Annotated in this window: 46 protein-coding genes (1 of these 46 running past the window's edge); 26 read left to right on the top strand and 20 right to left on the bottom strand. The window is 63.1% G+C overall.

Annotated elements, in window-relative coordinates; translation table 11 throughout:
• On the top strand, positions 1-938 hold the 3' portion of the coding sequence (locus tag EYW42_RS19065; RefSeq protein ID WP_135537036.1) for a uracil-xanthine permease family protein. It extends 448 nt beyond the left edge of the window; 938 of the gene's 1386 nt are visible here — the last part of the coding sequence; the start codon falls outside the window, past its left edge; the stop codon is at positions 936-938.
• Between the two features lie 264 nt (positions 939-1202).
• Positions 1203-2870, top strand: a complete 1668-nt coding sequence (gene ade / locus EYW42_RS19060; protein WP_135537035.1) for an adenine deaminase — start codon at positions 1203-1205, stop codon at positions 2868-2870.
• A gap of 167 nt (positions 2871-3037) precedes the next feature.
• Here the strand turns inward: ade and EYW42_RS19055 are convergent, their stop codons facing one another.
• The 4 genes from EYW42_RS19055 to yqeC form a co-directional block, all read right to left on the bottom strand.
• Positions 3038-3829 carry a GNAT family N-acetyltransferase gene (locus tag EYW42_RS19055; RefSeq protein WP_135537034.1) on the bottom strand — a complete coding sequence of 264 codons (792 nt, stop codon included), beginning with the start codon at positions 3827-3829 and terminating at the stop codon, positions 3038-3040.
• 226 nt (positions 3830-4055) lie between these two features.
• On the bottom strand, positions 4056-4694 hold the full coding sequence (locus tag EYW42_RS19050; protein WP_135537033.1) for a nucleotidyltransferase family protein: 639 nt from the start codon (positions 4692-4694) through the stop codon (positions 4056-4058).
• Positions 4695-4778: 84 nt separating this feature from the next.
• On the bottom strand, positions 4779-5822 hold the full coding sequence (locus EYW42_RS19045; RefSeq protein WP_135537032.1) for a PLP-dependent cysteine synthase family protein: 1044 nt from the start codon (positions 5820-5822) through the stop codon (positions 4779-4781).
• Between the two features lie 115 nt (positions 5823-5937).
• Entirely contained in the window at positions 5938-6711 is a 774-nt protein-coding gene (gene yqeC / locus EYW42_RS19040; RefSeq protein ID WP_135537031.1) for a selenium cofactor biosynthesis protein YqeC, read from the bottom strand.
• A 107-nt stretch (positions 6712-6818) separates the two neighbouring features.
• Here yqeC and EYW42_RS19035 point away from each other — a divergent pair, with 107 nt between their 5' ends.
• Positions 6819-7067: a sulfurtransferase TusA family protein gene (locus EYW42_RS19035; protein ID WP_135537030.1), complete on the top strand. Its 249-nt coding sequence runs from the start codon at positions 6819-6821 to the stop codon at positions 7065-7067.
• A gap of 3 nt (positions 7068-7070) precedes the next feature.
• A complete protein-coding gene (gene selD / locus EYW42_RS19030; RefSeq protein ID WP_135537029.1) occupies positions 7071-8099 on the top strand; it encodes a selenide, water dikinase SelD in 1029 nt (342 codons plus the stop codon).
• A gap of 24 nt (positions 8100-8123) precedes the next feature.
• On the opposite strand, the gene yqeB is transcribed toward selD, so the two are convergent.
• From yqeB to EYW42_RS19010, 4 genes are read right to left on the bottom strand one after another with little or no spacing between them, the layout of a single operon-like run.
• Positions 8124-9704 (bottom strand): selenium-dependent molybdenum cofactor biosynthesis protein YqeB, encoded by a 1581-nt coding sequence (yqeB, locus tag EYW42_RS19025; protein ID WP_135537028.1) that lies wholly within the window; start codon positions 9702-9704, stop codon positions 8124-8126.
• Positions 9701-9946, bottom strand: coding sequence for a DsrH/TusB family sulfur metabolism protein (locus tag EYW42_RS19020; protein WP_135537027.1), 246 nt, complete (start codon positions 9944-9946; stop codon positions 9701-9703). The genes yqeB and EYW42_RS19020 overlap by 4 nt, the downstream gene beginning before the upstream one ends.
• A 2-nt stretch (positions 9947-9948) precedes the next feature.
• A complete protein-coding gene (locus tag EYW42_RS19015; protein WP_135537026.1) occupies positions 9949-10302 on the bottom strand; it encodes a DsrE family protein in 354 nt (117 codons plus the stop codon).
• Positions 10299-10670 carry a DsrE/DsrF/TusD sulfur relay family protein gene (locus tag EYW42_RS19010; protein ID WP_135537025.1) on the bottom strand — a complete coding sequence of 124 codons (372 nt, stop codon included), beginning with the start codon at positions 10668-10670 and terminating at the stop codon, positions 10299-10301. The genes EYW42_RS19015 and EYW42_RS19010 overlap by 4 nt, the downstream gene beginning before the upstream one ends.
• A gap of 107 nt (positions 10671-10777) precedes the next feature.
• Between EYW42_RS19010 and EYW42_RS19005 the strand changes: the two genes are divergently transcribed.
• A complete protein-coding gene (locus EYW42_RS19005; RefSeq protein WP_135537024.1) occupies positions 10778-11203 on the top strand; it encodes a rhodanese-like domain-containing protein in 426 nt (141 codons plus the stop codon).
• A 23-nt stretch (positions 11204-11226) separates the two neighbouring features.
• Here EYW42_RS19005 and EYW42_RS19000 read toward each other — a convergent pair whose 3' ends face one another.
• From EYW42_RS19000 to EYW42_RS18980, 5 genes are all read right to left on the bottom strand, one after another.
• Positions 11227-13041, bottom strand: a complete 1815-nt coding sequence (locus EYW42_RS19000) for a carbon starvation CstA family protein (protein WP_237561380.1) — start codon at positions 13039-13041, stop codon at positions 11227-11229.
• Positions 13042-13060: 19 nt separating this feature from the next.
• A complete protein-coding gene (locus tag EYW42_RS18995; protein ID WP_135537023.1) occupies positions 13061-15514 on the bottom strand; it encodes a xanthine dehydrogenase family protein molybdopterin-binding subunit in 2454 nt (817 codons plus the stop codon).
• On the bottom strand, positions 15511-16056 hold the full coding sequence (locus EYW42_RS18990; RefSeq protein WP_135537022.1) for a (2Fe-2S)-binding protein: 546 nt from the start codon (positions 16054-16056) through the stop codon (positions 15511-15513). The genes EYW42_RS18995 and EYW42_RS18990 overlap by 4 nt, the downstream gene beginning before the upstream one ends.
• A 419-nt stretch (positions 16057-16475) precedes the next feature.
• Positions 16476-18923: a xanthine dehydrogenase family protein molybdopterin-binding subunit gene (locus EYW42_RS18985; RefSeq protein ID WP_135537021.1), complete on the bottom strand. Its 2448-nt coding sequence runs from the start codon at positions 18921-18923 to the stop codon at positions 16476-16478.
• Complete coding sequence (locus EYW42_RS18980; RefSeq protein ID WP_135537020.1) at positions 18916-19461, bottom strand: (2Fe-2S)-binding protein; 546 nt, start codon at positions 19459-19461, stop codon at positions 18916-18918. Before EYW42_RS18980 ends, EYW42_RS18985 begins: the two co-directional genes overlap by 8 nt.
• Before the next feature lie 364 nt (positions 19462-19825).
• On the opposite strand from EYW42_RS18980, the gene npdG reads away from it, so the two are divergent.
• From npdG to EYW42_RS20245, 3 genes are all read left to right on the top strand, one after another.
• Positions 19826-20494, top strand: coding sequence for an NADPH-dependent F420 reductase (gene npdG / locus EYW42_RS18975; protein ID WP_135537019.1), 669 nt, complete (start codon positions 19826-19828; stop codon positions 20492-20494).
• Positions 20495-20643: 149 nt separating this feature from the next.
• Positions 20644-21210 (top strand): PhnE/PtxC family ABC transporter permease, encoded by a 567-nt coding sequence (locus EYW42_RS20250; RefSeq protein WP_237561379.1) that lies wholly within the window; start codon positions 20644-20646, stop codon positions 21208-21210.
• A complete protein-coding gene (locus tag EYW42_RS20245; protein ID WP_237561382.1) occupies positions 21200-21526 on the top strand; it encodes a PhnE/PtxC family ABC transporter permease in 327 nt (108 codons plus the stop codon). The genes EYW42_RS20250 and EYW42_RS20245 overlap by 11 nt, the downstream gene beginning before the upstream one ends.
• Before the next feature lie 85 nt (positions 21527-21611).
• Here EYW42_RS20245 and EYW42_RS18965 read toward each other — a convergent pair whose 3' ends face one another.
• Positions 21612-22844, bottom strand: a complete 1233-nt coding sequence (locus tag EYW42_RS18965) for a Zn-dependent hydrolase (RefSeq protein ID WP_135537018.1) — start codon at positions 22842-22844, stop codon at positions 21612-21614.
• Between the two features lie 119 nt (positions 22845-22963).
• On the opposite strand from EYW42_RS18965, the gene EYW42_RS18960 reads away from it, so the two are divergent.
• Both EYW42_RS18960 and EYW42_RS18955 read left to right on the top strand, forming a co-directional pair.
• The gene (locus EYW42_RS18960; protein ID WP_135537017.1) at positions 22964-24604 is read left to right on the top strand and encodes an N-acyl-D-amino-acid deacylase family protein; all 1641 of its coding nucleotides are present in this window, start codon (positions 22964-22966) and stop codon (positions 24602-24604) included.
• Between the two features lie 249 nt (positions 24605-24853).
• Positions 24854-25891 (top strand): LLM class flavin-dependent oxidoreductase, encoded by a 1038-nt coding sequence (locus tag EYW42_RS18955; RefSeq protein WP_135537016.1) that lies wholly within the window; start codon positions 24854-24856, stop codon positions 25889-25891.
• 166 nt (positions 25892-26057) lie between these two features.
• Here the strand turns inward: EYW42_RS18955 and thrC are convergent, their stop codons facing one another.
• The gene (thrC, locus tag EYW42_RS18950; RefSeq protein WP_135537015.1) at positions 26058-27317 is read right to left on the bottom strand and encodes a threonine synthase; all 1260 of its coding nucleotides are present in this window, start codon (positions 27315-27317) and stop codon (positions 26058-26060) included.
• Between the two features lie 212 nt (positions 27318-27529).
• On the opposite strand from thrC, the gene cofH reads away from it, so the two are divergent.
• Positions 27530-28885 carry a 7,8-didemethyl-8-hydroxy-5-deazariboflavin synthase subunit CofH gene (gene cofH / locus EYW42_RS18945; protein WP_135537014.1) on the top strand — a complete coding sequence of 452 codons (1356 nt, stop codon included), beginning with the start codon at positions 27530-27532 and terminating at the stop codon, positions 28883-28885.
• Between the two features lie 265 nt (positions 28886-29150).
• Positions 29151-30869: an inositol monophosphatase family protein gene (locus EYW42_RS18940; RefSeq protein ID WP_135537013.1), complete on the top strand. Its 1719-nt coding sequence runs from the start codon at positions 29151-29153 to the stop codon at positions 30867-30869.
• Positions 30870-30933: 64 nt separating this feature from the next.
• Here EYW42_RS18940 and EYW42_RS18935 read toward each other — a convergent pair whose 3' ends face one another.
• The gene (locus tag EYW42_RS18935; RefSeq protein WP_135537012.1) at positions 30934-32271 is read right to left on the bottom strand and encodes a dihydroorotase; all 1338 of its coding nucleotides are present in this window, start codon (positions 32269-32271) and stop codon (positions 30934-30936) included.
• 194 nt (positions 32272-32465) lie between these two features.
• Here EYW42_RS18935 and EYW42_RS18930 point away from each other — a divergent pair, with 194 nt between their 5' ends.
• The 8 genes from EYW42_RS18930 to EYW42_RS18895 all read left to right on the top strand — a co-directional run bounded on the left by EYW42_RS18930 (position 32466) and on the right by EYW42_RS18895 (position 43404).
• Complete coding sequence (locus EYW42_RS18930; RefSeq protein WP_135537011.1) at positions 32466-33764, top strand: amidohydrolase family protein; 1299 nt, start codon at positions 32466-32468, stop codon at positions 33762-33764.
• Between the two features lie 243 nt (positions 33765-34007).
• On the top strand, positions 34008-34649 hold the full coding sequence (gene rdfA / locus EYW42_RS18925; protein ID WP_135537010.1) for a rod-determining factor RdfA: 642 nt from the start codon (positions 34008-34010) through the stop codon (positions 34647-34649).
• A gap of 2 nt (positions 34650-34651) precedes the next feature.
• Complete coding sequence (locus EYW42_RS18920; protein WP_135537009.1) at positions 34652-36457, top strand: archaea-specific SMC-related protein; 1806 nt, start codon at positions 34652-34654, stop codon at positions 36455-36457.
• Between the two features lie 99 nt (positions 36458-36556).
• Positions 36557-37645 carry a hypothetical protein gene (locus tag EYW42_RS18915; RefSeq protein WP_135537008.1) on the top strand — a complete coding sequence of 363 codons (1089 nt, stop codon included), beginning with the start codon at positions 36557-36559 and terminating at the stop codon, positions 37643-37645.
• Between the two features lie 271 nt (positions 37646-37916).
• Complete coding sequence (locus EYW42_RS18910; protein ID WP_135537007.1) at positions 37917-38759, top strand: hypothetical protein; 843 nt, start codon at positions 37917-37919, stop codon at positions 38757-38759.
• A gap of 747 nt (positions 38760-39506) precedes the next feature.
• Positions 39507-40097 carry an AsnC family transcriptional regulator gene (locus EYW42_RS18905; RefSeq protein WP_135537006.1) on the top strand — a complete coding sequence of 197 codons (591 nt, stop codon included), beginning with the start codon at positions 39507-39509 and terminating at the stop codon, positions 40095-40097.
• A gap of 87 nt (positions 40098-40184) precedes the next feature.
• On the top strand, positions 40185-42812 hold the full coding sequence (locus EYW42_RS18900) for a heavy metal translocating P-type ATPase (protein ID WP_135537005.1): 2628 nt from the start codon (positions 40185-40187) through the stop codon (positions 42810-42812).
• 352 nt (positions 42813-43164) lie between these two features.
• The gene (locus tag EYW42_RS18895) at positions 43165-43404 is read left to right on the top strand and encodes a DUF2061 domain-containing protein (RefSeq protein ID WP_135537004.1); all 240 of its coding nucleotides are present in this window, start codon (positions 43165-43167) and stop codon (positions 43402-43404) included.
• 35 nt (positions 43405-43439) lie between these two features.
• On the opposite strand, the gene EYW42_RS18890 is transcribed toward EYW42_RS18895, so the two are convergent.
• The gene (locus tag EYW42_RS18890; RefSeq protein ID WP_135537003.1) at positions 43440-43718 is read right to left on the bottom strand and encodes a hypothetical protein; all 279 of its coding nucleotides are present in this window, start codon (positions 43716-43718) and stop codon (positions 43440-43442) included.
• 346 nt (positions 43719-44064) lie between these two features.
• On the opposite strand from EYW42_RS18890, the gene EYW42_RS18885 reads away from it, so the two are divergent.
• From EYW42_RS18885 to EYW42_RS18870, 4 genes are all read left to right on the top strand, one after another.
• The gene (locus EYW42_RS18885; RefSeq protein WP_135537002.1) at positions 44065-44394 is read left to right on the top strand and encodes a YbjQ family protein; all 330 of its coding nucleotides are present in this window, start codon (positions 44065-44067) and stop codon (positions 44392-44394) included.
• A 521-nt stretch (positions 44395-44915) separates the two neighbouring features.
• Entirely contained in the window at positions 44916-46256 is a 1341-nt protein-coding gene (locus tag EYW42_RS18880; RefSeq protein ID WP_135537001.1) for an RNase J family beta-CASP ribonuclease, read from the top strand.
• Between the two features lie 323 nt (positions 46257-46579).
• Entirely contained in the window at positions 46580-46966 is a 387-nt protein-coding gene (locus EYW42_RS18875) for an ArsR/SmtB family transcription factor (RefSeq protein WP_135537000.1), read from the top strand.
• 828 nt (positions 46967-47794) lie between these two features.
• A complete protein-coding gene (locus tag EYW42_RS18870; RefSeq protein WP_135536999.1) occupies positions 47795-48766 on the top strand; it encodes an ornithine cyclodeaminase family protein in 972 nt (323 codons plus the stop codon).
• 233 nt (positions 48767-48999) lie between these two features.
• Here the strand turns inward: EYW42_RS18870 and EYW42_RS18865 are convergent, their stop codons facing one another.
• The gene (locus tag EYW42_RS18865) at positions 49000-50448 is read right to left on the bottom strand and encodes a sodium/proline symporter (protein WP_237561378.1); all 1449 of its coding nucleotides are present in this window, start codon (positions 50446-50448) and stop codon (positions 49000-49002) included.
• A gap of 415 nt (positions 50449-50863) precedes the next feature.
• Here EYW42_RS18865 and EYW42_RS18860 point away from each other — a divergent pair, with 415 nt between their 5' ends.
• Positions 50864-51895: a proline racemase family protein gene (locus tag EYW42_RS18860; protein WP_135536997.1), complete on the top strand. Its 1032-nt coding sequence runs from the start codon at positions 50864-50866 to the stop codon at positions 51893-51895.
• Between the two features lie 747 nt (positions 51896-52642).
• On the top strand, positions 52643-53434 hold the full coding sequence (locus EYW42_RS18855; protein WP_135536996.1) for an SDR family oxidoreductase: 792 nt from the start codon (positions 52643-52645) through the stop codon (positions 53432-53434).
• 261 nt (positions 53435-53695) lie between these two features.
• Here EYW42_RS18855 and EYW42_RS18850 read toward each other — a convergent pair whose 3' ends face one another.
• Positions 53696-55279 (bottom strand): aldehyde dehydrogenase family protein, encoded by a 1584-nt coding sequence (locus EYW42_RS18850; RefSeq protein WP_135536995.1) that lies wholly within the window; start codon positions 55277-55279, stop codon positions 53696-53698.
• A gap of 304 nt (positions 55280-55583) precedes the next feature.
• The coding region (locus EYW42_RS18845; protein WP_135536994.1) for a heterodisulfide reductase-related iron-sulfur binding cluster at positions 55584-57671 on the bottom strand (2088 nt) is incomplete at its 5' end.

Raw genomic sequence — 57671 nt, 5'->3', positions numbered from 1 at the left:
TCTACCTCGTCCCGGTCGGGATGGACTACATCGCGGGCGGCGCGGGGGCCGCCGACTACGGCGCGCTCCACCACCTCGGTCTGGCCCTGCTCGTGATAGCAGTGACCGTCGGATTGAACCTCTTTACGTCCGGTTCCTTGCGGGTACTCAGCATCCTTGTCGGGATCACCGTCGGCTACGTCGCCGCGATCGCTGCCGGCGTCGTCGACTTCTCGGCGGTCGGACAAGCCAGTTGGTTCGCAGTTCCCGTCCCCGGGAAGTTCGGTTTCTCGTTCGAACCGGTGCCGATCCTGACGTTCACCGCGATCCACATCACGGCGGCGATAGAATCTATCGGTGACATCACCGGAATTACCGCCGCAGAGGGCCGGAACCCGACTGACGACGAGATATCGGGCGGCCTCTTCGTCGACGGGATCGGCAGTTCGATCGGCGCGCTGTTCGGCGCGTTCCCGTTGACCACGTTCTCCCAGAACGTCGGCCTCATCAACTTCACCGGCGTGATGAGCCGCTACGTCGTCGCAGTCAGCGGTGCTGTTTTGCTGTTGCTCGGCTTCATTCCGAAAGTCAGCGCAGTCGTGACGACGATCCCGAGCGCGGTGCTCGGGGGCGCAGTGCTGATCATGTTCGGGATGATCATGTCTAGCGGCATCCGCCTCATCTTCCTGAACGAGCGGATGAACCGCCGGAACATGGTCATCATCGCTACGTCGATCACGCTCGGCCTCGGCGTGGAGTTCCGTCCGGAGGCGCTCAGCGGACTGCCGGACCGAGCGACGATCTTCTTCGGCAACGCGATCATCATGACCGCCATCTCGGCGATCGTTCTCAACACGCTCGTGCCGCGCGAGACGGAGTCCGACATCGAGGACGCGGACACCACCGGAGACCTCAACGAGGAGTTAGGCCCCGACGCAGTGGCGTCGAACGAGGATTAGTTCCACGCCCGGACTGTTTTTCGGACGCCCCCGAACTCCCGGTCACAGACGGTCGTCCGTGACCCGTCTCTCCCTGTTCTCGGCGTTGCTGTCGTCGCAGATCATCAGACTACGCTGGAGCGCGTGGCATGATATTCCATAGCAAGTTATTTCGTCGTCGAACGAGACGTTCGACTATGCAGTTCGACAACTTCGCACTCGGCGAGCGGTATCGTCAGCGCGGCGATACGGCGCGCGGAACGGCCGTCCCGGGAGGTGAGGGAAGTGACTGACCGCGTCGACACGCTCGTCCGCGGAACGCTGGTGAACGTAAACACCGGGACCCTCGAAGACCGCGCCGTGGCGATCGACGATGGGACCATCGTAGCGCTGGAAGAACGTCCCGCCGAACGCGAACTAGAGGCGAACTACGTCGCCCCCGGCCTCGTCGACGCGCACATGCACGTCGAATCGAGCATGGTGACGCTCCCGCAGTACGGCGATGCTGTCGTTCCGAGAGGCGTGACGAGCGTCGTACACGACCCACACGAGATAGCGAACGTAGCGGGTGCGGACGGCGTCCGCGCAGTGATCCGAGACGCCGAGCGTACGCCACTAAAGGCGCGGTTCACCGTCCCGTCCAGCGTCCCAGCGTCCGACCTGCAGGACTGCGGGGCGGCGCTCCCGTCCGAGAGCGTGACGGAACTGCTCGACGAGCGGAACGTCGTCGCGCTCGGCGAAGTGATGAACATTCCGGGATTGCTCGCAGGAGACGAAGAGGTCCATGCGAAGATCCGCGCCGCACGAGAGCGCGGGCTGACAGTTGACGGACACATGCCGCGGGTCACGGGCGACAGACTACAGGAGGCCGCGCGGTATCTCGACAACGACCACGAGAGCATCTCCCTGTCCGAGGCCCGAGAGAAGGTCGATGTCGGCCTCCGCGTCTACCTGCGCGAGGGTTCGTCGAGCAAGAACCTCGGCGACCTCCTACCGCTCGTCGAAGACGTGGACAGCCGACGGCTCTCGCTCTGTACGGACGACCGTGAGGTCACGGACCTCGTCGACGAGGGCGGCGTCGACTTCGCGGTCCGGAAAGCCGTCCGGGAGGGCGCGGATCCGGTCGAGGTCGTACAGATGGCGACGATCAACACGGCAGAGAGTTACGGCCTGCCGTTCGGCAGGGTCCAACCGGGAGCGCCGGCGGATATCGTCCTCCTCGACGACCTGCGCACCTGGGACGTCGACCGCGTGCTGGTCGACGGCGAACTTGACCCGACGCAGGACGGCACCCCGGCTACGTCGACCCACCTCCCGACAGATACGGTCGATTTCCCGACGGTTTCGGCGTCGGATTTCGCCATCACCGTTGCCGACGGCCACAGCAGCGATGAACGCATCCGCGTCATCGACGCCGTCGGCGGTCTCCAGACCGACCCAATGATCACGACGGTCCCCGTCCAAGAGGGCATCCTGATCCCGAACCCCGACGAGGACCTGCTCTCGCTCGCCGTCGTCGAGCGACACGGCAATGACGGGGGGATCGGCCGCGGCTTCGTCCACGGGCTTGGACTGGAACGCGGCGCTGTCGGGTCGACGGTCGCCCACGACGCCCACAACTGCGTCGTCGCGGGTGCGGACCACGCGTCGATGGCGTCGGTCGCGAACAAACTCAGAGAGTTAGAGGGTGGCGTCGTCGCGTACGACCCCGTCGACGACGAGTTCTCGACGCTCGCGCTCCCCATCGCCGGCCTGATGTCGAACCAACCGATAGAGACGGTGTACGAGCGGTTCGAGGCCGTCGAGAGCCATGCCGGCGACCTCGGGATGGCGGAGACTGGCCTGATGGAACTCTCGTTTCTCGCGCTGGAGGTTATCCCGACGTATCGGCTCACGAACAACGGTCTCGTGGACGTCACGGACGGCAAGTACGTGGACGTGACGGTCTCGTAGCGATCGCCGGTGCGGCCGTGACGGTCTCGTATCCGTCCGCCTATACGCGGAGGTGGCTTGCATCGAAGCCGTCGAGAAAAGCGTTCTGAGGCCGTGAGAAATGGGTCAGGGGCCGCGAGAGACGGACGAATTCCGTCGGTCACGTCGAGGTCCCGTCCCGTCGGATCTCAGTCGTCGATCGCGCAAGACAGGATCACTTCGTCCGTGTACGAGTCCTTCGCCAGATAGTGGTCGCTCCGAGTCGCTTCGACGGTCCAACCACGGTTCGTGAGGAAATCGACGCCGACCCGGTTCGTGGACGGGAGATGCTGATAGAGCTTCTCGTAGCCGCAGCGTTCGGCCCACGTCTGTGCGTACTCCAACAGGTTGGTCCCGATCCCTGCCTCGCGTCGCTCTTCCACGACACCGCCGGTGATCGTCGCGTGATGGCTCTCGGGCCGCGACGGCGCTTCGGCGTGAACCCAACCGCAGACCGTCTTATCGACGGTCGCCACGTAGAAGCCGCGTTCACCCTCCGCACCCCGTCGGTGGAGCCTTCCCCCGTGCGCCAGCGGTGCTGCGGTCGCTACCGCATCGACGTGGATCCGCTCTCCGCCCACGGACCGCATGACGTCGACCAGCGCCGTCCGGTCGCTTTCGTTCGCCGGCCTAAGCTCGACCGGCGAGTCGAACCGCGGGAGATCAACCGTTTTCGCCTCCGTCAGCCGGTCAATGTCGACCGCGACGCGAACCCGGTCGTCCTCTTCGACCAGAAACCCGCTGCGTTCGAGCAGCGCGAGGTGATGACGGGCCGCGCGCCTATCGTTGGGGAACAGCGCCTCCCGCAGACGACGGTGTCGAACCGGACCGCGCTCGGCCACGTACTCGTACAGATGTCGCCGTTGCTCGTTGGGTATCTCGTTTGCCGCCGCTTTACTCGACCGTAACGCGCCACCAGTGGGAATCGGATTTTCGGACATAGTTTTCCTGATACCACGGTTCTGGGTCCGGAAACCGCACGGACTCTCACGACCGTCGACAGTACCGACGAAATAGAGGTATTTAGTTGCTCGAACCGGCACGCCGCCACACAGTCGTGACAACACTTGGCATATCCTGACAACGTCCCCGCACCCGGTCGCCGCATCGCCGGTCGGGACCGCTACGCCTCGCCGAGGGGGCCCTCCCTGCCCTCCCGAACGACCGTCACCCGGCGTCCGACTCCAGATCGGCGCGGGAATCAACATCGCTCCTCACACCGGAGTCGTCGACGTCGACCAGAACGGCGTCGTCACGGGTCTCGATGAGGTGTCGGCCACCTCTGTCGCCCGAAACGTCCGAGAGACCGTCGTAGTGCTGCCGACCGAACAGGACGGGGTTCCCCCGCTGTCCCTCGTACGCGGGGGCGACGATCGTCCCTTCCCCGCTCGCGTACGCTGTTCGTAGCGCGTCGACGGTCGACGGCCGCACGAACGGCATATCGCCGAGCGCGAAGAGGACGGCGTCCCAGTCAGCGTCCCGCGCCGCGTCGATGCCGGTCCGAACCGACGTGCTCTGACCTGCCGCGTAGCTATCGTTATGTCGGACAGAGAGGTCGAGTCCGTCGAGCGCCTCCGTCACGCGGGCCGCCTCGTGACCGACGACGGCGACGACCTCATGGACTGACGACTGACACAGCGTCCGCGCTGCGCGCCTGACTATGGGCGACCCATCGACATCCGCGAGGAGTTTGTTCCCGCCTTCGAAACGAGTCCCCCGCCCCGCCGCGAGGAGCACGCCGCCGACGACAGTCGATCCGTCGCCGCCGTCCGGCCCGTCCGAGTCAGCGTCCGAACGATCTGTCATACGAACCCGTTCGCACCGGATCGTGGTGGTTCTTTCCCCGTCTCGTCCCGTTCGCCTCTCGTCGGCCCATTGTCCCTCGTGGCGTCAGTCGACGATGTGCCAGTCGTCCTGGTGTTCCGAGAGCACTTCCTTCGAGTAGTCGTCGAGGGGGTGGTCGCGCTCCGGAATCTCGATCTCGTGGTCGGGTTCGAACAGTTTCGTGGTGAAATACCGGTGACCCGTATCGCAGATGATCGTCACGATAGTGTCGATGTCGTCTCTGGCCTCGGCGAGGCGGCGACACCCCTCGACGTTCGCACCGCTGGAAATCCCGCAGAATATCCCCTCCGACTCCGACAGCGACCGGGCCCTGTCTATCGCCGCCTGACTCTCCAGCGAGACGACGCCGTCCATCAGCGACGGGTCGAGGTTCTCGGGGACGAACCCGTCGCCGATGCCTTCTATTTCGTGCGTGCCCCACTGGCGACAGGAGAGGAGCGGTGCCTCCGCGGGTTCGAGCGCGTAGATCGCAGTGTCGGGATTTCGGGCGGTGAGCGCACGCCCGACGCCGGTGACGGTCCCGCCGGTTCCCTGGCCCGCGACGAAGGCGTCGGGGGCGTCGTCTAGTTGGTCGAGGATCTCCGGGCCCGTTGTCTTCTCGTGGGCCGCGGGGTTGTCCGCGTTGCTGAACTGGTTCGGGAACCAGTACTCGTCGGGGGCCTCGCTCCGAAGTTCGTCGACGCGCTCCATGGCGAGGTCGACGTCGCTCTCGCCGCCCGGGGTTTCGACGAGTGTCCCGCCGTACGCCCGGATGACTTTCTTCCGCTCCTCGCTCATCCCCTCCGGCATGACGATCGTAACGTCGTAACCCAGGCGGGTCCCGACGAACGTGCAGGCGATGCCCGCATTGCCGGTCGAACACTCCAGGATCTCCGTCCCCGGTTCGAGGTCGCCGCGCTCCTCGGCGGCGGTTATCATCTCGTGATAGATGCGGTCCTTGATGCTCCCCGATGGGTTGAGAAACTCCAGTTTGGCGTAGATTGTCGCGTCGACGTCCGCGCTCGCGTTCGACAGTTCGACGAGCGGCGTCTCACCGATGCTGTCGAAGATGTGCGTCTCGTCCGAGCCGTCAGTGGGTGACTCTACCATAGTCGCTCGTTCAGTTTCTCACCGTCGAGACAAAAGAATACGGTGAAGTCGGCGAGTACTGACGAGATAGAACAGGCCGTTCACATCCGGCCCACCGAACGGGTTCCGCGTTCCCCTACGCCCGTTGCGGCGAGGTTCGGCTCTCGACGGCGAGACAGACGTCCCGTTCGAACGACGTCACGAGTCCGCGGGCGAACCGAGACGTACCGTCGAGCGCGCGTTCGAGTACCGCTCGCGCGGTCTCCTGGCGGTCCGGCGTGTCGGCCTTGTTGACGATTGGGGTGACGTCCGCGGCGTCGGGCACGCATTTTAGCCCGCCGTCGGGACTGGCGAGCACGTCGCCGACCGCTTCGGGCGTGATCGCGTCGCCCACGGAGAGCCCCGTTATCGACGCGACGCGCTCGGGACGGTGAACGACCGCCTCCGTGAGCGGTTCGCCGACGGCGAGCACCGACGCCACCGGGACGACCTGCGTCGCTTTCTCCGGGATGACCGGTTCCCCGGAACCGGGAGCCTTGAACTCCCGCATCCGCGCGCCGTCAGCTTTGACGAGGAGCCAGTCGAAGAACCCGCGGTCGAACACCGACGTCAGCGGCCCCGGGTCGAAGCCGCGGACTTTCCGGGCGACGCGGTCGGGGTCGGACACCCACTCTCGCGCGAACGCGACCGGGGGCTCGTCCTCCGTGAGCGCGTACGGAGACACCTCGACGTCCGTGACCGTCAGCGGCAGGTCGGGCGGCGGCATCTCCGTCGTCGTCGTGAAGCCGGCGTTGTACCCCCGCTCGGTGCTCTCCGTCGCGAGTCGATGCATCGCGGTCTTCTTGCCGCCAGCACCGACGAACGCGACGAGTTCACGGTCGCCGAGCCCCAGCGCGTCAGCCAGTTGCATACCGTCACTGCGGGACGGGGACAAAAATAGGTTTGTGCGGCACAGTCCGCCAGCGGCGGGCGTGTCGAGCCGACACTGTTTTGCGAGTCACCCACATACGCCGAGGTATGACGCGCGTGGATGTCAGCGGGGAAGTCTGCCCGAGGCCGGCGCTGATCGTCCGCCGGGAGCTATCCGAACTGGAGGCGGGCGACAGACTGCTTGTGCGCGGTGATTACCCCCCGGCGGAACGGAACCTCTGTCGAATGTGTCGCAAACGCGGGTTCTCCGTCGCCAAGAGCGAGGACGGTAGCGACGGAGACACGTTCGAGTTGACCATCGAAGTGACCGAGGACGCGGAGATTCCGGAGGCGTAGTCGATGGCCGACCGCACCGAGGATGCGGCCGTCAGGCTCACCGAGTACGCCGACCTCCACGGCTGTTCCTGCAAGGTCGGCCAGAGCGACCTCGACGACCTGCTGGGGGAGGCCGGCCTGACCCAGTCCCGGGACGAACTCCTGTTCGGCGTCGGCGAGGACGCCGCCGCGCGGAAACTGACGGATGACCTGGCGCTGGTTTCGACGGTCGATTTCTTCACACCGATAATCGACGACCCGTACGACTTCGGCCGCGTCGCGGCGTGTAACGCCGCCAGCGACGCCTTCGCCACGGGGGCTTCGGACAATCTCGACTGTCTCGTCGTCCTCGGTCTCCCGCAGGAACTGACCGACGTTGCGCCGTCGGTCTTGGCCGGCATCGCCGACGCTATCGACGGTATGGGCGGCGCGGTCGCAGGGGGACACACGATCATCAGTCCGTGGCCGTTCGCCGGCGGTGCGGTCTCCGCGACTGCACCGCCGGACACCCTGTTGACCTCGCAGGGAGCGTCCGCGGGCGACCGGCTCTACCTCACGAAACCGCTCGGTACCCAGTCAGCGATGGGGGCGCTACGCGTTTCGGACGACGAGTTCGCCGACGTCGTCGCGGACGCGGCGGGTCGTCCCATCAATCAGATCGGCGACGAAGCGTTGGCCTGGATGACGACGCCGAACCGCGCCGCAGCGATAGCCGGCCGGGACCTCGCGACCGCCGCGACCGACATCACCGGGTTCGGCCTCGTCGGACAGGCGGAAGTGCTCGCAGACAACTCCGGGGTCGCGGTCGAGTTGACCCGTCTGCCGGTCATCGCGGGGACCGAAGGGCTCTCCGCGCTGTTCGGATACGGCCTGGAAGACGGCGCAAGCGCCGAGACGAGTGGGGGCCTTCTCCTGTCGGTACCGGCCGCACGCAGCGCCGACCTCGAATCCCGTCTCGACGACGCCGGAGTTTTCTACCGACAGGTCGGACGCGTCACCGACGGATCCGGTGTCTCGCTCGACGAACCGACGATAGAGCCGATCAGCCGGTAAGGGAAAAAGAGAGTCGTTCGTCCGTCAGCGGAGTTTCAACACAACTTCTAACACGCCGCCGCCGAGACAGAGCGCTTTGTCCGATATCTTCGTCGGGTCGACCTCCTCGCCGCGCGGATCGATATCGCCGAGTTTCGTCCCCTCGCTGACGTCGAGGCCGCCGTGGACGAGGCCGCGGACGAGGCCGTCTATCTCTGCTTGTACGGCGTTGCTGGCGACGTGGCCAACGGTCTCGCCGGCCGAAACGAGCTCGCCGATCTCGACCGCTGGTTCCCACGGACCCTCGCCCGGCGCGCGGAGGACTCGCTCGTGCGTGTAGCCGCGCCGCTCGCCCGGTTCGCCGTCGTACGGACTCGCCGTCCCGTCGTAGATCGCCCGGCCCAGTTCGTGACCGCGGTCCGTCTCGACGACGGCGTCGACGGTCTCACCGGCCTCGAACCCGGGGCCGAGACCGACGACCACCTCCGCGTCGTCGCGGCGGGTACCGGTGTCGGTCCGGCCTTTCGCCATGATCGCATCGACGACGACGGCCGCATCGAGTTCCGCCGCGACGGACGCGTCCGGGTCTGCGAGGACCGGCACCGCGTCGTCTTCGAGTATCCCGATGGCCTCGTCCACGTCTCCCGCTCGCCGGCCGACGACGCCTTCGACCGAGACTTCCCCCTCGTACATCGCGGACGCGAACGCCACCGCTCGGCGAACGACCGTCGGACGCTGGACGTCGGTCACCACGACCGGATAGCCGGCCTGGTGGAGTCGGTAGACGACGCCGCTTCCGAGGTCGCCGCCGCCTCGGACCACGACGAGGTCGTCGAGGTTCAGCCGCGTCGCGCGCTGGCCAGAGACGCCGTAGCGGTCCATGTTCACCTCCGAGAGGATGGCGAGGGCCACGTCCTCCGGACCGCTTCCGCCGAGATCCAGTCCGACAGGTGCCCTGACCCGTGCGAGTTCCCGCCGGCCGTACCCCTCTTCGGCGAGCGAATCGATGACGTGTTCCGACTTCGTCTCGCTGGCGACGAGGCCGACGTAGCCCGCGTCGCCGTCGAGCGCCGCGGCGACGGCGCGCTGGTCGAACGTACCGCTGCGCGTTGCGACCGCCACCGAGGTTTCGGACGTCATCGGGAGTTCGGACAGCGTTTCTCCGTAGTCCCCGTGGATGACCTCCGTACTGTCCGGGAAGTTGTCCGGGGCCGCGTACTCCTCGCGGTCGTCGACCACCGTCACGTCGTAGCCCAACCGCTCCGCGAGCGGCGCGAGTTCGACGCTGATGTGACCCGCACCGGCGACGTAGAGGCGCGCCCGTCCGCGGATCCGTTCGACGAAGACGTCCATCGACCCGCCACAGACCATGCCCGTGTTGCCGCCGGGTTCGAGTTCGTACGTCCGGACGCCGGAGTCGGCCTCGTTTTCCAGCACCGCTCGGGCGTCCTGGACAGCGAGGTGTTCGACCGATCCGCCGCCGATCGTCCCGTACTCGCCGTCCGCAGTGACGACCATCCGGTCGCCAACGTCTCTTGGTGCGCTCCCGTCTTTGTCCACTATCGTCAGCATCGCGGCCGGTTCGCCGCGGTCGACCAGTTCGTTGACCCGTTCGAACACGCTCATACGAAGTTTTTCACCTCCTGTTCCACTATCAGGTCGACCAGTGCGTCGTACGAGATCCGCTCGACCTCGTCCGGAAGGTCGACGCCCCGCACGTCCACGTCCTTCTCGACGGCGTAGACCTCCGCGTCGAGATCGGGAGAGAGGAACACGCCGTCCTGAATGAGGACGACGCGTGCGTCCGGGTCGCCCGCTGCGGTTCGAAGTCCGATATCGGCCATGGGTTCGTCTATCAGGTACAGCATGGTTAGAAGTCCAGTGTGCGGTCGGCATCCCGAACGAGCGTCGAAACTTCGTCGCCGGAGCGGACGGTCACGTCGTCTGCGATCTCTCCGGGGGAGACGTCTCGCTCCGCCATCGCGGCGGCGTCGACGACCATCTCTCCGCCCTGCTCCCGCAGATCGGCGACGTGTCCTGGCATGTTCAGCGCCTCTCGGTCCACGGACGCCCGCGCGGCGTACGCGCCGTCTCCCGTGAACACGACGGTGACATCGTGCTGGTCGAACCCCGCGGCTACGCCCCGTGCCGCCCGCAGTCCTTCCGGGACGTGAACGCGCCCGTACGGGGCTTTCGTCAGCAGTACCACCACGTCTCGCTTCATAGCGATATCACCCGGTCCGCCTCGCCGATGATGTCCGCCAGATCCGGCAGGAGACCCAGCTCGACGCCCTCGGGGTAGTCGTCGGAAGCGTCTATGCCGCGGGCGTCGACGCAGAGGCCGCAACAGATCAGTTCGGCCCCCTCAGCGACGAGTTTCTGGAACTTCTCCGTCGGCATCTCGTCGTAGAGTCCGGTGTCGGAGCAGTCCGGAAACGTCTGGTCTTCGACCGGGACGAGCGCCCCGTCGAGGTAGTGAAAGAACGTCACCTCGTGGCCCTTGTCTAGCGCCGCCCGCCCGAGTTCGTACGCCGTTCGCCAGCGCTCGCTGTCGAACGGGCCGCCGGTGAGGAGAAACCCCAGATGTGCCATATGTTGACTCTATTCGTTTCGCCGGTAATAAGCGTTCGTTCGGATTCACCGACTGCCGCCACCTTGTCCGCGGAACTCATTTCCCTCCGGCCGGCAAAGCGGTTCCCATGAACGAACTCGACCGCACGGCAGACGAGTTTCTTGCCGAGGCGCGCGAGCGGATCGACGAGGTGAGCGCGGCGGAGGCCATGGACCGACACGGCCCCGACGGGCCGGTGTTTCTCGATGTCCGCGACGAGACGGAGGTCCGAGAAGACGACGTCATTCCCGGCGCTGTCCACGCCTCGCGCAGCATGATCGAGTTCGAGGCGGACCCGACCTCCGATTATCACTCGCCAGCGTTCTGCCCGGACAAGCGGTACATCTGCTACTGCGTGGTGGGCCTGCGCTCGACGTTCGTGACCGACCGGCTCCGGGAGATGGGGTACGACATTGCGAACCTTGCGGGCGGCATCGAAGCGTGGCGCGACGCCGGCGGCCCCGTCGTTCCGTACGAGAACTGCGACCGGGAAGCGGCCGTCACCGAGCAATAGCGGGCCGGGGAGGGGCCTCCCGGTCAGTCGTCCGCGGCGTCGAGCGACTCGCGAGCGCGCACCCCATCGGGGCTCCGGACGGTCCAGAGGACGACGACCGCCGCGAGACCGACGAGCAGAACGACGGCGAGTACCTGTACGCCGACGGACGCGACGGCCAGTGCGCCCGCGTCCGCGACCCATGTGCCGTTCAGCAGTTTCGCTCGGACGTTCGACACGGCCGTATAGATGAGTGCGCTCGCGCTCACCGCGAGGACGGCCCCGGCACCGGCGAGCGTCCACCGGTGGTCGAAGCCGGTGGACCGGGCGATCCAGGCCGACAGCGTGAGCATCGTCAGGCCGGCGAACAGCTGGACGGCACCGCCGAACAGCGGCCACACCGTCGTCCACCCACCGCTCGCGACCAGCAGGTACGCGGCACCGACCTGCAGGCTGGCGTTGACAGTCGGCCGCGAGAGGGCGCGCTGCGTCCCGGAGGTTGACTCGTCGACTATCTCGCCCACGAAGTAGCGACCGAGGCGGATCGACGTGTCGACGGTGGTGAGCGAGAACGCGGAGAGCATCAGCGCCATGAACGCCGCGCCTGCGCCCCGCGGCACTCCGAGCGCACCGAGGACGATGCCGCCGCCCGTCGCGAACGTCGGGAGGGCGAGTTCGAGGCCGCTGCCGGCGGGTATCTCCGGGACGACGGCGACCAGACCGACCGCGAGCACTGCGAGCACTCCCTCGGCTATCGTGGTGCCGTAGCCGACGGCGTGGGCGTCGGTTTCGCTGTCCAGTTGTTTCGGCGTCGTCCCGCAACAGACCATCGAGTGAAGCCCGCAAACCGCGCCGCAGAAGATGGTCGGGAACAGCATCGGGACGAGCGGCCCCATCCCGCCGAAGGCATCGCTCGTGAACCCGGTGTAGGCCTCGATCCCCACCGTCAGTGGCTCGGCCGCCGTGCCGAACAGCGTCCCGACGACGATGCCCGCTAGCGCTCCGAACAGCCCCGCGTAAAGCAGGAACGACGAGAGGTAGTCCCTCGGTTGGAGCAGGGCGTCGACCGGCAGGACGCTCGCGACGAGAGCGTAGAGGAGGACGCAGACCAGCCACGCTGAGACGTTCGGGTTCACGACCGTCGGGAGCGTCACCGCGCCGCCGTCCGGCACCAGCACGAGCGGATGCTCGATGCCCACCAGCACCGACCCGAACACGGCCGCGACGAAGGCGACGGTCCCCGGGACGAACGGCAGCGAGAGCCGGTTCCGGTAGACGCCGAACAGCACCGCCAGCAGGACGTACAGCACGCTCGCGGTCGCAGCGCTGGGGAAGGCGTCGAAGATGACCGCCGTCACCAGCGAGAGCACGCCGACGACGAGCAGGTTCGCCGCGACGGCGACCGACAGCAGGACGCGCTTCCCCCGCCGGTCGACGTAGCGCCCGAACAGGTGGCCGATCGACCGACCGCCGTGGCGGACGCTTGCGACCAGCGTCGCGAAGTCGTTGAGGCCGCCGAAGACGACGGTACCGACGACTATCCACGCGACTGCGGGCACCCACCCCCACGCGAGCGCGGCCGTGACGGGGCCGATGATGACGGCACCGCCGGCGATGCTGGAGAAGTGGTGGCCGAAAAGCACCGCCTTCCTCGCGGGGACGAACTCCGTACCGTCCCGACGGGCGTGCGCCGGCGTCTCCCGCTCGTCGTCCAGGTCGAACCGGTCGCGGAGCAGTCGCCCGTACGCCACGTACGCCGTCGCGAAGACCGCTACCGCCCCGAGGAGGACGCTCAGTACCGTCGTCACGACCGCAGCCCCCGTCGCTTCCCCGCCGAACGCTGGCAGGGCACGGCCCACCGATCCCGGTGTCCTCGCCTCATTTCACGTCAAGCGCTTTCCGTATCTTCTCGGCCGAAATCGGGAGGGAGTTAACCCGGACGCCGACCGCGTCGCGGATCGCGTTGCTGAGCGCCGGCGGCACGCCGTTCGTCGGGAGTTCGGCGATCGATTTGGCGCCGAACGGACCGGTCGGCTCGTGGGTTTCGACGATTATCGTCTCCATCGGCGGGTGGTCGGTGGTCCGCGGCATCCCGTACTGCCGGAAGCCGAGAACCTCGGGGTTGCCCTCCTCGTCGAACTCCAGTCCGCCGCTGGTCGCGTATTCGAGACTCATGTGCTCGCCGCCTTCGATCTGTCCCTCGACGAGTGCGGGGTTTATCGCCACGCCGCAGTCCGCGGCGAACGCCATCTCGTTGATCTCGTACTCGCCGGTCTCCTCGTCGACGGTGACGTCGACGAACTGCGCGCCGTACGGCGGCGGGCTCTCGTCCGTCGAGTGACTGCCCTTGCCGAGGATGTGCTCGCGCTCGTCGTGGCCGTACGTCGCCTCGTACCCGATCTCCTTCAGCGACACGCGTTCGCCGCTTTCTTGACTGTACACCTCGCCGTCGCGCGCCACCAGCGTCTCGACTGGTTCGTCGAGCATCTTCGACCCCCAGTGTAGTAGCCGTTCCCTGGCGTCCTCGGCGGCCTCTTTGACCGCCTGGCCGCTGATGTACGTCGTCGAGGAGGCGTACGCGCCGTAGTCGAACGGCGTCAGGTCAGTGTCCGAGGAGATGACGACGATATCCTCGGGGTCACAGCCCAGCACCTCCGCGGCGACCTGGCTGAACATCGTGTCGGAGCCGGTGCCGGTGTCGACGCCGCCGACCTGCAGGTGGAACGATCCGTCCTCGTTCATCTGGATCTGGGCCGCGCCGAGTTCCCGCCCGGCGACGCCGCTGCCCTGCGCGATGAGCGCCATGCCGACGCCGCGGTGCAGGTGGTCCTCCGACGGCTGGTCGAGGTCGTCGTAGCCGATCGCCTCCTTGCCGCGTTCGATGCACTCCCGGAGCCCGCACGACCGTATCTTCCTGGCGAACCTGTCGCCGTCTTTCAGGATGGCGACGCTCCGGTCGACGTCTCCCTCGCGTACGGCGTTTCGCTCGCGGAACTCGACCGGGTCCAGGTCGAGTCGGCGCGCCACCTCGTCCATGTGAGCCTCGACCGCGAAGTGACCCTGCGGCGCGCCGTACCCGCGCATCGCCGCGCCCATCGGGAGGTTCGTGTGGACTACGTCGCCCTCGAACCGGACGTTCGGAACCCGCGGATACAGCGGCAGCGGCTTCGTCCCGACGTTGTTGGCGACGGTCATACCGTGAGTCCCGTACGCGCCGGAGTTCGACAGCGTGTACAGGTCCATCGCCTCGATCGTCCCGTCGTCGTCCACCGCCGTCCGCATCCGCATCTGCATCGGATGGCGGAACCGGAGCGCGAAGAACTCCTCGCGACGAGTCATCTCCAGTTTGACGGGCTTGTCCGCCGCACGGTGGAGCGCGAACGCGATCGGTTCGATCGCCATCTCCTGTTTCGCACCGAAGCCGGCCCCGATTCGCGGTTTCGTCACGCGGACGTCGCGGATCGGAACGTCGAACAGGTGTGCGATCTGGCGGCGCGTGTGGAACGGAACCTGCGTGGCGGTGATGAAGTTGTATCGGTCGTCCTCGTCCGTGTGTGCGATGGTGGTGTGCGGTTCGGGGACGCAGTGGGACTGGTACGGCGTCTCCCACTCCGTCTCGATCACCCGTTCGTCGTCAGCGCTGTCGAACGCCCGCTCGACATCGCCGATCTCGCCCTCGAAATGGGATTCGAGGTTCCGCTCGTAGTCGGCCCCGTGCTGTGCGTTCTCGACCTCGTCCGAGTCGAACAACTGCGGGGCGTCCGGCTCCGTCGCGGCCTCGGGGTCGAGGACGGGCTCTCGCTCCTCGTATTCGATATCGACTTTCCGGGCGGCGCGGTCGGCCGTCTCCGTGTCCGCTGCGGCGACCGCCGCGACGGGGTCGCCGACGTACCGGACGTGTTTCCGGAGAACGCGCATGTCCCAGGGGCTCGGTTCGGGGTACGACTGGCCCGAACTCGAATACGCCTTGTCCGGGACGGCGTCGTCCCACGGTGTGATCACAGCGTACACACCATCCATGGCTTCGGCCTCGCTCGTATCGATGTCGCGGACGTATCCGTGCGCGATGTCGCTCCGGATCACTTTCCCTTCGGCGAGTTCCGGGAAGCGGTCGCGGTAATCCGCGGTGTAGCGGGCCTCCCCGGTGACTATCTTCCGAGCGTCGTCCTTTTCCACGTCCTCGGTCACCTGATCGCGTTCGTCCCGGGGGTTCCGGTCGTCCTCGGCCACCTCACTCTCCCCCGGAATCGCGTCCGATTCCGCGGCCTCCTCCTCCGCCCGAATTCCGTCGGGTCTGTCGTTTTGCTCCTGAGTTTCTTCCATGTTGCTCATAGCGAGTTCCCCTCCTCGCAGGAACACGTAGAGCCGACGCAGTCCGGCACGTCCGTCCCGCCGTCAGTCGCCAGCGCCGCGTTGCCGTCCATCCGGTCAGCGGCGTCGAGGACCGCCTCGACGATCTTCTTGTACCCGGTGCACCGACAGAGGTTGTCGGCCAGCGCCTCTCGAACCTCCGTTTCGGTCGGGTCCGGGTTCTCTTCTAACAGCGCCTTCGAGCGCATGATCATCCCCGGAATGCAGAAGCCACACTGGAGCGCCGAGTTGTCCACGAAGGCTTCCTGAATCGGGTGGAGATCGTCCTGTTTCCCCAGCCCTTCGATCGTTTCGACCGACGCGTCGGCGGCTTTCGTCACGGGCGTGACACAGGACATCGCCGGTTCGCCGTCGATCTGTACCGTACACATCCCGCATGCGCCGGTGTCGCAACCGCGCTTCGGGCCGGTGTATCCGTTCCTCCGCAGTACGTCCAGCAGAACGTCCGATTTCGACACATCGAACGTCCGTTGATGACCGTTTAGTTCAAGTTCGATTTGCATGAGGCTCACCTTGGTAGATAGACTCTCGCTTCGTCCGACTATGGCTCCTAAGAACCTAAATAGCTGTCGAGGTTTTTCCCTAAAACGGTATGGAATTTAATACGTGAAGGGCTGTCAGCGCGGTTCGGAGGAACGCGATACTGAATTCTCTGTTCGAACCGGCCGACCGCTCCCGCTGACCGCTCTCGGCGACCGAAACGCACCAGAACAGGACAGCGTCAAAGTAGCTCCGACGTGGCAGACAAACGCCGGCAAATCGTCCATGCGGGAGACAAATGACCCACGCAGCAGCCAAATTGTTCGTGCAGCAGGCAAACGTCCCACGCGACCGTGGGACTCAGAGAGACCGTTGTCCCTATGTACCGGTATTCGCCGACGCGGGGTCGACGAAATACCGAACCGACGGACAACAGTCCCTATCAGTTGCCGTCGAGCGCCGCCTTGATCTTCTCAGCGGTGACCGGCATCTCGTTGATACGCACGCCGACAGCCTCGCGGATCGCGTTGCTAAGCGCCGGCGGCACCGTGTTCGTCGGCACCTCCGCGACCGATTTCGCGCCGAACGGACCCGTCGGTTCGTGCGTCTCGACGAGGATGCTCTCGATGGGCGGCGTCTCCGTCGCCGACGGGAGTCCGTACTCGTCGAAGTCGGAAACCTCGGCGCGGCCCCGCTCGTCGACGGTGACCCCCTCGCTGACGGCCATCTCGTAGCTCATGTGATTGGCTCCTTCGACCTGTCCCTCCGCCATGCCGGGGTTTATCGCTACGCCGCAGTCGACGGCGACGACTAACTCGTTGACCTCGAACTCCCCGGTCTCCTCGTCGACGGTGACGTCGACGAACTGTGCGGCGAACGGCGGCGGGCTCTCCTCCGTGGAGTGCGTCCCCTTGCCGAGGATGTGCTCGCGGTCGTCGTGCCCGTACACCGACTCGTAGCCGATGTCTTCGAGCGTGACCGAGTCGCCACTCTCTTCGCTCACTACTTCGCCGTCACGCGTCTCCAGGTTCTCGGCGGACTCGTCGAGCATCCGCGACGCCCAGTCGAGGATGCGCTCCTTGGCGTCCTCGGCGGCCTTCTTCACGGCCATGCCGCTGATGTACGTCGTCGAGGAGGCGTACGCGCCGTAGTCAAACGGCGTGTTGTCAGTGTCCGAAGACTTGACGATGATGTCGTTTTCGTCGCAACCGAGCACCTCCGCGGCGATCTGGATGAACGCGGTATCCGCGCCCGTGCCGATGTCGACGCCGCCGACCTGCAGGTGGAACGAGCCGTCCTCGTTCATCATGATCTGCGCCGCGCCGAGTTCGTCGCCGGCGACGCCAGTCCCCTGTGCTGAAAGCGCCATGCCGATCCCCCGGTGCAGGTGGTCCTCGTCCGGCTGGTCGAGGTCGTCCCAGCCGATGGCCTCCTTCCCGCGCTCGACGCACTCGTCGAGCCCGCACGAGCGAATCCGACGCTCCGCGCCTTCGCCGCCCATCATGCCGGCGATCTCGTCCAAGTCACCGACTTCCATGTAGTGGTCCTGACGGAACTCGATGGGGTCAAGATCGAGGTCCCGCGCGACCTCGTCCAGATGCCCTTCGAGCGCGAGCGTGCCCTGGGGCGCGCCGTAGCCGCGCATCGCCCCGGTCTGAGGCGTGTTCGTGTGTACGATGTCGGCCTCGAAGCGGGCGTTCGGCACCTTCGAGTACAGCGGCATCGGCTTGCTGCCGACGTTACCGGCGACCGTCATCCCGTGGCTTCCGTACGCCCCGGTGTTCGAGAGCGCGTAGAGGTCGATAGCTTCGATTCGTCCGTCGTCGGTGACCGCGGTCCGCGCCCGGACCTGCATCGGGTGACGCGAGCGCATCGCGTAGAACTCCTCGTCCCGGGACGCCTCGTAGATGACGGGGCGGTCGGCCGCGAGCGACAGCGCGAGCGGGATCGGTTCGACGACCATCGCCTGCTTCCCGCCGAACCCGCCGCCGACGCGGGGTTTCTTCACGCGGATGTCGCGGATCGGAATGTCGAACAGGTGCGCCAACTGGCGGCGAGTGTGGTTCGGCACCTGCGTACTCGTGATGAGCACCTGGCGGTCGTCCTCGTCGGTGTAAGCGAGCGACGTGTGCTTCTCGATCTGGGCGTGGGACTGGCGGATCGTCTCCCACTCGGTCTCGTGGACGTGTACGTCGTTGCGGTCGAGCGAGCCGTCGACGTCGCCGATCTCGCCCTCGATATTGGACATCCGGTTGCGGTCGTAATCGTGTCCGACGATCTCGTTTTCGACCTCGTCCTCGCCGAACAACTGCGGAGCGTCCTCGTCGAACGCTGCCTCGGAGTCGACGACGTGGTCGTACTCCTCGTACTCGACATCGATGGCGTCGACCGCCTCCGCCGCAGTGTCCGCGTCCTCAGCCGCGACCGCCGCAACGGGGTCGCCGACGTAGCGGACGTGCTCGTTGAGTACGTTCATGTCCCATGGGCTCGGCTCCGGATACGACTGGCCGGCGCTCGTGTACTTCGCGTCCGGGACCGCGTCGGACGAGGGCGTGAGGACGGCGTGGACGCCGTCCATCGCCTCTGCCTCGTCTGTGTCGATGGCCGTAACGCGGCCGTGCGGGACCTCGCTGCGAACGACGGCGGCGTGAGCGAGATCCGGGAAGCGCTCCTCGTAGTCGGCGGTGTATTTGGCCTGGCCGGTGACGAGCTTTCGGTCGTCGAACTTCTCCGCCGGTTGGGAGACGCTGTTTCGCTCCCCCGGCGCTTTGTTGTTGTTCTCCGGTTCGTCCCATTCGAGGGGGTGTTCCTCGAACTCCGTCGGCTCCTCGGATGTCGGCTTCGACGCGGTCCCGCCGTCAGTCTGTGGGTCGGTCGGTTCGTCACTCATTGGTATCACCGTCGTGGTCGGTACAGTCGGCCTGGTCCGGACGGATCTGCGACCCGCCGTCGGCCGCGACCGACTGCTCGCCGCGCATTCGGTCGGCCGCGTCGAGGATCGCCTCGACGGGTTTCTGGTAGCCGGTACACCGACAGAGGTTGTCGTCGATGGCTTCGCGCACCTCGGCCTCGCTCGGGTCGGGGGTGTCCGCGAGCAGCGACTCGGCCTCGATTATCATGCCCGGAATGCAGAACCCGCATTGGACGGCGAAATGGTCGACGAACGCCTCCTGGATCGGGTGGAGGTCGTCCTGGGTCCCGAGCGCCTCGATAGTCCGGATCTCGGACCCATCCGCGTTCGGAGCGTCCACGCCGCAGGCCATCTTCACCTCGTCGTCGACGAACACCTTCGATGCGCCGCAGACGCCGCTGTCACAGCCACACTTCACGCCCGTGTAGCCGTTCTGTCGCAGTACCGTAGCCAGGTCGTCGTCCGGTTCAACCTCCACGGTCTTCGATTCGTCGTTGATAGTTAGTTTGATTTCCACGGAAATTCCTCCATTGGTGCAGGTGTGTCTAGCACACGCACGTCGTGGTGGAGGATGGGTGACAGCGACACTAATAATTATGGGTGACTCCGGCGACAGCCATAGAACGGCCCGCACACCGCACAAATACGCTGTTCCAGTTCATGCCTCGGACTGTCCACGCCCCCGGACGGAGAAGATATACGGGACGGAACCGGAGCGGTCGCACCGCGAAAACAGTGCTCCCGCAAACGGCGAGACGACGCGTGCGGCGAGGGATCGGCTGCCGGCACACAAATGTGGCAACTGTCGGCCGTGTGTCCGGTACGGCCAATTCGGGTTGTGATGGATACAGTTTTGAACACTTCTCCGCATCGTATCCGGCATGGAGATCGCACTCCTCGGAGGCACTGGTGATATCGGCGAAGGGCTCGCACTGCGCTGGGCCCGAGACACCGACCACTCGGTCATCGTCGGGTCGCGAGACCCCGACAAGGCCGAGCGGAAGGCGAACGAGTACTACTCGCTGCTTAAAGAGGCGGGCGTAACCCCCGACATCGCCGGGTACAGTAACGAGACGGCCGCCGAACTCGCCGAGGTCGTCGTCGTCAGCGTGCCGCCCGAGTACGCGCCGAGTACGGTCGAAGCAGTGGCTTCCGAACTCGGCGACGACGACGTGCTCGTCAGCCCGGCTGTTCGGATGTCGCGCGACTCGGCCGGCTTCCACTACGACCCGCCGGAAGAAGGGACCGTCGCGGAAACCATCGACGAGGCCGCTCCCGACGACGTGCCGGTCGTCGGCGCGTTCCAGAACCTCGCTGCGGGCGCGCTCAGCAGCCTCGACGACGACCTCGAAGCCGACGTCATCGTCACCGGCGACGACAGCGAGGCGAAGCGGACGGTCCAGGGGCTAGCTGAAGATATCGACGGCCTCCGCGCACTGGACGGCGGGCCGCTCGCGAACACCGGCGTCGTCGAGAGCGTGACGCCGCTGCTGATCAACCTCGCGATGAACAACGACGGCATGCACGACCTCGGCGTTCGGTTCCAGTAACGGGTATCGACGTACCCCTCGAAACGGAGTAATATTGATACGGTCCCGTGCGTGATAGACGAGGGAACCGGGGGCAAGTACGATTACGGATGGGGAACCATACGGAGTCGTTCCCGCCCCGGAATCGCCGCTCTCCTGGTCCGATATCCATGACCGATGACGCCAAACGACGCGCCGGAGTCGATCCGCATGGTGTTCACACGCTCCTCTCGAAACGGTCCCTAGCAGGCGTACTCGCGGCGGCAGTGACCCTTGCGGTTGCCGGCTGGGTCGTCGGCGTCGACCCGCTGCTACTGCTGTCGTCGGAGGCGCACGGCCAGATGTGGACGTTCGTCGCCGGGGGCTATCCGCCCGACCTCAGCCGGGACTACCTGTTCGGCCGAACGCTCCGGGGCGGGCTGCTTTGGGCTATCGTCGAAACGCTTGCGATCAGCGTTATCGGCACCTCGCTCGCCGTAGTCCTCGCGGTACCGCTCGCCCTCGCGAGCGCCTCGACCGTCACCTGTCAGGGGCCGCTGTACGCCGGTTCGTCCGCATCGCGAGTCGCCGTCGGATACGTCCTACACCGGAGCGCCAGACTCGTCTTGAGTTTCCTCCGGTCGGTGCCCGGCCTCGTCTGGGGGTTCTCTTCGTCACCGCGGTGGGGCTGGGACCGTCGCCGGCGCGCTTGCGCTCGGCGTCCACAACGCGGGCGTACTCGGCAAACTGTACGCTGACTTCCTCGAAGACACGGACCCGATGACGACCGAGGCGGTCGCGTCAAGCGGGGCGACGCGGTTTCAGGCCGTCTGTCACGGAATGGTTCCACAGATCTCGGCGACCGTGGCGTCGTACACGCTCTACAGGTGGGAGTGTACCATCCGCTCGGCGACGATTCTCGGGTTCGTCGGCACTGGGGGGATCGGCTACTCCCTCGTCATCTCGATCCAGCGGCTGCAGTATCCGAAACTGGTGACGGCGATCGCCGCTGTGTTCGCGTTCGTGGTGACGAGCGACGCGCTGGCGTCGCGGCCCCGGGCCAAAATGGTGTAGGGGGACCGACGGACACGGCGGAGCGCTGGAACCGCGAGCCGAATCGGGGACGGAACTGTCGCGGCCGACAGCAGTTAAGCGCCGCCTACGCTGACGCCTTCGACCGGACAGCTTCGAGGAGCACTCCGGTCCCCGTCACGATGTCTTCCCACTCCGTGTACTCGCTTTCGCGGTGGCTGATGCCGTCGACGCTCGGTACGAAGACCATGCTCGACGGCGCAATCTTGTTGAGGTAGTTCGCGTCGTGACCGGCACCGCTGACGAGTCGGGTGTACTCGCAGCCGACGGTTTCTGCGGCGTCGACGACCGTGTCGATACAGCTCTGGTCGAAGGGGTCGGCGTCGACGCGCATGATCTCTTCGACCTCGTACTCGAGGCCCTCTCGTTCGGCGGCGTGAGCTATCTCGCGACGGACCTGTTCGACGGCCGCGTCGACGACCGCGTCGTCGTACGAGCGGAGGTCGACGGTGAACTCGACCGTCTCCGGGATCACGTTTATCGCGTTCGGCCACACGTCGACGCTTCCGACGGTGCCGACGAGGTCCGTTCCCTCGGTCGCCGTGATCCGGCGAACGCTCTCGGTCACGTCGGCCGTCGCGACGAACGCGTCGTGGCGCATGTTCATCGGCGTCGGACCGGCGTGGTTCGCCTGCCCCTCGAACGTGACGTTCATCCACGAGAACCCGAACACGCCTTCGACGGCCGCAACGGGGAGGCCCTCCTGTTCGAGAAACGGCCCCTGCTCGACGTGCATCTCGAAGTAAGCGTGGATATCGTGGGGTTCGCACGGTTCGTCGCCCTTGTAGCCGATGCGTTCGAGTTCATCGCCGAACGTGTTGCCGTCCTTGTCCTCGCGCTCGTACGCGTAGTCGAGGTCGAAGATGTCGCAGAACACGCCGCTTCCGAGCATGTCCGGCTGGAACCGGACGCCCTCCTCGTTGCTCCACGCGACGACTTCGAGCGGCCGGTCCGTCGTCACGCCGCCGTCGTTGAGCGCTTCGACGACTTCGAGGCCGCCGAGGACGCCGATCACGCCGTCGTACCGGCCGCCGTTGTACTGGCTGTCGATGTGTGAGCCACACATGACGGGGTCGGCGTCCGGATCCGCGCCGGTTCGCCGGCCGAAGATGTTGCCCATCTTGTCGATGCGGACCTCCAGACCGGCGTCGCGGAACCACTCGACGACGGTGTCTCGGGCCTCCTTGTTTTCGTCGGACAGGCTGGGGCGGTTCACGCCGCCGTTTTCGGTCGCGCCGATCTCGCTGAACTCGTCGAACCGCTGGCGGAATCGCTGCTCGTCGATAGTCACTTCGGCCATGCCAGAACACACCACAGGGTCGAACTTTAACATTCCGAAGGGATCAGTGCCGACCCGCGAGCCTACGGAGGATGCAGTTCACCGAAAGAACCAAACGGCCGATCCACGAGAGTCGAGATATGCCGTCTGTTAGCACGGAGTCGATAGAGTTTCGAAACGCGCGGGTCCTCGATGGAACCGGCGGTCCGGCCTACACCGCACACGTACTGGTCGACGACGGTCGCATCGAGCGCATCGGCGACGAACCGGCCGGTGCCGACCGAACCGTCGACCTCGACGAGTCGTATCTCGCTCCCGGGTTCGTGGACATGCACGCCCACTCGGAGCTGCGGCTGATAAACAAGCCGGCCGCCAAGGAGAAACTCACGCAGGGTATCACGACCGAAGTGCTCGGACAGGACGGCGTCAGCGTCGCCCCGGTGCCGGACGACCTGAAGTCGGAGTGGGAAAAGCGCATCCAGTCCCTCGACGGAACGATAGACCGAACGTGGCCCTGGAACTCCGTCGCCGAATATCTCGACGAACTCGACGCGGCAGTGCCGGCGGTCAACGCCGCTCACTACGCCCCGCACGGGAATCTCCGGTCGCACATCGCCGGCTTCGAGGACCGAGCGCTCACGGACGAGGAGGTCGGCGACCTCCGGGACAGACTCGACCGGGCTATCGACGGCGGCGCGTTCGGAATGTCCAAGGGGATGATCTACCCGCCCAGTTCCTACGGCCGCGACCCGGAACTGGAGGCGCTCGCCGAAACGCTCGCTGACCGGGACTCCTTTATGATCTCTCACGTCTGGAACGAGACCGACCGCGTCGTCGAATCTATCGACCGATATCTCGACATCTGTCGTCGCGGCGGCTGTCACGCGCACGTCTCGCACCTGAAAGTCGGCGGCCGACAGAACTGGGGCGACTCGACGGACGTGCTGGACCTGTTCGACGACGCCGTCGACGCAGGACAGCGGGTTTCGTTCGACCAGTACCCCTACACTGCGGGGTCGACGATGCTCACCGCGCTGTTGCCGCCGTGGGCGCGACAGGGCGAAACCGAAGACATCATCGAACGGCTGCGAGGCGCGGACGTCAGAGAGCGCATCGCCGATGACATCTCCTCTCCCGGCGACTGGGAGAATCTGGCCCGCGCGGCGGGCACGTGGGACAACATCCTCATCACCCGGACCGCGAGCGGCGACCACCAGGGGGAGACGGTCGAGGAGATCGCATCCGAGCGGGACCTCGACCCGGTCGACGCGATGTGTGAACTCCTCGTCGATGAAGACCTCGATGTGACGATGGCGGACTTCGTCATGTCGGAGGAGGACATCGAGCGGTTCCTCGCGGACGAGCGCGGGACGTTCTGTACGGACGGTATCTTCGGCGGGAAACCACATCCGCGTGCCATCGGAACGTTCGGCCGCATCCTCGAACGGTACGTCCGGGAGCGAGACGTACTGCCGCTGTCGCTGATGGCGCACAAGGCGGCCGGCCACCCCGCCGACATCCTCGGGTTAAACGACCGGGGCTACGTGAAGGAGGGGTACGTCGCCGACATCGTCGTCTTCGACCTGAACGCCGTATCGGAGAACGCGACGTACGAGGACCCGTTCCAGTTCACCGACGGCTTCGAGTTCGTCCTGGTCGGCGGGGCGATCGCAGTCAGGGACGGCGAAACGACGGGCGCTCGTAACGGAGAGATCCTCCGCTCGACCGACGAGTGGGGCGGAGACTCGCGGCCGTGGCTCGACCGTTCGACCATCGAGTAGCGACACGCGTTTGTCGCTGTGGCACACTGCCGACACACGGACGTGCGGCCTCGTTCCCACCGGCCGATCTGCCCGAACTGACCCGTTCGCCAGTCGAACGGCCACTGTCTGATAGGGACTGCTGTCAGCCAGTTCGGTATTTCGGCAACCCCCGGACGGCGAATACCGGTACACAGTTACAGCAGTCCCTATGAGTATCCCACCCATACTTATTTATAAAGTGTCGGTTTAGTTCACAACGGACTTCCAATGAGCGATAGCAAACAGGTGTTCGACAGAGGCGACCGTGTAGGCATCTACCTACAGGACAAACACTCGTTGCAGGAGAACCTCGAACTCGTCCAGTACGCGGAGGACCAGGGGATAGACGAGATATGGCAGGCCGAATCACGGCTTGCACGCGACGGCGTCACGCCACTCGGTGCGTACGCTGCCGTCACGGACAGGATCAAACTCGGAACCGGCGTCATCAACAACTGGACGCGAAACACCGCGCTCATCGCACAGACGATGAGCACGCTTGAGGAACTCGCCGGGCCGAACCGCATCCAATGTGGGATCGGTGCGTGGTGGGACCCGCTGGCCGAGAAGGTAGGCATCGACCGGAGCGGCGCTCTCCGGGCCATGCGTGAATGTGTCGAGGTGACACAGGACCTGCTCGACATGGAGAACGTCACCTACGACGGCGAGTTCGTCCAGATGCGTGACGTGGAGTTAGACGTCGTTCACGGCGACTCGGGGCCGCGGACGGTTCCGGTGTACGTCGGCGGTACCGGCTTCAAGATGCTCGAACTCACGGGCCACTTCGCCGACGGTGCCCTGTTGAACTACCTCGTCAGTCCCGAGTACAACGAGAAGGCGCTGGACGCGCTCGAAACCGGCGCAGAACGCGGCGGTCGCTCGCTCGAAGACATCGACCGGCCGCAACTCGTCGTCTGTTCGATGGACCACGACGTGGACCAGGCGCTCGATAACGCCCGCGAACTCATCACGCAGTACCTTGGCCAGCAGCCCCACATCATGAAAGCCAGCGGCGTCAGCCAGGACCTCATCGACGAGGTTGGCGACGCGATCGGCGGCTGGCCGGCCGACGAGGAAGACATCAAGGAGGGGATGCATCTCATCCCGGACGAAGTCGTTCACAAGCTCACGGCCAGCGGCACCCCCGAACAGTGCCGAGAGAAGGTCCGCGAGTACGCCGACAACGGCTGTCAGTGCCCGATCCTCTACCCGCTGGGCGACGACCGCCAGCTGATGATCGACGAGTTCGCCGACGGCTACCTGTAGCGACGCGCCGTTCGCCGTTTTACTTTTCGGGTCGAACTCCGGTCGGACGAGAAAAACTGGCGGCGTCGGTTCGTCGGCGCGGCCGTCAGAGGAACCGCTGTAACTGTGTCACGGGGTTCGGCGACGCGTGTCGGCGAACTACCGAACTGACTGACAGCAGTCCCTATCAGTCGTCGGCCGCCGCGGCCTCGGCGTCGCCGAACAGCGCCTCTACCTCCGATATTTCGGGATCTATCCGGTTTACGTCTCCGGTGGCTTTCTTCGCGCTCTCGGTGTCTTTGAGGCCGAACCCGGTCGAGACGACGACGACAGTCTCGTCCTGCTCGATGATCCCCTGCTCCAGCGCCTCCCGAACGCCGGCGACTGGCGTCGCGCCTGCGGGCTCGGAGTAGATCCCCTCGGTGCTGCCGAGGAGCTTCTCCGCTTCAAGGATCTCCTCGTCGGAGACGAGTACGGTGTCCCCGCCGCTTTGCTGTGGCGCGCGGCAAGCCTTGATCGTGTTACGCGGCCGGCCGACTGCGATGCTGTCTGCGATCGTGTCGGCGAGGTCGTCGATGTCGTCGTGACCCTGGAAGGCGTCGTGGATGGCCGAGGCCCCCTCCGCCTGGACGCCGAGCATCTTCGGGTAGTCGTCGACGTAGTCGAGGTCGTAGAACTCCTTGAACCCCTTCCACGCGCCGGCGATAGTGCAGCCGTCACCCATCGAGAAGACGACCCAGTCGGGGACTTCCCCGCGGACCTTCGACTGCTCCGCGAGTTCGTGGCCGACGGTCCGTTTCCCCTCTACCTGGAACGGGTTGATCGCCGCGTTGCGGTTGTACCAGCCGTACTCGTCAGTGACCTCGACGCTCAAGTCGTACGCCTCGTCGTACGAGCCGTTGACCGCCAGCACGTCCGCGCCGTAGACGAGCGGCTGGGCGAGTTTGCCCGCGGGCGCAGCGCCGGGGACGAAGATACGGCAGTCGAGGCCGCCGCGGGCCGCGTAGCCGGAGAGCGAGGCCGCCGCGTTCCCAGTCGAGGCGCAGGTGATGATGTCGCGGCCAGCGTGTCGCGCTTTCGTCACCGCGACGGAACTGGCGCGGTCCTTGAAACAGCCGGTCGGGTTACGGCCGTCGTCCTTGACGAGCGTCTCGACGCCGAGGGCCTCGCTCAGGTTCGGCGCGTCGAACAGGTCCGTCCCTCCCTCATTGAGGGTCACGACCTCCGCGTCGTCGTCGACCGGCAGGAACGCCTCGTACTTCCACTGTCCCTGGATCTTCCCGTCGAGTTCTGCGTCGAAGTTGTCGTGGATGACATCGTAGTCGTATTTGACTTCGAGGATGCCTTTCACCCCCTCGTGCTCGGGGCACGTGTAGATGATCTGGTCCGGGTCGTACTCACGCTCACAAATAGTGCACTCTAACGTAGTGACATGCTCCATTGCCATACTGGACATCAGGCAAGGCCACTACTAAAAAACACCGCACAATATCCCCTTCCGCCGTTCGCTGCCGGTGAGCCGGCGTTTGCAGGACATGCACGCAGCGATCACCGACTCGATACGCGACACACGCTCCAAACGCGTCCCAAACGGCTGTGGCGACTGTGGAACGGTCAGGCGGGGGCACACTTATCCTCGGGGCCGACCGTTTTCGGGTCATGTCCGACGCATTTCGGTCGGCGGTCGACGGACCTGCCGGTCGAATGGAATACAGTCATCTCCCGCAAACGACGCAGTCGTTCGAGAACGCGCTCGAAAAGGCCCGGAACGGAGAGCGGTTGACCGTCGACGACGGCGTCGAACTGCTCACCACCGGAACGGCCAGCGCCGAGATCGACTACGAGCGCAAGGAGAAGGTGCTCCGGATCGCCGATCGCCGGCGTGCGGAGACGGTGGGCGAGGAAGTGACGTTCGTCGCCAACCTCAACAACAACGTGACGACGGCGTGTAACACGGGGTGCCAGTTCTGTAACTTCAAAAACACTGCCGAGAAGTTCGAATCGACCCACACCGGGGACCACGGCGGGTTCACGAAAACGCCGGCCGAGTCGCGAGAGATAGTGCGAGACGCCGTCGAGCGGGGTATCTACGAGGTCTGTTCCGTGAGCGGCCTCCATCCGGGGCTCGTACTGGACGACGACCACGCGGAGCGACTGGAAGCGAGCGATCGAAGCGATCTCAACTACAGGTCCCCCGCCGCGTACGACGTGGACCCCGGAACCTACTGCGAGCAGATCGAAGCGATGAGCGTCGACGGCGTCCACGTCCATTCGATGACGCCGGAGGAGGCCTATCACGCTCGGCGCGGCACCGACTGGGAGTACGAGACGGTGTACCGTCGCCTGCGCGACGTTGGTCTGGACTCGGTTCCCGGGACCGCAGCGGAGATCCTTGTCGACGAGGTTCGGGACGTGATCTGCCCGGGGAAGATCGGCACCGACGAGTGGGTCGCGTCGATGGAAGCGGCCGCCAACGTCGGGCTGCCGATGACGGCCACGATCATGTACGGGCACGTGGAAAACGAGATGCATCGCGTCCAGCATCTGGACGTGATTCGGGACCTGCAGGACAGGACGGGCAACATCACCGAGTTCGTCCCGCTGTCGTTCGTCCACGAACAGACGCCGCTCGCCGAACACGGCGTCGTCGAGTCGGGAGCGAGCACCGACGAGGACGAACTGATGATCGCCGTTTCGCGTCTGTTTCTCGACAACATCGAGAACATCCAGTCGTCGTGGGTGAAATACGGCGACGCTCAGGGGCTGAAGATGCTCAACTGCGGGGCGAACGACTTCATGGGGACGATCCTCTCGGAGGAGATCACCAAGCGCGCGGGCGGCAGTTACGGCGAGTTCCGGTCGTTCGAGGAGTACTGTGACATGCTCTCGGCTATCGGGCGGCCGCCGGTCGAACGGTCGTCGGACTACGAACAGCGCCGGCGGGTCGATCCCGAATCCGACCGGATCGGCCCCCGTCTCGGCCCTCGCGCCGACGGAACGCCGCTCGTCGAGTAACGCCCCCTAGGCCGTCAGTCCCGCGTCGCGGCGTCCCGCACCGACCGTCGAACGACCCGGATCGCTCTTCGACGGACAGGGCCAAACCGAAACGCCCCTCGGCGAGTACAGAGCCAAACAGACGGCAAACCGCGCCACACCGGACGTGGAGACAGAGCTTTTATACGGAACTACCTCGATGATACGGTGGACGCTAGCATATCCCATGTACCTTCGGCGCGGTCGCCGATGGCAGCGCTCGGATAGCTAGCAGTGAGTGATAACCATGTACGGAAGACGCTTAGCTACGGTCGAGGAGATAATCGCGCTCGTCAGCCCGGACAGCGAACAGGAACTATCGACGCTCGAATCCTGGGCGGACGGACAGGAGATACCGGTTCACGTCGTCGAGGTCGGAGACGACATCGATCCAGTGTACACCCCGGAACGCGAGTACCTGGGCGTGACCCTGGGGGGTGACGGAACGTATCTCGAAGGCGTCCGGCAGTTCAGCCCGAAGCAGATCCCGATCCTCGGAGTCAACGCCGGGACCCTCGCGTTCCTCGCGAGCATCTCGCCGAGCGAACTGACGGACGCCCTGGACGAAACCGTCCGCGGGGGCGCCACGGTCGACCGCCGCCAGCAGTTACACGTCGAGGCCGACGGGGTCGACTGTACCGGCATCAACGACGTCATGATCGAACACGAACCGCCGGAGAATCCCGTTGACAGGAAGATCACCCGCTTGCAGGTGTTCGCCGACGGCGAGTTCGTCGGCGAGTACGAGGGGAGCGGTCTCGCGGTGTCGACGCCGACTGGGTCGACCGGCGTCTCGCTCTCCGCCGGGGGGCCCGTTCACTTCCCGGTGAACAACGCGTCGCTACAGATCGTTCCGCTCCAGACTCACCGGATGGGCGTGCGGCCGCTCATCGTCGACGCCGACACCACGATAGAGGTCGTCTCCAACGGCCCCGCGAGCCTCCTCGTCGACGGGGGGCGCTCGCACGCGCAACTCGAAGCGGAGGACGTAGTCACCGTCGGCGGGGCCGACACGTCGGCGCTCGTTGTCAACACGAGCTACGACGACGACTTCTTCACCTCGATATCCGAGAAACTCGGCTGGAGCGTCCGCGAGAACAGACACGACCGCGGCGACGACCACCTCGTCGGAGGGACGGACTCGGACCCCGGTACCGACGTGGTCCGGCAGGCCAAGCAGGTCGCGGAGGATGCCGCGAAAGCCGCCGGCGAAGCGCTCAGGGAACTCCACGGGCAGACGGAATCCGTGGAGTACAAATCGGACAAGTCGGACATCGTCACCGAGGCGGACTACAAGGCGGACAACATCATCACGACCGTCATCGAGAACGAGTTCCCCGACCACGGGATCCGGTCCGAGGAGAGCGACGAACGGGTCGGGTCGAGCGAGTACACCTGGCTAGTCGATCCGCTCGACGGGACCGGGAACTTCGCGCACGGCAACCCGAACTACTCCATCTCCATCGCGCTCTTGGAGGACGAGAGCCCGGTGATGGGAGTCGTTTACGCGCCCGAGACCGACGAGATGTTCGCCGGGATCGAGGGCGACGGAGCGACCCTGGACGGCATGCCCATCTCGACGACGGACCGGGCGTCCCTGGACGAGTGCATGCTCCTCTCCGGATACGACCCGAACGGTGCGTTCCTCTCGCACTGCTACCAGGAGACTCGCGGCGTTCGCAGTCTCGGCTCGGCGGCGCTCAGCCTCTGTTTCCTCGCGAGCGGGAGCGCCGACGCCCTGTGGGAGTACGACACCTATCCCTGGGACGTCGCCGCCGGTATCGTGATCGCACGCGAGGCCGGAGCCACGGTCACGAACGCGGACGGCGACCCGTACGACCCGATCGCCGCACACGAGACGCGGAACGAACTGGTCGGGTCGAACGGACCGGTCCACGAGGCGCTTCTCCGTCATCTCGACGGGGAGCAGGACTTGCAGACGACGCAGCAAAGCAGCGCGGACTGACTCCCCCGGACTGCACTGCTGTCGCGATTTCGGAGTGTCGGATTTTCATAACTACGCCGCTGAACTACGACCGTGAGAGGAACTCTCCCCGGCCGGGCGAGACCCGGAGTTCGTGATCGCGGGCGATCACGTCGCCGTCCGCGATGACCGTGTCGACTCGCGCGCTCCACTCCTGACCCTCGTACGGCGTCCAGCCGCCGACGTACCGGAGGTCGTCTGCCGAAACCTCGAACTCGTCTTTGCGGACGAGTACGATGTCCGCGTCGGTCCCCTCCTGAAGCGATCCCTTCCGCGGGTACACGCCGGCCTCCCTGGCCGGCCGCGCACAGACGAGTTCGTGAAGCCGCGGCCAGGAGAGTCGGTCCTCGTGAACGCCGGCGCTGACGAGGAATTCGAGCATCGTTTCGATACCGGGGAGCCCGGCGTACGGTTCCCAGATGTTCTCCCACCCGGGCTCGCGGTCCTCCCGATAGGTGGGGAAATGCTCGCTGGCGATGAGATCGATCGTCCCGTCCCGGACCGCTTCCCAGAGGCGTTCGACCTCGGTGGGGGATTTCAGGCTGGGATTGACTTTCAGGAACGGCCCCTTCTCCTCAACGTCTTCTTTCGAAAACGCGAGGTAATGCGGACACGTTTCCAGGGTCACCGGCACGTTCGCACGGGACTTGAACCGCCCGCCTTCGCGGGCCCCGCTCCCGCTGGAGACGTGAACGACATGAAGCGGACAGTCTGCGTATTCGGCAAACCACCCCATCCGGCCAATAGCGTCGAGTTCCGCTTCGAGCGGGCGGGAGTCCATGTACACGTCCGGCGTGTTCTCGTCGATCGACGCACGGGCGTGGTCTAAGATCCCCTGCGTCTCGCAGTGAACGCGGACTTTCCCTCCGGCGTTACCGACCTTCTCCATCAGGGAGACAATCGTTTCGTCGGAGGCGAGATACGGGTCTGCCGTGAACGTCTTGAAATCGCGCGTTCCCTCGTCTATGATCCCGTCGACATCGAGGTCGGAGTCCTCGACGTTGCCGGCGACCAGGCCGAAGTCGACGTGAGCGAGGTCGGCACACTCCTCTCGCTTCTCCCGGACCGCTTCCGGCGAAGTTATCGGCGTCTGCGTCGGCAGTTCGACGACGGTCGTCACCCCGCCGGCGGCGGCACTCGCCGTCTCCGACGCGAATTCGATTCCGTCCGGAAACAGGTCCGAGTCGTGCATGTGGTTGTGAACGTCGACGACGCCGGGCATGGCGACCATGCGGTCAGCGTCGATAACGTCCGCCGCGTCGCCGTACTCGCTGGCGACATCCGGTCCCACTGCCCGTATCCGGCCGTCGTCGATAGCGATGGCACCCGTTTGGACGCCGGTCGCGCTAACGATACGCGCGTTCTCGATTAGGCGATCCGTCATGAACGAACTCGTATCGCGGACGACCAAAACAGTTGGCGATAGTGTAGAATATCATATAGTTGTCGGCAAGCGACGCCGGCGGTAGACACGGGCACACGGTCAGCGAATGTGGCAACCGTGTGTGGCCCGGACCCGACCGTCCACACGGCGAACCGGGAGGTACTTTTTTGTATTGCGACAGTATCTGACACGGTGTGATACTGAACGCAGGTACGCTCATCACGATGAACGGTGAGCGAGAGGTCAGAGAAGAGGTCCACGTGGTCGTCGAGGACGGCGAAATCGTCGACATCGCGGACGGGTACGAGACCGGCGAGGAAACGATCGACGCCCGCGACGAGGTAGTGCTCCCAGGTCTCGTGAACTGCCACACGCACATGTACGCGCTCCCGATCCGCGGGGCACCGCTGACGGCGTCGCCCGAGAGCTTCTACGAAGCGCTAGTCGACATCTGGTGGGAAGTCGACGAAGCGTTCACGATGCGGGACGCTCGCCTGTCGGCGCTCGGGTCGTGTGCGGAGATGGTCCAGGGCGGCGTCACGGCGTTTTGCGACAACTACTCCGGACCGAACACGCTCCCGGGGGCATTAGACGCCGTCGCGGACGGCGTCTCGCAGACGCCGATCCGAGGTATGATAACGTTCGAAACCACGGCGCGGAACTCGGAGTCGGAGGCCATCGAGGGGATCGACGAGAACCGGCGGTACATCCAGGAGGCCGAAGACGAATACGACGACGTAACCGGTCACTACTGCCTCCACACCCTGTTTACGAACACGGAGACAGTCGTCGACGAATGCGTCGACCGCGCGGTCCAAGACGACCGGCCGATCCAGATCCATCTGGAGGAGGGTTTAGTCGACGTCCACGAGTCGATCAAGGAGTACGGGGAGCGACCCGTTCCCGCCCTCGACTCCATGGGCTTTTTCGACGCGGAGGTTATCGCCGCTCACTGCGTCCACTCCACAGAACGCGAGATAGAGATCCTCGCCGAGAACGACGTGAAAGTCGCTCACAACCCCTACTCTAACATCAACAACGCCGTCGGCATCGCAGACGTAGAGACGATGGAAGAACACGACATGACGATAGGTATCGGGGACGACGGATGGGACCCCGATATGTTCGAAACGATGCGGTCGGCCGTCGGCATCCACAAACTGAAAAAGAACAACCCGAGCGGGTTCGACATGGCGAAAGCCCTGGAATGGGCGACTATCGGAAGCGCGGAGGTTCTCGGGATGGACGACCGGATCGGGAGCATCGAAGTCGGCAAGCGCGGCGACTTCGTCACGCTCGACATGGGGCCGAATCCGGTTCTCCCCGAGAGTGCGCCGTATTACGTCGTCAGCGCCGCAAGCAAGGCCGACGTGACGCGGACGGTCATCAACGGGGACACCGTGTATAGCCTGGAGCGGGGTGTACGTGGCGTGGACAGTGCAGACATGGAAGCCGTCGGCGAGGCAAGCGCCGAACTCTGGGACAGGCTCTGAACCAGCGGTGTCGCCGCCGCTTCGGTCGAAACTGTCCGTTCACCATCGGTCACTGTGTACTTTCGGCTTTTAACAGACTTAGTCTGTTACCTGCTGATGCGCTCAATAGCGCCATCCTCGCCTCATAGTTAACAAGCTTAGTTCGTTAATCCGAGTCCGCGTTGCCCCGGCCACCCGAATCGGGATGCAGTACGTAAACGCTTGGTCAAGATTTATTACCGACGAGAGAGGTACGAACACGTAATGCCAACTGATCCCGGCTGTAAGGTAGACCTGGTAGTGGACCAGTACGGGTTAGAGTCGGCGGATCCGGCGTACGAGTCGATCGACGACGGGCTACTCGCTCGATGGAAAGGGACCGACGACCGCACGCAGATGGGCTATCGGTCGCTCACGGAGTGGTTCAACAAGCGCCTCCTCAAGCAGGTGTACGATGAACACGGCCGAGACGCACTGGGCGCACGCGTCGACAGCGATTACGAAGCGTTACGCAGCGACGACGACCTCGTCAGCGAAGAGATGGTCGAGAGCCTTCTGGCGGACGGGATCGACGGCGAACGTGTCCGAGAAGACATGGTATCGTACGGGACGATGCGAACGCATCTGAAGGACTGTCTCGACGGCGAGAAACCCCCACAGACCGCCGAGACCGAGTGGGAACGGGAGAGCCTCGAAATGGCGCGCGAGGTGACCAGGGAGAAAGCCGAACGGGCGCTTTCCTCCTTAGAGACGAAAGGGCGAATCGACGGGGTCGAAACCTCGACCGTCGAGGTACAGATCCAGATCAGTTGCGGGTCCTGTCCGACGCGCGTCCCCTTCGAGGTCGCGGCCGAACGGGGCTACGTCTGCGAACAGCACGACCAAACACACGTCACCTCTGACTGATAATGACCTGGACCATCGACATCGAAAACATCGCCGGTATACTGGACGGAGAGACGACTATCGAGCCGGGACTGAACGCTGTCAGAGGGTCGAACTGGCAGGGAAAATCGAGTTTCATCGAGGCCATCAAGACGGCACTCGGAACGTCGACGGAACTCACCGAGAGCAAGGACAGCGGTCGGGTGCGGCTACAGACGCCCGAACGAGATATCGCGGTAGACCTCGTCCGTGAAAACGGGACCGTCCGCCGGAAAGGGACCCCGTATCTCGAAAACGAGTACGATGTCATTCGAGCGGAGCTGTTCGCCTGTCTCGACGAACGGAACGAAGTCCGGAGCGCGGTTCGACGGGGCGAGAACCTAGAAGACGTCCTCATGCGACCGCTCGACTTTCAGAACATCGACGAACAGATCGCCGACCTGAAACGCGAGCGCGAGCAGATAACGTCGGAGCTCTCGCAGGCGAAGGAGGCGAAAAAGCGCCTGCCTGGGGTACAGGCGCAGGTCACGCAACTCGAAAACGAGATAGCGGAGCTACAGCAACAGCGCGAGGGAATCGCGGCCAGCGACGCTGGTGAGGCGGCCAGTGAAGACGAGGAGAGCCCGTCGCCACAGCAGCAGTTGAGCGCGGTACAGACGGAACGGAGTCAGGCCGAAAACCAGATCGAGAGGCTAGAGCGAACCATCGAGCGGACCGAGGAACGCCTCGAACAGCGTCGGTCCGAACTAAAGTCGCTCGAAATCCCGGACGACGACGACATCGAGAACAGACTGGCCACCGCCCGTGACCGACTGCAACAAGTCAAACGGGACTCCGAAGTGTTACAGTCGGTGTATTCGGCGAACGAGATGGTTCTGAAGGAGAACCGACTGGACCTCCTTACAGAAGTCGAACGGGAACTCACGGGGGACAGCGTCGTCTGCTGGACCTGCGGCAACGAAGCAGAGCGTGCAGAGATGGAGGAACAGCTCGACCAGCTCGGCGACAAGATCACGGACCTGCGGACGCAGATCGAGACGTACCGTGACGACGTCGAGGAACTCGAAGCGCGGCGCGAAGAGATCGACCAGGCGAACCGCCGGAAACGGGACCTAGAAGCCGAGATAACCGAACTCGAAGATACCCTTACCGACCGACGCCAGAGTCTGGAGGACGCGACGGACCGATACGAAAACGCTCAGGAACGGGTCGAAGAGCTCTCGGACGCTGTCGACGAGACTGTCGAAGCGATTTCCGACGTCGAAAGCGAGATCAAATATCGGGAAGCCGAACTCAAAGACAGCAGAGACGAGTTATCACAGCTGGAAACGCGGGCGGACCAGGTCGAGACGCTGGAAGCCGAAAACGAGGAGATCCGAACCGAGATCGAAGAGCTCCGGAATCGAAAAGACAGGATCAAACGGCGGGCCAGAGAGGCGTTCGACGAAGCGATGGACGAGATCCTCTCTCGGTTCGGGACCGGGTTCGAGACCGCCCGGCTCACCTCCGACTTCGACCTCGTCGTCGCGCGCGACGGTCGAGAGGCCAGTCTGGACGCCCTCAGTGAGGGCGAGCTCGAACTGATAGGGTTCGTCGCGGCGCTTGCGGGCTACGAATCGTTCGATGTTGACGAGGCGGTGCCGCTACTGCTCGTCGACGGCGTCGGCGGGCTTGCTGACGACAATCTACACACACTCATCGATTATCTCCACGAGCGGACCGAGTACCTCGTGTTCACCGCGTATCCGGAGTACACCGCCTTCGAAGGGCGAGAGATCGACCCGAGTAACTGGTCGGTCGCGACGAACAAGCAGGTCAGCGCCGACTGAGCTATCGTTCTCCCGCGCACACGTTGCGTGACGCTGTTTTTAGCGGACAATACTGCCGGTTGGAGAACGTAATAGTAACGCAGTGTTAATGGTTGTCATATGGTGGTTAGTGCCGCATTCGGAGAGCTAACTGAGGTACTCGAGTGTTTAGAGGCGTCCAACGCCGAGGTCAAGAACGTCGAAATAGGCGAGCAGTTGGAGGGAGAGCAAGACGAGATAACCGCGAACCTGACCGTCGGGGTGCCCGTGTTAGACGGCGTCGACATCCGCGACAGTGTTTCGATCCGGGCGGAGAACGTCGACCTCCGGGACGGTTGCGTCGACGTGGATCTCTGTGTGTCCCTGTCGGTGGAGCAGGCACGGGAGAACCGCAGCCCCGTAGCGTCCGGCGTCGGCACGTCGCCGGGTCGAACTGATTCGAAATCCGTTCCGGCGTACAAGGACCCGGACGCGTTGCAGACGGTGTACGAGAAATACGACACCTTCCCGGAGATGACCGAGGCGCTTGGGGCCGATGTCACCTCGGAGACGGTCCGACGGTACATGGTCGAATACGATATCCACGACCCTAACGAAACCGGACCACAGGTACACGGATTCGCCGACACCGACGGAACGGGCGGAGATACCTCGGACGAGAACTCGATGACGGAAAACGGCGTAACCAGATCGTCCGAAGTCGCTCCGGAGGAGAAACCCGAGAGCGACAGCCCCGAGACGTCCGGAGACGGACCGTTAGAGAACTCCACTGAAGATGAGGAACGGACCCCGACGGCGACCGGGACCCGGGCGACCGCAAAAACGGCTGAGACAGACGCCGCAGCCGGCAACGAAAGTACCGAACCCGGTACCGACGAGGCGGACGCCTCCGAACTCAACGATACGTCGGTCGCCGAACTGATAGCGGCGACAGACAGCGGAGACGGTGACGACTCGGTCATCGCGGACGGACTGGGGATTCCGAAGGATCTGACCGTCTCCGAACTCGCGTCCATCGTCAACGAAGCGAACACGTTCTACGAGGTGAAAACGGCGCTGGGCGTCGACCGGGACCACGCCCGCCACCTCCTCGAAGAAACTGCGCTGATCGATCTCGTCACACAGCGACTCGGAGCCGACCAGATCACGGTGACTCCGAGGGAAGTACGGCGGCGGATAGACCTCGGGACCTCGGACGTTTCGCAGTAGACACTCCAGCGCCCGGTCAGCGACCGCTGGCGAAGAGACGCGCGTATCGCGGTCCGGACTCTCCGAACACCGCTGTGGCCTGTTCCGATGGCACGTTTCGGGGCCAGACCAGCCACCAGATTGGGTCCCGAGACCACCCCTGACGCCCGAACAGTTCCGCCAATCGCGGCCGATCGTTCGTTTCCTCTCCGGTATCGCATGGGGTTTTTCCGCAGGGCGACCATCCTAAGTATGGGAAAAGTTATTATGCAACATAAAGAGATCTTATGCAATGGCAACGATCAGAGTCCGAGACTGGACGAAAAAACAGATCGAGCGGATCCTCGAGGAGGAATCCCACTCGTCACACGATTCTGTGATCAAATCGTTGTTGAAGGATCGAGAGCTGGCCAAGTTCGCCGGGAAAAGCGTCGACACCGAACGCCAGAAGGCAGAAGACGAACCTCGACCGCCCGAGGAGAAGGCCTTCGACGATCTCACGGTCCTCAACGAGATGTATCGTGCGGACAACGGCGTCCTGTTCCTGTGGTGTCCGAACTGCGGGAACGAACTCGCTCACCTCACTCTCGAAAACCCAATCGATATCTCTATCTTCGAGATGGAGTGCCAGCGGTGTCTCAACCATCTCGATCAGCACGCGATCATCGCGATCGAGATCGGCTATCCGATCGAGGAGAAACTCGTCGAAGACGAGCTTCAGGGCGATCTGAAAGCGTGCGTCATCGACTACTGGGACCGCACTCTCGAACAGTTAACCGAAACCGCCGTCGACGAAGAGATAGACGCCGAACAGTTGGTTTGGCAGTTCGACCAGTACGTTCGGAACTTCCAGTGGGACTGGCCTGTAGACGTTCCCGTGGTCGGGTTCGAAACCGGGTACACGTTCCGGAACGAAGCCGGTGACGAACTGATCGAGGTGATCGAACCGGTCACGGAGAACCGTAACGCGCTGGACTCGTTCGAGGTAATACGGTTTCCCGAAGGAGCGGACTCTGACGAGACCGCGACCGAGATCATCGACAGCAATACGATCGCCGACCTGATCATCAATCGGGACCTCTATATCGAAAAAACGGACTCGCAGGGGGTTGCGGAACCATCAAACCATGTGTGATACCCTCGGCGTAGTTTGTCTCGGCAGTCGCGACCAGATATAACCGATCCGTATTACTAAAATATCCGACTGGTGTGAAGTAATGGTTGCTAAATTACTATTAGTCTATCTAATCATTTCTTGGGAGTGTTCGGTGAGTTCAGAAGTTTGGCCCATCGTTGCTACGCGAACTACATGAACAGGACCCGGAGATTCATCCGGTTAAAAGCCGTTCAGGGTGTATCGGGGGCAAAAAACTGGAAGGCATCAGGCAGGATATCGTAATCGAGAAGTCGGATCCCTGTTTCGGCGGCCGAGACGCGTTACGAGTTCTCTCAGTCGGTGCTGTAACCCGTTCAAGTCAAAAACAGTAGATATATCGATGTATCTTAGTTTCTACCAATTACACAGATAGTATTGAATATTGATTATTATGTCAGGAATTGCCGGTCCGGTATCGTATCGAATGCCAAGCTATTGACCGCCACAGTAGTGTCCTAACTCAGCGTCACCCGCCACAGTTACCGGCTCTTTCACTTGGTCCGCCGTCGCCGGCGTAACGGCCGCGACGTTTTCGGTGGTCTGTTCGCAGCGCTTGCAGGTCATTCTCTGAGAGTTTGCAAGTCCACCCCTGGATCGAACGCATCCACTCGGACCAGAGACCGGGGATAGCGAGATACCACTACATATCCTAAGTATTTCACCGAATCTACCTTAGATATCAAAGTACATCGACAGCGTATTGACTCCGGATATCGAAGTTGAGCTATGCGGGACCTCGACGAAACCGACATGGAGATTCTGACGCTCCTCGGAGAGGACGGACGACGACCGTTTAGCGATATCGCCGACGAGATCGGGCTCTCGGGGCCGGCCGTCTCGGACCGCGTGTCTCGTCTTCGAGAGGCGGGTGTTATCAACCGCTTTACGATCGACGTCGATCGCTCCCAACTCCGTGCCGGAGTCCCGGTATTCGTTCAGGTAGAAGTCGCCAGCGGGGATGTCGACGACCTGAAAGTCCGGATCGGCGACGCCGAAGCAGTCGAACACGTGTTCGTGACCGCCGACGGCGAGATCTGGTTTTACGGTCGCGCGCAAAGTCAGAACGTCCGCCAGTGGCTCGGCGGTCTACTCGAAAGCAGCGACGACGTGGACTACACAGTGACGCTGATGGACGAAGTCGAGTGGAAGCCCTCGCTCGACGGGACCGAGTTCGCGCTCACCTGTGCGGAGTGCGGGAACACGGTCGACAGCGAGGGTGAAACCGCCAATATAGACGGTCAGGCGTATCACTTCTGCTGTGCTTCCTGTCAACGACGGTTCGAGGAACGGTATGACCGTCTCGAAGAGGGCGCGTGAACACTTTGGGTTCCAAATTATATCCCGATTTACACTTCGGATTTCTATGGGAAAAGGAGGTAAGAAGCGACGCTCTATAACAAACTAATGAGTTCGCAAACCGCACACCTCGAAATCCAGGGCATGAGCTGCGCGAACTGCTCGCAGACGATCACTGAATCCCTGGAGAATCTTGACGGCGTCTCGGAGGCGAACATCAACTTCGCCACCGATGAGGGTACCGTCGAGTACGATCCCGGAGCCGTATCGCTCGGCGAGATATACGACGCTATCGAGGACGCCGGATATCACGCCGAGACAGCGACGGTCACCATCGGCATCTCCGATATGACGTGTGCGAACTGCGCGGAGACTAACGCGGACGCACTGGAGTCGGTGGCCGGAGTCATCAGCGCGGAGGGGAACTACGCGACCGACGAGGCGCAGGTCGAGTACAACCCCGCGGACGTTTCCCGGGAAACGCTCTACGACGCCATCGAGGACGCAGGTTACACGCCAGTCCGCGACGACGACACTGCCGAGACGACCGACCAGGAGCGACGCGACGCCGCCCGGCAAGAAGAGATCCGGACACAGCTCCGGCTGACACTGTTCGGAGCTATCCTCTCGGTTCCGCTGCTGTTTTTCATCGTCGAGAAGTACCTTCTCGGCGGGGCGATGCTCCCGGAGACGGTCTTCGGCGTCGAATTCGGCTGGGTCGAGTTCCTGCTCGCGACGCCCGTCCAGGCCGTCCTGGGCTGGCAGTTCTACAGGAACTCGTACAACGCTCTCGTCAAGAACAAGCGGGCCAACATGGACGTACTCATCGCGCTCGGATCTTCGACGGCCTACATCTACAGCGTAGTCGTCCTACTCGGTCTCATCGCCGGAGGCATGTACTTCGACACCGCGGCGCTCATTCTGGTATTCATCACGCTCGGGAACTACCTCGAAGCTCGGTCGAAAGGCCAGGCCAGCGACGCGCTCCGGAGGCTACTGGAGATGGAAGCCGAAACGGCTACTGTCGTCGGCGAGGACGGGGACGAACGGGAAATACCGCTAGAGGACGTCGAGGTCGGCAACCGGATGAAAGTCCGTCCCGGCGAAAAGATCCCCACGGACGGCGTGGTCGTCGACGGCCAGTCAGCGGTCGACGAGTCCATGGTCACCGGCGAGTCCGTCCCCGTAGAAAAGAGCAACGGCGACGAGGTCGTCGGGTCGACGATAAACGAGAACGGACTGCTGGTCGTCGAGGCGACGAAGGTCGGCGAGGACACGGCGCTCCAGCAGATCGTCCAGACCGTCAAGGAGGCACAGTCCCGTCAGCCGAATATCCAGAACCTCGCCGACCGCATCTCGGCGTACTTCGTGCCCGCAGTCATCGCGAACGCCCTGTTCTGGGGCGTCGTCTGGTTCCTCTTCCCGGACGTACTCGCGGGCTTCGTCGACTGGCTCCCGCTGTGGGGCCAGGTCGCGGGCGGGCCAGCGCCGGCCGGTGGAACCGTCTCCGTCTTCGAGTTCGCCGTCATCGTCTTCGCGTCCTCCGTCCTCATCGCCTGTCCCTGTGCGCTGGGGCTGGCGACGCCGGCAGCGACGATGGTCGGCACGACGATAGGGGCGCAAAACGGCGTCCTGTTCAAAGGCGGCGACGTCCTCGAACGCGCGAAAGACGTCGATACGGTCGTGTTCGACAAGACGGGAACACTCACCGAAGGCGCGATGGAACTGACCGACGTGGTCGTCTTCGACCCGAACGACCGGTCAGGCCCCGACAGCAGTGCGCCAGCGGCCGACGGCGGCCGACTGGTCGACCGGGACCGACTCACTGAAGACGACGTACTCCACCTCGCTGCCGCGGCCGAAAGCGGCAGCGAACACCCGCTTGCCCGGGCGATCGTCGAGGGAGCCGAAGAACGCGGGCTGGAGGTGTCCGAAGCCACCGGGTTCGAAAACGTACCCGGTCACGGCGTGCGTGCGACGGTCGGCGGCGCGGAGGTCCTGGTCGGGAACCGAAAGCTGCTCCGGGACAACGGCGTCGACCCGTCGCCGGCCGCGGAAACGATGGAACGGCTGGAAAACGAGGGGAAGACGGCGATGCTCGTCGCACGCCGGCCAGCCGACACGAGCGAGGGCGAACTTCTGGGCGTCGTCGCCGACGCCGACACCGTCAAGGAGAGCGCGAAGCGGGCCGTTGCCGCGCTTCAGGAACGCGGGATAGACGTGATGATGATCACGGGCGACAACAAGCGGACCGCACGCGCCGTCGCCGAACAAGTCGGTATCGACCCGGAAAACGTTCGGGCCGGGGTCCTTCCAGAGGACAAGTCCGACGCGGTCGAGGCCATCCAGAAACAGGGTCGAAAAGCGATGATGGTCGGCGACGGCGTGAATGACGCGCCTGCCCTCGCCGTCGCGCACGTCGGGACGGCTATCGGGAGCGGGACGGACGTCGCGATAGAGGCCGCCGACGTGACGCTGATGCGCGACGACCCGCACGACGTCGTGAAGGCGATTCGCATCTCCGACGCCACCCTTCAGAAGATCAAACAGAACCTCGTGTGGGCGCTCGGCTACAACACGACGCTCATTCCGCTGGCGTCGCTCGGACTGCTCCAGCCCGTGTTGGCCGCGGTAGCGATGGCGTTCTCCAGCGTCTCCGTGCTATCGAACAGTCTCCTGTTCCGCCGGTACACCCCCGACCACGATTACGAACTCCTCGGGATCATCCGCCGATAATCCGAGGTCGTTCCGTGTTCGCAGGACCGAAACCGCGTCCGCTCCCCGATAGTCCGCGGAGACAGTCAGCGCGGATTCACGGACTGAGAGTTCCGGGTTCACTGCGTTAGGTTGGAGTGAGAGACCAAGAGTACTAATTCGCTGGCTGGACACGGTCAGTGCCGACTGCGTGATCTCCGAGCGGAGCGGGTATCATCGCAGGACCGGGTGTCGACGAGGGATTCTACCTGGAACGAATGTCAGTCGGACTGTCCTCTCTTTTCACTCCGTGCGAAACTATTTTGGGTTACAAATTTCCAAATACGATGTTGTTAGGGGTTACTTTTTAGTCGGGACAACCGAGAGTTCCGCTATGCTCCGGAGGTTCGTTTCGCGCTCTCCCCACCAAGGCCAGTTACGGGCGATCACCAAAACGTTCTGTTACCGCATCCTCATGGTCATAATCACTATCTCCGTCGCGTGGGTCGTCGTCGGAGACGTGAGTGACGCCCTCAACATCGGATTAGTTACCAATCTCGTCAAAACGGGAACATACTACACGTACGAACGCCTCTGGGACCGGATCTCCTGGGGATTTTCGCCGACGAACTGACCCGCAACCGACGGTGCTGACGTTCGAAGCGGCGGTTATTCTGTTTGGACTGCCTCCGCGATCGATCGGAGTTCTGCCTTGCGGAAGGGACGCTCGACGCCGTCCGGGTCGGTTTCATCTACGGCATCGATTGCCGCGAGGATCCCTGCTCGCATCCGGGATTTAGGTGGGAGGCGATCCGTATCGATCTCGTACCCCGTGTCGTCACAGATCGCGGCGAGGGCTTCCTTCGTGAAGGCGGTCGATTCGGCGCGTTCGTATCTCCCCACGGCCTGACGGATCTCGTTCCGTAACTCCGAAACAGTGCGTGACATGCGTTCACCAATGAGTGGGTTCGGTCTGTACGTTTCGATCAGTCGTCCCCGCCATATGGAACTGACTTCGTCGTGACGCATCGGATCCCAGTCGCTTCAGACCCAGAGGCGAGGACGTGGCAACTGAGTGGGTCTGCACTCACACCAGGGGGAACGTCGTATCGGCCCTCGTAGCACGAGAGTAGTGGTAACGGCTCGACTCGATAGTGAGTCGAATGGCGTGGACCTCCGACGAGAACGGAAAGACGAGGCGAGCGGCGGAGAGTTCTCCAGTGGTTTTCTTGCCGGATAGATTTTATATATACAGGTCTAAACTTATATTCTTGCACCGCTTATGAGAGCCCGTATGGAAGACCTTACCATCACAACGACGGACGGTCTCGACGGTCAGGAGGTCACAGAGTATCTCGGCGTGGTCTCGGGGGAAGCGGTCATCGGTGCGAACGTCGTCAGTGACATCGCCGCCGGGATCCGAGATGTCGTGGGGGGACGGAGCGGTTCGTACGAAAAGAAAATCGAGAAGGGACGCACAGAAGCGATAAATGACATTCGGGCCGAGGCGGAAGACCTCGGCGCGGACGCAGTTGTCGGGGCCACGTTCGATTACGAGGAAATGGCGGAAGGGATGCTGTGGGTCAACCTCTCAGGCACCGCTGTCAGGACTCGCGATCGGTAGAGTCACCGGCCGCACGTCCGGAATCAACCATCCGGAAAGACGCCCACACCTACATATAGATGTAGTGACACCCAGACGCAGTGTTCTCCGGACTGTCGGCCACGAGACCACTGATAATTACTTCCCTTGGTGACTGTCAGAGAGTATTAGGCGCACTTCGGCCAGCCGGATGTCTGTGGGTGCAAGGCGTTCGTACCGAAGAGTACGGACCCGATACGCCTCGGTCGAGGGGGAACAGATACGGTTCTACAGCGATCATACGACGACAAAACATAGTTATAATCAGTCGGAAATGGTTGGAATGTACGAACGCCAACGACACTCCGTCGGGTATTTATATAGCGAATACAAAGAGGCGGATAACCGAAAGACGTGCTGTCCCCGGGCAGGTCGCCGAATTTGATCTAACCGAACGGCTCGATATCCAATCGATCGCCGCCGAAACGGTTCTCCCGACCTGCTCTCCTTCACCAGGCGGATTCTACATCGGATTCTGGGACCGTTCTGATCGGACCTACAGTATGGAAATCGAAATCGCAACTATCGGCGGTTACGAGGAGGTCGGTCGCCAGATGACGGCCGTTCGTGCGGGCGAGGACATCGTCATCTTCGACATGGGACTCAATCTCTCGCAGGTACTGATTCACGACAACATCCGAACCGAGCAGATGCACTCGCTCGACCTGATTGACATGGGCGCTATCCCTGACGACCGGGTGATGAGCGAACTCGAAGGCGACGTGAAAGCCATCGTGCCGACCCACGGTCACCTCGACCACATCGGTGCGATCACGAAGTTGGGGCATCGGTACGACGCGCCGATCGTCGCGTCCCCGTTTACGATCGAACTCGTCAAAGAGGAGATCCAGGACGAGAGCAAGTTCCAGGTAGACAACGATCTCGTGAAGATGGAAGCGGGCGAGACGATGTCTATCGGTGAGCGGAACGAACTCGAATTTGTCAACGTTACTCACTCGATCATCGACGCGATCAACCCGGTTCTGCATACGCCCGAGGGCGCTGTCGTCTACGGTCTCGACAAGCGGATGGACCACACGCCGGTCGTCGGCGACCCCATCGACATGAAGCGGTTCCGAGAGATCGGCCGCGAGGGCGATGGCGTCCTCTGTTATATCGAGGACTGTACCAACGCCAACAAGAAAGGCCGGACGCCGAGCGAGGCCGTCGCCAGAAGTCAGCTTCGAGACGTGATGCGAAGCCTCGAAGACTTCGATGGCGGTATCGTCGCAACCACGTTCTCCAGCCACATCGCTCGCGTGAAAAGTATCATTGAGTTCGCCAAGGAGATCGGCCGCGAACCGGTGCTACTCGGACGCTCGATGGAGCAGTACTCCGGAACAGCCGACAAGATCGGCGTTCCGTTCCCGGACGACGTCGGGATGTTCGGCCACCGCAAGTCAGTTGACCGGGCGTTCAAACGAGTCATGAACGAAGGGAAAGAGAACTTCCTCCCCGTCGTGACAGGCCATCAGGGCGAACCGCGAGCGATGCTCACCCGTATGGGACGCGGCGAGACACCGTACCAGATCGACAACGGTGACAAGGTCATCTTCTCGGCAAGAGTTATTCCCGAACCGACGAACGAGGGCCAACGGTACCAGTCCGAGCGTCTCCTTCGCATGCAGGGCGCGCGTATCTACGACGACGTTCACGTCTCCGGCCACCTTCGACAGGAGGGCCACTACGAGATGCTCGACGCGCTTCAACCCCAGCACGTCATCCCGGCACATCAGGACATGGGCGGCTTTTCCGGCTACGTCGACCTCGCGGGGAACGAGGGCTACAAACTCGGACGCGATCTACACGTCACCGAGAACGGGAACACCATTCAGTTGGTCTGAGCGTCCCGTTCCGGTCGACTGGCAGGAAGCAGGGTTTTCCCGCGTGTACCGAATACACTTGCTGAACCGTAGTCGTCGAGTTAGACACCGGTAAACGTTGATCCGTCAAGTTCCCGTGACGCCGTGTTGAACAGGAGAGGGACGGCCTGACAGACAGGGCATCGATCTCGTTACTATCGCTCAGTAGGACCGTAATGGGCTACCATATTGTTATTCGACAATATATCTACCGAGTCTACTGGCAGAGAGTACTACTGAAAAACTGATCTCAGATGATCTGAATCCGGCAGGCTTAAGCGATTTTAGAATCGAGAGATTGAAATATGGATTCGGAATCTGACATCCCGGGAGACGTGGAGAGAGAAACACTCGAACGCCTATACGACGAAAACCCGGACGACCAGGTCTCGGAATTAGTAGGCTATCGGTCTGACGACGAGACTCTCGAAGGTGAACGTACCGTGTTTCGAGCACTCGCGAACAGAGATCGCCTCCAACTGCTCGAAGCGCTCCGGCACGGCGAACTGTGCGGTTGCGAGTTAATGATCATCGTCGACGCCCCGCAGTCAACGGTTGCGACGCACGTTCGGAAACTGAGAGAGGCCGGGCTAGTGAAAAGCCGAAAAAAGGGAAGATGGAACTACTACCGGATAGCAGACTCTGCTGTAGAGGACATTCTCGGACTCGCCGCTGCTATCGACACCGATTAACGGGCGAGCCAGAAACAGTTGTCTCGATCCGGAAGGTCGGCTTTCGAACGCTCTGAACGAACGCTACGGCAGCTTTTACTCCCCGAACCGAGTCCAGCGAGCGGTGTCTGAGACAAAGAGGCGATCCCAAGTATATCCTCTCGCTCGCACGCCCAAGAGCGGTGTGCTCCCACATCAAATTTATATAATGCCAACAGGTTTGTTCGAATGGTGATTTTACAATATAGATATCTCACACAAAGCGTCCTCGGACGGATATGGAGCCGGAGCGAAAACCGTGGCGATGTCGACAGTAGTTGTGCCAGTTTCGTGTTAATGATTGTAGAAATGCAATCTGATCCGGGCAATGGCGAACGTGGTTGCGGCTATGAATGGTTCCAGACGATTTCAACATCAACACTAGAAACGGACACCCCAACGTAACGGGTCGCAACTCGTTGCATGAACAGTCCAACGAACCGCTGGAACGTGGTACAAGGGTACAGCGAGGCCTCCCATAGCTAGGCCCCACAGAGCAATTTTTGCATCGGTATCCGCGGACACCCGAACTCTCTGATACGGTGCTGAACAGTCGACGATCACCAGTGCGAATCCAGAGCTACCGCCTTCATCTCAGTTCGGTTGAACGTCGCCGACATGTCCTCGGCGCGATCTGCGTCTGTCACCACCCACTCGTCGATATCGACATCGGATCGTGAAACGAGTGGACGTGGTGGGCGTTTGCGGCTAGAAGTCACGTAGGAAACACAGAATCCCGTCTTCGTATTTCCCGAGTATTCCCGGAACGTGACAGGAACACATAACATCCCGGATCCCGTACGTGCTCGCATGGTTCTGTTCCTCACTGACGCGGAGATCGAGCGACTGATCGACATCGAGACGCTCGCCCCGATCGTCGAACGAGCCCTCGAAAAACAGCATTCGGGAGAGGTCGAACGCCCGGAGCGACCGCACTACCCGATCGGCGCTGACCTCGACTCCAGTGAACCACTCGGCACCGGATTAGTCATGCCGGCGTACATTCACGCGAAGGAGTACTTCGCGACGAAACTGGTCAGCCTCCACGACGGAAACAAGAAGCGCTCGCTGCCGATGCTCCACGCACAGATCGTTCTCTCAGACGCGCGAACGGGCCAGCCGGCCGCATTCATGGACGGTACCCGAATCACGAACGCTCGAACCGGCTGTATCGGCGGGCTGGCCGCCCGCGAACTCGCGAACGAACCCATTACGCTCGGCGTCATCGGCGCTGGCGCACAGGCGCGCTGGCAGACCCGGGCGATCGCCGCGTTAACTGACATCGAGTCCGTCTCCGTCTATTCGCCAAGCGACTCGAAACACGACTGCGTCGCGGACCTCCGCGAACACGGGATCTCGGCGAACGCCGTCGACACGCCCGCAGCGGCCGTTCGCGACGCGTCCGTCGTCGTCACGGCGACGACCAGTTCCGAGCCGGTCTTCCCGGCCGCGGCGCTCTCACCGGGGACAGTGGTCGTCGCAGTCGGGGCGTACGACGCAGAGATGCAGGAGCTCGAACCAGCCGTCTTCGACCGCGCGTCCCGGGTGTTCGCGGACGTCCCCGAGGAGGTGACGACGATCGGCGATCTCGCCGCAACCGATCTGGCGGCGGACGACCTCATCCCGATAGCGGCGCTGTTCGAAGGGACGACAGGACGTGAATCGAGAGACGAGATACTCGTAGTCGAGAGCGTGGGGACTGCCGTACTCGACGCCGCCGCGGCGACAGAGGTGTACGAAGCGGCCCGCGAGAAAGGAGTCGGAACCACACAGCCGACCTGATCCGGTGCGGGCGACGAACTCTACGGTGTCGCACGGTAGACGCGGTGTGTGTTCGAATCGCCGCTTTCCCTTGATAGAGACTGTTGTCCGTCAGTTCGGTATTTCACACCCACGTAGCTACGGATCGCTCGCAGCGTCACCGGGAGGAGGTAACTCGAACGTCGGCGGGGATGATCACTCGAACGTCGGCGGTCACTCACGGAGAGCGTGAGAATCGTTGAAGACGAATTCGCCTAATCCTGCGGTGTAGCCCCGGGCTTTGGCTTCTCCGTGACTTCTTTGCCGCGAGGCCAGATCAGCGATGCGATGATCGCAGCGGCGAATCCGACCGGCGGCGCGACGAGACGGACCGTCACGATGTCAGTATACCCCATCGTCACCCACAGCACAGTGACGATCGGTCCAGCGAGGAACGCCGCAATGAGCCCTGCCTTCGAGAACCGGTCACCCCAGAAGAACAAGAGCGTGAACGCCGGACCGAACGCGGAGAACAGCCCGGTCGCGGAATAGCTAACCAGCGTGTACACGAGGCTCTGAGCTAAACCGGCGATAGCGAGACCGACCGCACCGACAGCCAGCGTACCGATGCGGGAGATCCGAACCCGCTTTTTCTCCGTGAAGTCCTCGCCTTTCTTGACCACTTTGTTGTAGATGTCGTGTGCTGCCGCCGAACTCGCCACGACCAGCTGGGAGTCTGCAGTAGACATCATCGCAGCGAGGGCGCCCGCAAGCAGAATACCTCCGAGAAGTCCCGGAGTGTGCTCCAGGACCATGTACGGAAGGACCATTTCGCGGTCGGCCTGGATCGCTTCAGGTGCGCCGTGAATCGTCCGGGCGAGGAGGCCGAGGAGAACCGTCCCGATGGCCGTCAGAACGCCCCAGACCGTCGAGACGATGATCGCGGTTCGGCGCTCCTGTTCGTTTCGGACAGCCATTAACCGCTGCGTGAGGTGCGGATAGCCGCCGAGACAGGCCAGGAACCAGCTGAGGTTCGCCCCGATGAGGACGAACGCGGCTCCACCTGATGCACCGCCTAACCACGAAGACCGTCCGCCGCCGGACGCTTCGAGGCTTCCCATGATCGACATCGACGGGTCCATCAGAACCTGAACGAGCAAGATGCCCGGGAGGACCACGAGCGTGAAAACCATCAGTAACGCTTGCATCGTGTCAGTCCAGACGACCGCCAGGAAGCCGCCCGCAAGCGCGTAGGCGATGATCAGCACTGCGACGACGAGTAATCCGGTCGTCGCGTTGACGCCGAAGACGCTCTCGAATATCTTTCCACCGGCCAGGAACTGGGACCCGACGTAGCCCATGTAGAACACGAACGCGACGATGCCGGGCAGGATGCGAAGTACGGGTGACTCCGTCGGGAGTTTTTCGGCGAGGAGCCCTATCGGGGTGATCGCTCCGGTTTCTTTTCTACCTTCCATGAACGGACGGGAGTAGACGACCCACTGGAAGATTGCACCGCCAGCGGCACCGACAATGGCCCAGACTGACGACAAGCCAGCAGCCCACGCGAGACCGGGCATCCCTAACAGGAGCCACCCGGACATGTCGGAACTTCGTTCCGAGAGCGCCAACGCCCATCCGGGCAGTTGGTCACCCCCGATGAAGAAGTCCGCTTCCGTATTGATCTTCTTTGAACCCCAGTATCCGATCACGGCCACAACCACTAGATAGCCTACTAAGCCTATGGCTGTATTACTGCCTGCGCTTACCATGTTTGTGTACCTCACTCATCTGTAAACCCTACCTATATTTATATTTAATCGTGAAACTCAATGATAGGCGAGCTGAAAAATACGGCTCCCGGTGGGGACGTGGATCGTTCGGACCCACTGCGGAAGTGCGAGCCAGTGGAGTGCCCGTCTCTCTCAGCGACAGATGTAGACCCCCAGCGAACTCGCTCGAAGACAGAACCGATCCCACAGTGAATGCGGATCAGCGAGTCGGACGTACTCGCTGTCGAAGCCTCGTACACGCTCTGGCGAGCGGTCCGCTGTCTTCCCGTCACGTGGATGTCCCAAGCCTGAACTTACCGACCAGTACACTTTTTGGCATCCGCGAGTAGGCTAAGGGAGACAGACGATGGACGTGAACTGGTCACCACCAGAGCAGTGGACAACTATCTCCACGATAGACGCACACACGGGAGGCGAACCGCTACGCATCGTGACTGACGGCCTACCGTCAGTAGAGGGCGATACGATGCTGGAAAAACGCAGGTACATGGAGAACAACCTCGACCAGTTCCGCAAAGCGATAATTCTAGAGCCACGCGGTCACGCGGATATGTACGGCGCAGTGGTGACTGAGCCGGTCACGGACGACGCTGATTTCGGCGTCCTGTTCCTCCATAACGAGGGCTACAGCACGATGTGTGGCCACGGAGTCATCGCATTGGCGAAGGTAGCGGTCGAAACAGAGTTCGTCGAGGCCGAGACACCGGTAACGACTGTCGCGATGGACACGCCTGCCGGCCTCGTCACTGCCAGAGTGCAAGTCGACGAGCGAGGCAACGCGGGGACGGTTACCTTCGAAAACGTCCCCTCGTTCGTCGTCGAAACGGACTGCTCGGTCGAGGTTCCCGAACTCGGGTCCGTCGAGTACGACCTCGCTTTCGGCGGTGCGTTCTACGCCTACTGCGACGCTGCTGACCTCGGCGTCGACCTCGACTCCGACTCCGTCGGGGAACTTGTCGATGCCGGTCGCGCGATCAAAGCCGCGGTGAGCGAGTCCCGGAACATCGAACACCCGTTCGAAGACGATCTCAGCTTCCTCTATGGAACCATCATCCGCGGCGAACCGGAGAACAGCAGTGCGGATACGAGGAACGTGTGTATTTTCGCTGATGGGGAAGTCGACCGGTGTCCGACCGGCACCGGTGTGAGCGGTCGCGTGGCACTGCAGTCTCACCGCGGTCGCCTCGCCCCGACCGAGGAACTGGTCGTCGAAAGCATCGTCGGCTCTGAATTCACGGGGACGTACGAGGAAACCGAGTCGTACGGAGGGTACGATGCGGTTCTGCCCAATATCACCGGAAACGCCTACCTCACCGGACAGAGCCAGTTCGTCCTCGATCCGGCCGACCCGTTTCAGAACGGGTTCTTCCTCAGGTGATTCGGTACGGTCCGAAACGGGTCGTTCCGCATACCGGAATACATCTCGGCGGCAAAGTATGGAACAGATCACCACCGCGAAGCCCACCTGGGGTATCGGAGAACCCGAAGCACCCGGTGACAGCGATGCGAAATCGGGTAGACAGGTCGGAGAGCAGTCTCGGGCACCGACGCCGAAGTACGCTCTGTAAACAAATGTATCCCAGTCGTTGTCACGGGAAGAGCACAGTTCAATCGGGCACTCACGTCCGCATCCGTGCCGCGGTAACAGTGTTGAATTCGCCGTCAAATTGACCGAATCACGGTCCGTTCTGTTCCCCTCTGAGGAATAACCCCGTGGCGTTTCGGTTCCGCGTTTGTAGCGTGCGAACAGTCGAGTATCAGAGCAGAATCACATCTCAGCGGTTCTCCGCACGGTTTTCGCGTTTTCGGAAAACGGACGGTGTATCGGGCCGGAGCGCCGTTGCCAGAATTTACAGTGGTATTGACGTAAATTCCGGGAGTTCATCCGTTAGCCCCGGCTGTCTCGGGGCCGACTGTCCAGGCGAAGTTCCCGAAAGAGGAACAGTGTATGAGAGAGACGACACCCGCTTCCCACCCCAGTCAGTGTTCATCGCCAGTTACGACGCGGGACAGTTCTGAATTGCAGTCCACGGATCTGTGCGTTGTCTCTCTTTTCGGAGCGGTGAGTCTCGAAAACGCCGATGACCAAAGATATATTAATATGGGAAGTCCACTATCCAGTACAATGTCACTGGATTTTGATGGTCAGGTAGCCCTCGTGACTGCATCGAGTAGCGGACTCGGCCGCGCTTCCGCCGAATCCCTCGCCGAAGGTAACGCACACGTCGTCATGAACGGACGGGACCCCGAACAGCTAAACGAGGCCGTCGAAAGCGTCGACGAACTCGGATCCGGAAAGGTGATCGGGGTAACAGCAGATCTCACCGACAAAGCCGACATCGAATCCCTGGTCAGCCAGACTGTCGACGAGTTCGGAACGATCGACCACCTCGTCACGTCGGCGGGTGGCCCGCCGAGCGGTCCGTTCATGGAGATGGAAGACGACGACTGGTATCAGGCGTTCGACCTTCTCGTGATGAGCGTCGTTCGGTTAGTCCGCGAGTCTGCCGAGCATTTGCAGGCTGGAGACGGCGGAACGGTCGTCAACATCACGTCACGAAGCGTCAAGGAGGCTATCGATTCGCTGGTCCTATCGAACTCAGTTCGGATGAGTGTGATCGGACTCGAAAAGACGCTGTCGAAGGAACTGGCACCGGAGGTCCGCGTGAACGCCGTCCTTCCCGGTCCGCACGAGACCAGCCGGATCGAGGACCTCATCAACCAGGGCGTCGAACGCGGCGAGTACGACTCCTACGAGGATGGACTAGAGGCCCGCGGTGACGGGATCCCGCTCGGCCGGATAGGAGAACCGCGAGAGCTCGGTGACACCGTCGCGTTCCTGTCCTCAGACCACTCCAGCTACATCAACGGAGTCGCAATACCGATCGACGGCGGTAACGGCAAATCCAACCTGTAGGCTTCTCGGGCCACGACCGAAATCGGACCCCGCCCACGGAGAACCCCTATTTTTCGATAGGCCGTCGACGCGTACCACTCAGTTACAACCCTACGGCCAGAACGCAGAATGACGGTCGAAACCGCGCGCCCTCGTTCGTTGAGCCGGTCGTGACGAGGTGTTAGCTCAGGCCCGCTGTGAAACAGACCGCTGGTCGGGCGTCGAGAGAGTCGTCGTTCGAACGTGTGACGAAAACAGTTCGCGGAAACGGGACGAGTCGGGTTATTCGACGCGCGTTCGGCTCTGCTCGCGCATGAACTGCTGGAGATACCAGTACCCACCGGCAAACTTCCCCGTCGTACCGGAGAACTTCCAGCCGCCGAACGGCTGTGCCTGCACCAGCGCGCCCGTGGTTGCGCTCTGCGATCTGTTCACGTAACACATTCCGGATTCGACCTCATCAAACCACTGGTCGATCTCCGCCTCGTCCTCCGAGAAGAGGCCCGCACAGAGGCCGTATTCGCTGTCGTTCGATTTTTCGATCCCTTCGTCCAGGTCCGATATCGGGTGGATCGTCACGAACGGAACGAAGTGTTCCTCGCGTGCGAGTTCGTGTTCGTGGGGGATATCCGTGACGACGGTCGGTTCGACGAACCGCCCGTCGGCGAGGTCGCCCTCATCGATCGCGGAGCCGCCCGTTCGAACTGTCCCGTCAGCCCGGGCCTGCTCGGTGATCGACTGGTAGTGTTCGAGGGCGCTATCGTCGATCAGCGGAGAGATGACGGTATCGCGATCTTCTGCGGGACCGATACCCAACTGTTCGGTCTCTGCGACCAGTTGGTCCGTGAACTCGTCGATGACATCGTCGTGAACGTACACGCGGGATGTCGCAGAACACTTCTGGCCACTGAACGTGAACGCGCCTTTCATGACGCCTTCGACCGCGTCGTCGAGGTCAGCCTCGTCGCTCACGATCACCGGGTTCTTTCCGCCGAGTTCGGCGATAACCGGACCCCGCTTGCCCTGCTCGAAGAACGTCTTCTGGATGTTGTACCCCACGTCTCGGGAGCCAGTGAATGCGACGCCGGAAACGTCCTCGTGTTCGATGAGGGGCTGACCGACCGATCGACCGCCACCCATGACCAGGTTAAACACGCCATCCGGAATGCCCGCTTCGGAGAGGATACTCGTGTACTTTTGTGCGGTCAGCGGCGTCGTGGAGGCGGGCTTTGCGACGACGGTGTTGCCCGTGACCAGTGCGCCCGTTGTCATCCCCACGAGCAGCGCCATCGGGAAGTTAAACGGCGAAATAACCGCGAAAACGCCGTACGGCCGCAGCAGGTTCGTGGTGTGCTGTCCCGGCGTCGGCTCACCGGTGTCGAACTCGTACCCGTCCGACCGTTCGAACTCGCGGCTGTAGAACTCCAGGAAGTCGATAGACTCGTCGACGTCGGCCATCGCCTCAGTCCGGTTCTTCCCGTTTTCGAGGGAGAGAGTCGCCGCGAGTTCGTACTTCCGCTCCCGCATGATCTCGGCGGCGTTCTGGAAGATCTCGACGCGCGATGCCACGTCCATCTGCTCCCATTCGGTGGACGCGTCCTTGGCTGCACTGACAGCAGTGTTGACTTCCGCTTCGCCGCCTGCGGCGAACTCGCCGATCTCCGTATCGAGGTTCCCGGGGTTCGTAACGCTGAATCGGTCCTCGGTCTCGACGCTGTCCCCGTCGATCCAGAGCGGATGGAACTCGCCGAATTCAGTCTTGACGGACTCTACCGCTTCCTCGTAGGTGTCGTGGAAGTCCTCTTCTGTGCCATTTTGCTTATGTGTATGGTACGTCAGCTCGTCATCGTATTCTACAGGTTGCACGGGTGAAAGGGATGTCTACTAGGACTTATATGTTTTGGTCTGTGTCTGTCCAGAGCCACGGGAAGCTAGCGACTCACTGATCATCGGCCTATAGAGGCATTTGCAACTGTCTACAGACTTAGATCGCACGTAGTCCGGGGATCTGGTCTGTGATTACTTGCGAGCGCTACGATAGCTTTCCGACGACACTCGACGTCGACAGTCGCGTATGCGTGACGTATCTACGTTTAGTTCCAGTCAGTCGGTAGGTCTTGTCGTTCGGTTACGGGTCAGAGCAGGCTAACGTCTCGGATATCGCCGCTGTCTACAACGCGGCGACGCGCGCCGACTGGCCGAGCGCCTCCGCGACCAGTTCGGTGAGCCCGACCACCTCTATCTCGTCCTCGAACCCACCGGTCTTGCGCCCGTCCTCGTACATCGTCGCACACATCGGGCAGGCCACGACGAACTTCTCGACCGCGCCGCCCGCCTCCGTGTCTTCCAAAGCCTCCCGCAGTCGTTCCTCGCTCGGCTTTGGCTCCTCGTCGAAGTCCATCCACAACCCGCCACCGCCGCCGCCACAACAGAACGAGTCCGAGCGGTTCCGCGGCATCTCGTAGAGATCAGCCCCCGTCGCTTGAACGAGATCTCGCGGCGCTTCGAACACGTCGTTGTACCGCCCCAGATGACACGGGTCGTGATACGTAACCGTGTAGTCCAGGTCCGTCCCGTCCAGGGACAGCGCGCCCCGACTCGCCAGGTCGTCGACCACCTGCGTGTAGTGGAACACGTCCTCGGCCTCCCACTCGCAGGCGTCGAACTCCGGATATTCGTTCATGAACGTGTTGAACGCGTGCGGGTCCGTCGTCACTATCTTCTCGAACTCGCAGTCCTGGATCGCCGCCGCGTTGTCCTCCACGAGCATCTCGTACAGCCCCTCCTCGCCCACACGGCGCACGTCGTTACCCGCCGTCTGTTCGTCCTCGTAGAGGATCCCGTAGTCGACGCCCGCGTGCTCGAATACGGTCGCCAGCGCCCGCGCTATCCGCTTGTTGCGCTCGTCGTAGCTTGGATAATCGCCCACGTACCAGACGTATTCGACTGCCTCCTCGCGGGCGTCCGGCACCTCGAAGTCCAACTCCTCGGCCCAGTCCGGGCGCTTGCGGTCGGGGTCCCCGAACGTGTTGCCGTTCTGGAACACGTTCATCATCGCCTCCTGGACGTTCTCGTCCATCTGCCCCGACTCGGTCAACCGCCGGTTCATCCCCGTGAACTGTTTGAGATGCTCTATCTCGACCGGACAGGCGTCCATACACGCCATACACGCCATACAGGACTCCATCGTCGAACTGTCGATGACGCTCGCCCCGCCGTCCGCGATGATCGCCTTCTCCTCGGTCTCGCCGGCCTCGACCGACTCGCGGTAGGACTTCAGGTCAAGGATCACGTCGCGCGGGTCGAGCGGCCGGCCCGATGCTTTCGCCGGGCAAGCCGACGAACACCGGCCGCATTTCGTGCAGGCGTCCTGGTCGAGGACGTCCTTCCAGGAGAAGTCCTTGACGTCGCTGTAACCGATCTCGTCGGGACTGGCGTCCTCGGGGACGCCGGGCAGGCGTTTGCCCGCTTTCTCGTCGCGCGTGACGACGTTTGCGTACGAGGAGATCATGTGGAACGGTTTCGCGTACGGGACCGATGCGACGAACGCCAGCGCGAGGACGGCGTGGGACCACCACGCCCACCAGTAGAGGTCGACGGCCAGCGACTCGGTCATGCCGGCGATAACGAACACGTCGGCGAGGAACCAGCCGACGAAGCTGACGGTTTCGAACTCGGGGAAGCCGGTGCCGACGATCCGGATCCCCTCGGCGACGTAGCCGCCGACGCCGAGCAGGAACAGCGACCAGATGAAAAGGTCGTCTTCAGCACTGGTGTGTTTGCCCCAGAGACGCTCGTTGCGGACCCAGTAGCGCCGGTACAGTGCCATGCCGATACCGACGACGAACAGCAGGCCCATCGCGTCCATCGTCAGCGAGTACGCCAGATAGAAGTCGCCAGTCCAGAACGAGTCGCCGAGCTTTCGGGCGAGGTCCATGTCGATGCCGAGGATGGTCGTGCCGATCAAAAGCGTCAGGAACCCCCAGAAGATGAACGCGTGCATCAGCCCGGCGTAGCGGTCGCGGTCGAACTGCTTCTGATTGGAGAAGACGATCTTTGTCGCGGAGACAACGCGCCCGGGCAGGTCGTTCAAGCGGTCGAACCAGTCGTCGGTGCCGCGGGCGTAGCGGGCGAACCGCTCGTACACCCCGTACAGGAACACCAGAATCGCGACCGCCGCGAGGTAGTAAAACAGGACCTCTCCGACCTCGCTGATCGTCCAGAACGTCTCGCGCGTGACCGCGCCCTCCGCCTGGGC

It is taken from the genome of Halostella pelagica (assembly GCF_004762015.1).
Lineage (GTDB): Archaea > Halobacteriota > Halobacteria > Halobacteriales > Natronoarchaeaceae > Halostella > Halostella pelagica.
The sequence above is the reverse complement of the archived record's forward strand: the minus strand, read 5'-3'. Positions and strand labels throughout refer to the sequence as shown.

Coding starts and splice junctions, on each gene's coding strand:
- EYW42_RS19055 (WP_135537034.1), bottom strand. CDS start 3,829: ATGTCCGAAAATCCGATTCCCACTGGTGGCGCGTTACGGTCGAGTAAA.
- EYW42_RS18875 (WP_135537000.1), top strand. CDS start 46,580: ATGGATTCGGAATCTGACATCCCGGGAGACGTGGAGAGAGAAACACTC.
- EYW42_RS18965 (WP_135537018.1), bottom strand. CDS start 22,844: ATGGCCGAAGTGACTATCGACGAGCAGCGATTCCGCCAGCGGTTCGAC.
- npdG (WP_135537019.1), top strand. CDS start 19,826: ATGGAGATCGCACTCCTCGGAGGCACTGGTGATATCGGCGAAGGGCTC.
- EYW42_RS18940 (WP_135537013.1), top strand. CDS start 29,151: ATGTACGGAAGACGCTTAGCTACGGTCGAGGAGATAATCGCGCTCGTC.
- EYW42_RS18935 (WP_135537012.1), bottom strand. CDS start 32,271: ATGACGGATCGCCTAATCGAGAACGCGCGTATCGTTAGCGCGACCGGC.
- EYW42_RS18885 (WP_135537002.1), top strand. CDS start 44,065: ATGGAAGACCTTACCATCACAACGACGGACGGTCTCGACGGTCAGGAG.
- EYW42_RS18910 (WP_135537007.1), top strand. CDS start 37,917: ATGGCAACGATCAGAGTCCGAGACTGGACGAAAAAACAGATCGAGCGG.
- EYW42_RS18895 (WP_135537004.1), top strand. CDS start 43,165: ATGCTCCGGAGGTTCGTTTCGCGCTCTCCCCACCAAGGCCAGTTACGG.
- EYW42_RS18955 (WP_135537016.1), top strand. CDS start 24,854: ATGAGCGATAGCAAACAGGTGTTCGACAGAGGCGACCGTGTAGGCATC.
- EYW42_RS19005 (WP_135537024.1), top strand. CDS start 10,778: ATGAACGAACTCGACCGCACGGCAGACGAGTTTCTTGCCGAGGCGCGC.
- EYW42_RS19035 (WP_135537030.1), top strand. CDS start 6,819: ATGACGCGCGTGGATGTCAGCGGGGAAGTCTGCCCGAGGCCGGCGCTG.
- EYW42_RS18920 (WP_135537009.1), top strand. CDS start 34,652: ATGACCTGGACCATCGACATCGAAAACATCGCCGGTATACTGGACGGA.
- EYW42_RS19045 (WP_135537032.1), bottom strand. CDS start 5,822: ATGGTAGAGTCACCCACTGACGGCTCGGACGAGACGCACATCTTCGAC.
- EYW42_RS18985 (WP_135537021.1), bottom strand. CDS start 18,923: ATGAGTGACGAACCGACCGACCCACAGACTGACGGCGGGACCGCGTCG.
- cofH (WP_135537014.1), top strand. CDS start 27,530: ATGTCCGACGCATTTCGGTCGGCGGTCGACGGACCTGCCGGTCGAATG.
- EYW42_RS18890 (WP_135537003.1), bottom strand. CDS start 43,718: ATGTCACGCACTGTTTCGGAGTTACGGAACGAGATCCGTCAGGCCGTG.
- EYW42_RS18900 (WP_135537005.1), top strand. CDS start 40,185: ATGAGTTCGCAAACCGCACACCTCGAAATCCAGGGCATGAGCTGCGCG.
- EYW42_RS18905 (WP_135537006.1), top strand. CDS start 39,507: ATGCGGGACCTCGACGAAACCGACATGGAGATTCTGACGCTCCTCGGA.
- EYW42_RS18870 (WP_135536999.1), top strand. CDS start 47,795: ATGGTTCTGTTCCTCACTGACGCGGAGATCGAGCGACTGATCGACATC.
- rdfA (WP_135537010.1), top strand. CDS start 34,008: ATGCCAACTGATCCCGGCTGTAAGGTAGACCTGGTAGTGGACCAGTAC.
- EYW42_RS18995 (WP_135537023.1), bottom strand. CDS start 15,514: ATGAGCAACATGGAAGAAACTCAGGAGCAAAACGACAGACCCGACGGA.
- EYW42_RS19020 (WP_135537027.1), bottom strand. CDS start 9,946: ATGCTGTACCTGATAGACGAACCCATGGCCGATATCGGACTTCGAACC.
- EYW42_RS20250 (WP_237561379.1), top strand. CDS start 20,644: ATGACCGATGACGCCAAACGACGCGCCGGAGTCGATCCGCATGGTGTT.
- EYW42_RS19010 (WP_135537025.1), bottom strand. CDS start 10,670: ATGGCACATCTGGGGTTTCTCCTCACCGGCGGCCCGTTCGACAGCGAG.
- EYW42_RS18855 (WP_135536996.1), top strand. CDS start 52,643: ATGTCACTGGATTTTGATGGTCAGGTAGCCCTCGTGACTGCATCGAGT.
- thrC (WP_135537015.1), bottom strand. CDS start 27,317: ATGGCAATGGAGCATGTCACTACGTTAGAGTGCACTATTTGTGAGCGT.
- yqeB (WP_135537028.1), bottom strand. CDS start 9,704: ATGAGCGTGTTCGAACGGGTCAACGAACTGGTCGACCGCGGCGAACCG.
- yqeC (WP_135537031.1), bottom strand. CDS start 6,711: ATGCAACTGGCTGACGCGCTGGGGCTCGGCGACCGTGAACTCGTCGCG.
- EYW42_RS18990 (WP_135537022.1), bottom strand. CDS start 16,056: ATGCAAATCGAACTTGAACTAAACGGTCATCAACGGACGTTCGATGTG.
- selD (WP_135537029.1), top strand. CDS start 7,071: ATGGCCGACCGCACCGAGGATGCGGCCGTCAGGCTCACCGAGTACGCC.
- EYW42_RS19015 (WP_135537026.1), bottom strand. CDS start 10,302: ATGAAGCGAGACGTGGTGGTACTGCTGACGAAAGCCCCGTACGGGCGC.
- EYW42_RS18860 (WP_135536997.1), top strand. CDS start 50,864: ATGGACGTGAACTGGTCACCACCAGAGCAGTGGACAACTATCTCCACG.
- EYW42_RS18915 (WP_135537008.1), top strand. CDS start 36,557: ATGGTGGTTAGTGCCGCATTCGGAGAGCTAACTGAGGTACTCGAGTGT.
- EYW42_RS18960 (WP_135537017.1), top strand. CDS start 22,964: ATGCCGTCTGTTAGCACGGAGTCGATAGAGTTTCGAAACGCGCGGGTC.
- EYW42_RS19050 (WP_135537033.1), bottom strand. CDS start 4,694: ATGACAGATCGTTCGGACGCTGACTCGGACGGGCCGGACGGCGGCGAC.
- EYW42_RS18880 (WP_135537001.1), top strand. CDS start 44,916: ATGGAAATCGAAATCGCAACTATCGGCGGTTACGAGGAGGTCGGTCGC.